The sequence below is a fragment of the Pseudomonas sp. B21-028 genome (genome assembly GCF_024749045.1).
In the GTDB taxonomy this organism is placed as follows: Bacteria; Pseudomonadota; Gammaproteobacteria; order Pseudomonadales; family Pseudomonadaceae; genus Aquipseudomonas.
In genome coordinates this window covers 2118936-2176606 of sequence record NZ_CP087184.1, presented here as the reverse complement: position 1 = coordinate 2176606, position 57671 = coordinate 2118936, and the positions used below count along the sequence as shown (strand labels likewise).

The 57671-nt window shown below is 60.7% G+C and carries 49 protein-coding genes, 3 tRNA genes and 1 pseudogene (1 of these 53 only partly in view); 20 read left to right on the top strand and 33 right to left on the bottom strand.

What is annotated here, in order from left to right:
* The first annotated feature begins 62 nt into the window (after positions 1-62).
* From LOY35_RS09900 to LOY35_RS09885, 4 genes are all read left to right on the top strand, one after another.
* On the top strand, positions 63-1418 hold the full coding sequence (locus LOY35_RS09900) for an NAD(P)/FAD-dependent oxidoreductase (protein ID WP_258632139.1): 1356 nt from the start codon (positions 63-65) through the stop codon (positions 1416-1418).
* Entirely contained in the window at positions 1415-2530 is a 1116-nt protein-coding gene (locus LOY35_RS09895; RefSeq protein ID WP_258632138.1) for an FAD-binding oxidoreductase, read from the top strand. The genes LOY35_RS09900 and LOY35_RS09895 overlap by 4 nt, the downstream gene beginning before the upstream one ends.
* Positions 2531-2547: 17 nt before the next feature.
* Positions 2548-3594 (top strand): ABC transporter substrate-binding protein, encoded by a 1047-nt coding sequence (locus tag LOY35_RS09890; protein ID WP_258632137.1) that lies wholly within the window; start codon positions 2548-2550, stop codon positions 3592-3594.
* 80 nt (positions 3595-3674) lie between these two features.
* Positions 3675-5000, top strand: a complete 1326-nt coding sequence (locus LOY35_RS09885; RefSeq protein WP_258632136.1) for a leucine-rich repeat-containing protein kinase family protein — start codon at positions 3675-3677, stop codon at positions 4998-5000.
* Positions 5001-5076: 76 nt separating this feature from the next.
* Here the strand turns inward: LOY35_RS09885 and LOY35_RS09880 are convergent, their stop codons facing one another.
* Entirely contained in the window at positions 5077-5781 is a 705-nt protein-coding gene (locus LOY35_RS09880; protein ID WP_258632135.1) for a YebC/PmpR family DNA-binding transcriptional regulator, read from the bottom strand.
* Between the two features lie 218 nt (positions 5782-5999).
* Between LOY35_RS09880 and LOY35_RS09875 the strand changes: the two genes are divergently transcribed.
* The gene (locus tag LOY35_RS09875) at positions 6000-7406 is read left to right on the top strand and encodes a type VI secretion system Vgr family protein (RefSeq protein ID WP_258632134.1); all 1407 of its coding nucleotides are present in this window, start codon (positions 6000-6002) and stop codon (positions 7404-7406) included.
* A 166-nt stretch (positions 7407-7572) separates the two neighbouring features.
* The gene (locus LOY35_RS09870) at positions 7573-8121 is read left to right on the top strand and encodes a cytochrome b (protein ID WP_258632133.1); all 549 of its coding nucleotides are present in this window, start codon (positions 7573-7575) and stop codon (positions 8119-8121) included.
* A 6-nt stretch (positions 8122-8127) separates the two neighbouring features.
* Here the strand turns inward: LOY35_RS09870 and LOY35_RS09865 are convergent, their stop codons facing one another.
* Positions 8128-9036, bottom strand: a complete 909-nt coding sequence (locus LOY35_RS09865) for a 1-aminocyclopropane-1-carboxylate deaminase/D-cysteine desulfhydrase (protein ID WP_258632132.1) — start codon at positions 9034-9036, stop codon at positions 8128-8130.
* A gap of 200 nt (positions 9037-9236) precedes the next feature.
* Complete coding sequence (locus LOY35_RS09860) at positions 9237-11276, bottom strand: FAD-dependent oxidoreductase (protein WP_258632131.1); 2040 nt, start codon at positions 11274-11276, stop codon at positions 9237-9239.
* A 252-nt stretch (positions 11277-11528) separates the two neighbouring features.
* On the opposite strand from LOY35_RS09860, the gene LOY35_RS09855 reads away from it, so the two are divergent.
* The 3 genes from LOY35_RS09855 to LOY35_RS09845 all read left to right on the top strand — a co-directional run bounded on the left by LOY35_RS09855 (position 11529) and on the right by LOY35_RS09845 (position 15111).
* Positions 11529-12746, top strand: a complete 1218-nt coding sequence (locus tag LOY35_RS09855; protein WP_258632130.1) for a DUF3422 domain-containing protein — start codon at positions 11529-11531, stop codon at positions 12744-12746.
* A gap of 194 nt (positions 12747-12940) precedes the next feature.
* Positions 12941-14071 (top strand): carbon-nitrogen hydrolase family protein, encoded by a 1131-nt coding sequence (locus LOY35_RS09850; RefSeq protein ID WP_258632129.1) that lies wholly within the window; start codon positions 12941-12943, stop codon positions 14069-14071.
* 2 nt (positions 14072-14073) lie between these two features.
* Positions 14074-15111, top strand: coding sequence for an AraC family transcriptional regulator (locus LOY35_RS09845; RefSeq protein WP_258632128.1), 1038 nt, complete (start codon positions 14074-14076; stop codon positions 15109-15111).
* Between the two features lie 273 nt (positions 15112-15384).
* Here the strand turns inward: LOY35_RS09845 and LOY35_RS09840 are convergent, their stop codons facing one another.
* The 10 genes from LOY35_RS09840 to LOY35_RS09795 all read right to left on the bottom strand — a co-directional run bounded on the left by LOY35_RS09840 (position 15385) and on the right by LOY35_RS09795 (position 25781).
* A complete protein-coding gene (locus LOY35_RS09840) occupies positions 15385-16230 on the bottom strand; it encodes a DUF2242 domain-containing protein (protein ID WP_258632127.1) in 846 nt (281 codons plus the stop codon).
* Between the two features lie 223 nt (positions 16231-16453).
* A complete protein-coding gene (locus LOY35_RS09835) occupies positions 16454-18325 on the bottom strand; it encodes a SurA N-terminal domain-containing protein (RefSeq protein WP_258632126.1) in 1872 nt (623 codons plus the stop codon).
* A gap of 222 nt (positions 18326-18547) precedes the next feature.
* Entirely contained in the window at positions 18548-18820 is a 273-nt protein-coding gene (locus LOY35_RS09830) for an HU family DNA-binding protein (RefSeq protein ID WP_024778307.1), read from the bottom strand.
* 148 nt (positions 18821-18968) lie between these two features.
* The gene (lon, locus tag LOY35_RS09825) at positions 18969-21365 is read right to left on the bottom strand and encodes an endopeptidase La (protein ID WP_258632125.1); all 2397 of its coding nucleotides are present in this window, start codon (positions 21363-21365) and stop codon (positions 18969-18971) included.
* Between the two features lie 220 nt (positions 21366-21585).
* Positions 21586-22869, bottom strand: coding sequence for an ATP-dependent Clp protease ATP-binding subunit ClpX (gene clpX, locus LOY35_RS09820; protein WP_024778305.1), 1284 nt, complete (start codon positions 22867-22869; stop codon positions 21586-21588).
* Positions 22870-22976: 107 nt separating this feature from the next.
* The gene (clpP, locus tag LOY35_RS09815; RefSeq protein ID WP_003183177.1) at positions 22977-23618 is read right to left on the bottom strand and encodes an ATP-dependent Clp endopeptidase proteolytic subunit ClpP; all 642 of its coding nucleotides are present in this window, start codon (positions 23616-23618) and stop codon (positions 22977-22979) included.
* Between the two features lie 92 nt (positions 23619-23710).
* The gene (gene tig / locus LOY35_RS09810; protein ID WP_258632124.1) at positions 23711-25021 is read right to left on the bottom strand and encodes a trigger factor; all 1311 of its coding nucleotides are present in this window, start codon (positions 25019-25021) and stop codon (positions 23711-23713) included.
* A 424-nt stretch (positions 25022-25445) separates the two neighbouring features.
* Positions 25446-25530: transfer RNA gene (locus LOY35_RS09805), tRNA-Leu, on the bottom strand.
* Positions 25531-25588: 58 nt separating this feature from the next.
* Positions 25589-25664, bottom strand: a tRNA-His gene (locus LOY35_RS09800).
* 40 nt (positions 25665-25704) lie between these two features.
* Positions 25705-25781, bottom strand: a tRNA-Arg gene (locus tag LOY35_RS09795).
* Positions 25782-26062: 281 nt separating this feature from the next.
* On the opposite strand from LOY35_RS09795, the gene folD reads away from it, so the two are divergent.
* Both folD and pbpG read left to right on the top strand, forming a co-directional pair.
* Positions 26063-26917 carry a bifunctional methylenetetrahydrofolate dehydrogenase/methenyltetrahydrofolate cyclohydrolase FolD gene (gene folD / locus LOY35_RS09790; RefSeq protein ID WP_258632123.1) on the top strand — a complete coding sequence of 285 codons (855 nt, stop codon included), beginning with the start codon at positions 26063-26065 and terminating at the stop codon, positions 26915-26917.
* A 264-nt stretch (positions 26918-27181) separates the two neighbouring features.
* A complete protein-coding gene (gene pbpG, locus LOY35_RS09785; RefSeq protein WP_258632122.1) occupies positions 27182-28120 on the top strand; it encodes a D-alanyl-D-alanine endopeptidase in 939 nt (312 codons plus the stop codon).
* Between the two features lie 105 nt (positions 28121-28225).
* Here the strand turns inward: pbpG and LOY35_RS09780 are convergent, their stop codons facing one another.
* Together LOY35_RS09780 and LOY35_RS09775 are read right to left on the bottom strand one after the other, a co-directional pair.
* Positions 28226-28432 (bottom strand): DUF6021 family protein, encoded by a 207-nt coding sequence (locus LOY35_RS09780; protein ID WP_258632121.1) that lies wholly within the window; start codon positions 28430-28432, stop codon positions 28226-28228.
* A gap of 100 nt (positions 28433-28532) precedes the next feature.
* Complete coding sequence (locus LOY35_RS09775; RefSeq protein ID WP_258632120.1) at positions 28533-29210, bottom strand: peptidase C39 family protein; 678 nt, start codon at positions 29208-29210, stop codon at positions 28533-28535.
* Between the two features lie 224 nt (positions 29211-29434).
* Between LOY35_RS09775 and LOY35_RS09770 the strand changes: the two genes are divergently transcribed.
* The gene (locus tag LOY35_RS09770) at positions 29435-29596 is read left to right on the top strand and encodes a hypothetical protein (protein ID WP_258632119.1); all 162 of its coding nucleotides are present in this window, start codon (positions 29435-29437) and stop codon (positions 29594-29596) included.
* 77 nt (positions 29597-29673) lie between these two features.
* Here LOY35_RS09770 and LOY35_RS09765 read toward each other — a convergent pair whose 3' ends face one another.
* Together LOY35_RS09765 and LOY35_RS09760 are read right to left on the bottom strand one after the other, a co-directional pair.
* Positions 29674-30423 (bottom strand): TerC family protein, encoded by a 750-nt coding sequence (locus LOY35_RS09765; protein ID WP_258632118.1) that lies wholly within the window; start codon positions 30421-30423, stop codon positions 29674-29676.
* A gap of 28 nt (positions 30424-30451) precedes the next feature.
* Complete coding sequence (locus tag LOY35_RS09760; RefSeq protein ID WP_258632117.1) at positions 30452-30715, bottom strand: hypothetical protein; 264 nt, start codon at positions 30713-30715, stop codon at positions 30452-30454.
* Positions 30716-30850: 135 nt separating this feature from the next.
* On the opposite strand from LOY35_RS09760, the gene nhaR reads away from it, so the two are divergent.
* Positions 30851-31744, top strand: a complete 894-nt coding sequence (nhaR, locus tag LOY35_RS09755; RefSeq protein WP_258632116.1) for a transcriptional activator NhaR — start codon at positions 30851-30853, stop codon at positions 31742-31744.
* Here the strand turns inward: nhaR and LOY35_RS09750 are convergent.
* Positions 31741-32895 carry an MFS transporter gene (locus LOY35_RS09750; RefSeq protein ID WP_258632115.1) on the bottom strand — a complete coding sequence of 385 codons (1155 nt, stop codon included), beginning with the start codon at positions 32893-32895 and terminating at the stop codon, positions 31741-31743. The genes nhaR and LOY35_RS09750 overlap by 4 nt on opposite strands.
* Before the next feature lie 283 nt (positions 32896-33178).
* Between LOY35_RS09750 and sstT the strand changes: the two genes are divergently transcribed.
* Positions 33179-34411, top strand: a complete 1233-nt coding sequence (sstT, locus tag LOY35_RS09745) for a serine/threonine transporter SstT (protein ID WP_258632114.1) — start codon at positions 33179-33181, stop codon at positions 34409-34411.
* A gap of 175 nt (positions 34412-34586) precedes the next feature.
* Here sstT and LOY35_RS09740 read toward each other — a convergent pair whose 3' ends face one another.
* Positions 34587-35096: a DUF1993 family protein gene (locus tag LOY35_RS09740; protein ID WP_258632113.1), complete on the bottom strand. Its 510-nt coding sequence runs from the start codon at positions 35094-35096 to the stop codon at positions 34587-34589.
* Between the two features lie 130 nt (positions 35097-35226).
* Here LOY35_RS09740 and LOY35_RS09735 point away from each other — a divergent pair, with 130 nt between their 5' ends.
* Entirely contained in the window at positions 35227-35874 is a 648-nt protein-coding gene (locus LOY35_RS09735) for a YceH family protein (RefSeq protein WP_258632112.1), read from the top strand.
* Positions 35875-35877: 3 nt separating this feature from the next.
* Here LOY35_RS09735 and LOY35_RS09730 read toward each other — a convergent pair whose 3' ends face one another.
* Positions 35878-36699, bottom strand: a complete 822-nt coding sequence (locus LOY35_RS09730) for a shikimate 5-dehydrogenase (RefSeq protein ID WP_258632111.1) — start codon at positions 36697-36699, stop codon at positions 35878-35880.
* 166 nt (positions 36700-36865) lie between these two features.
* Between LOY35_RS09730 and LOY35_RS09725 the strand changes: the two genes are divergently transcribed.
* Positions 36866-37216, top strand: coding sequence for a hypothetical protein (locus tag LOY35_RS09725; protein WP_258632110.1), 351 nt, complete (start codon positions 36866-36868; stop codon positions 37214-37216).
* A 302-nt stretch (positions 37217-37518) separates the two neighbouring features.
* Here LOY35_RS09725 and LOY35_RS09720 read toward each other — a convergent pair whose 3' ends face one another.
* From LOY35_RS09720 to LOY35_RS09695, 6 genes and pseudogenes are all read right to left on the bottom strand, one after another.
* The gene (locus LOY35_RS09720; RefSeq protein WP_258632109.1) at positions 37519-39039 is read right to left on the bottom strand and encodes a nucleobase:cation symporter-2 family protein; all 1521 of its coding nucleotides are present in this window, start codon (positions 39037-39039) and stop codon (positions 37519-37521) included.
* Positions 39040-39197: 158 nt separating this feature from the next.
* On the bottom strand, positions 39198-40016 hold the full coding sequence (locus LOY35_RS09715; RefSeq protein ID WP_258632108.1) for an arylamine N-acetyltransferase: 819 nt from the start codon (positions 40014-40016) through the stop codon (positions 39198-39200).
* A 115-nt stretch (positions 40017-40131) separates the two neighbouring features.
* Positions 40132-40926 carry an exodeoxyribonuclease III gene (gene xth / locus LOY35_RS09710; protein ID WP_258632107.1) on the bottom strand — a complete coding sequence of 265 codons (795 nt, stop codon included), beginning with the start codon at positions 40924-40926 and terminating at the stop codon, positions 40132-40134.
* A gap of 37 nt (positions 40927-40963) precedes the next feature.
* On the bottom strand, positions 40964-43540 hold the full coding sequence (locus LOY35_RS09705) for an EAL domain-containing protein (RefSeq protein WP_258632106.1): 2577 nt from the start codon (positions 43538-43540) through the stop codon (positions 40964-40966).
* A 146-nt stretch (positions 43541-43686) separates the two neighbouring features.
* Positions 43687-45246, bottom strand: a complete 1560-nt coding sequence (locus tag LOY35_RS09700; protein ID WP_258632105.1) for a GGDEF domain-containing protein — start codon at positions 45244-45246, stop codon at positions 43687-43689.
* 1031 nt (positions 45247-46277) lie between these two features.
* Positions 46278-46937 (bottom strand): annotated as a pseudogene (locus tag LOY35_RS09695) (ribonuclease T2 family protein).
* Positions 46938-47121: 184 nt separating this feature from the next.
* Between LOY35_RS09695 and chrA the strand changes: the two are divergent.
* The gene (gene chrA / locus LOY35_RS09690) at positions 47122-48465 is read left to right on the top strand and encodes a chromate efflux transporter (protein ID WP_258632104.1); all 1344 of its coding nucleotides are present in this window, start codon (positions 47122-47124) and stop codon (positions 48463-48465) included.
* Here chrA and arsN2 read toward each other — a convergent pair.
* Complete coding sequence (arsN2, locus tag LOY35_RS09685) at positions 48462-48893, bottom strand: arsenic resistance N-acetyltransferase ArsN2 (protein ID WP_258632103.1); 432 nt, start codon at positions 48891-48893, stop codon at positions 48462-48464. The genes chrA and arsN2 overlap by 4 nt on opposite strands.
* 187 nt (positions 48894-49080) lie before the next feature.
* Between arsN2 and LOY35_RS09680 the strand changes: the two genes are divergently transcribed.
* Positions 49081-50232 carry a mechanosensitive ion channel family protein gene (locus LOY35_RS09680; protein ID WP_258632102.1) on the top strand — a complete coding sequence of 384 codons (1152 nt, stop codon included), beginning with the start codon at positions 49081-49083 and terminating at the stop codon, positions 50230-50232.
* A 250-nt stretch (positions 50233-50482) separates the two neighbouring features.
* Positions 50483-50962 (top strand): hypothetical protein, encoded by a 480-nt coding sequence (locus LOY35_RS09675; RefSeq protein WP_258632101.1) that lies wholly within the window; start codon positions 50483-50485, stop codon positions 50960-50962.
* A 10-nt stretch (positions 50963-50972) separates the two neighbouring features.
* On the opposite strand, the gene LOY35_RS09670 is transcribed toward LOY35_RS09675, so the two are convergent.
* The 3 genes from LOY35_RS09670 to LOY35_RS09660 all read right to left on the bottom strand — a co-directional run bounded on the left by LOY35_RS09670 (position 50973) and on the right by LOY35_RS09660 (position 54366).
* The gene (locus tag LOY35_RS09670) at positions 50973-51221 is read right to left on the bottom strand and encodes a hypothetical protein (RefSeq protein WP_258632100.1); all 249 of its coding nucleotides are present in this window, start codon (positions 51219-51221) and stop codon (positions 50973-50975) included.
* Positions 51222-51598: 377 nt separating this feature from the next.
* On the bottom strand, positions 51599-53062 hold the full coding sequence (locus LOY35_RS09665; RefSeq protein WP_258632099.1) for an amino acid racemase: 1464 nt from the start codon (positions 53060-53062) through the stop codon (positions 51599-51601).
* Between the two features lie 11 nt (positions 53063-53073).
* Positions 53074-54366, bottom strand: a complete 1293-nt coding sequence (locus LOY35_RS09660) for a dicarboxylate/amino acid:cation symporter (RefSeq protein ID WP_258632098.1) — start codon at positions 54364-54366, stop codon at positions 53074-53076.
* Positions 54367-54548: 182 nt separating this feature from the next.
* On the opposite strand from LOY35_RS09660, the gene LOY35_RS09655 reads away from it, so the two are divergent.
* Positions 54549-55457 carry a LysR substrate-binding domain-containing protein gene (locus LOY35_RS09655; protein WP_258632097.1) on the top strand — a complete coding sequence of 303 codons (909 nt, stop codon included), beginning with the start codon at positions 54549-54551 and terminating at the stop codon, positions 55455-55457.
* A 259-nt stretch (positions 55458-55716) separates the two neighbouring features.
* Here the strand turns inward: LOY35_RS09655 and LOY35_RS09650 are convergent, their stop codons facing one another.
* The 3 genes in view from LOY35_RS09650 to LOY35_RS09640 are tightly spaced (at most 44 nt apart) and all read right to left on the bottom strand, a layout consistent with a single transcriptional unit that may run on beyond the window.
* Positions 55717-56508: an acetoacetate decarboxylase family protein gene (locus LOY35_RS09650; RefSeq protein ID WP_258632096.1), complete on the bottom strand. Its 792-nt coding sequence runs from the start codon at positions 56506-56508 to the stop codon at positions 55717-55719.
* Between the two features lie 44 nt (positions 56509-56552).
* Positions 56553-57233 carry a type 1 glutamine amidotransferase domain-containing protein gene (locus LOY35_RS09645; RefSeq protein WP_258632095.1) on the bottom strand — a complete coding sequence of 227 codons (681 nt, stop codon included), beginning with the start codon at positions 57231-57233 and terminating at the stop codon, positions 56553-56555.
* Positions 57234-57268: 35 nt separating this feature from the next.
* On the bottom strand, positions 57269-57671 hold the 3' portion of the coding sequence (locus LOY35_RS09640) for a cupin domain-containing protein (RefSeq protein WP_258632094.1). 44 nt of this gene lie beyond the right edge of the window; 403 of the gene's 447 nt are visible here — the last part of the coding sequence; its start codon lies off the right edge, out of view — the gene reads right to left on this strand; its stop codon occupies positions 57269-57271.

Here is a 57671-nt window from a genome sequence, read left to right as displayed (position 1 = left end):
CCTGCTCGCGATAGCGCCTTCGACAGCGCCACAAACCTCCCGATCTTGTCGATGAGGCCGTCATGAAACCCATCGCCATTATCGGTGCAGGTCCCGCCGGGATCCGTGCTGCCCAGACCCTGGTCGCCCATGGCGTCTACCCTGTCCTGCTGGATGAAGCCTTGCGCGGCGGTGGGCAGATCTATCGGCGACAACCGGCCAATTTCAAGCGCTCACCAGCCAAGCTCTATGGCTTCGAAGCGCACAAGGCCCAATCGATCCACCAGACCATCGATGAACTGCGCAACCAGCTCGACTATCGTCCCGACACCCTGGTATGGAACGCCGAAGCCGGTCTGCTCGACACCCTGCATCAAGGTCGCGCCGCCCGGCTGGAGTATTCGAAGTTGATCGTCGCCACAGGCGCCACCGACCGGATCCTGCCCGTGCCGGGCTGGACGTTGCCGGGGGTGTACAGCCTCGGCGCCGCGCAGATCGCCCTGAAGTTCCAGGGCTGCGCCATCGGTGAGCGTGTGGTGTTCGCCGGCAGCGGCCCGTTGCTTTATCTGGTGGCTTATCAATACGCCAAGGCAGGCGCGCATGTGGTTGCCGTACTCGACAGCTCCCCCCTGGGCGCCCAGGCCCGCGCCCTGCCGGGCCTGTTAACACAACCTGCCACGCTCGCCAAGGGTCTCTACTACCGGGGCTGGCTGACCGCCCATGGCATCGCCGTGCATCAGGGCGCGAGCCTGTCGCGTATCGACGGTGAGCGTCGGGTGCAGTCATTGAAATGGCACAACGCAAAAGGCGAACAGACTCTCGATTGCGATGCGGTCGCCTTCGCCCACGGCTTGCGCAGCGAAACCCAACTGGCCGATCTGTTGGGCTGCGAATTCACCTGGAACGCCCTCAACCGCGCCTGGCTGCCCCAACGGGACAGCGCCGGCCGCAGCAGCGTGGCCGGCGTCTACCTCGCGGGTGACGGCGCGGGAATCATGGGTGCCGACGCCGCCGAGAAAGCCGGCGAACGCGCCGCCCTGGCCCTGCTCGAGGACAGCGGCTACCGAGTCGATCCGCAGCGCTGCACCCAGCTGGAAACAGAACTCGAACGCATTGGTCGTTTCCGCCAAGGACTGGAACGTGCCTTTGCCTTTCCGCAAGACTGGGCCGCCGACGCGGCTGACGAACTGATGATTTGCCGTTGCGAAGAAGTCAGCGTCGGCGACATTCGCCAGGTGATCGGCGAAGGCCATTGGGAAATCAACCGGGTCAAGGCTCACTGCCGGATCGGCATGGGGCGTTGCCAGGGAAGAATGTGCGGCGCCGCGGCGGCGGAAATCATCGCCAGTGAAAGTGGACGGCCCATCTGCGGCATCGGCCGCTTGCGGGCCCAGGCACCGGTCAAGCCCGTACCGTTTGGCCTGGAGGTCGAGCCATGATCGAAGTCGATGTGGTGATCATCGGCGGCGGCATCGTCGGCTCGTCAGCGGCGCTGTTCCTGAGCAAAGCCGGGCGTCGGGTGGCCCTGCTGGAACGGGACTTCTGTGGCTCGCACTCAAGCGGCGTGAACTATGGTGGCGTGCGACGCCAGGGACGGCCCTTGTCGCAACTGCCCCTCTCGCAACGGGCTCACGAAATCTGGAACCAGCTGCCCCAATTGATCGGCATCGACGGGGAATACCAGCGCAGCGGCCATCTGAAACTGGCCCGCAGCGCCGAGGACATGCGTGCGTTGCAGGACTACGCCGCCAGCAGCCAGGGCTTTGGCCTCGACTTGCAACTGCTGGATCGCCAGGCACTGCACGCGCGTTTTCCCTGGGTGGGTGCGGTGGCTGTCGGCGCCTCGCTGTGCCCGGACGATGGTCACGCCAACCCACGACTGGTGTCCCCGGCCTTTGCCCAGGCCGCCCGCCGGCATGGCGCTCAGGTTCATGAACAATGCCCGGTCAGCCTGGTTGAACATGACGGCCAGCGCTTTACCGTGCGAACCGAAACGGGCCTGATGCTCCGTGCGCCCTGGCTGCTGAACTGCGCCGGCGCCTGGGCCAGCCATTTCGCCGCACAGTTCGGCGAAGCCGTGCCCATGTATGCCGGACACCCGGCGATGCTGGTCACCGAGCCCTTGCCGTGGGTGATGGACGCCAGTACCGGCGTGGAGGGCGGCGGGATTTACGCGCGCCAGGTTGCACGCGGCAACTGCGTGCTGGGCGGTGGCCAGGGTTTCGCCCTGGACGACGCTCGCGCCCGGCCCGGCCAGAATGCCGTGATCGAGATCCTGCGCCAGGCGGTCGAGCTCTACCCGTTCCTGGAGGGCGCCCAGGCGATTCGTACCTGGAGCGGCACCGAAGGTTACTTGCCCGACCGCCAGCCGGTGATCGGGCACAGCAGTACCCAACCCGGTCTGTTGCATGCGTTCGGCTTTGCCGGAGCGGGCTTCCAGATCGGCCCGGCGGTGGGCCAGGCGCTCACCGAAATCATCTGTTGCGGCGAATCGAAAACGTCGCTGGATGCGTTTTCCATCACCCGGTTTCACTCCATCTCCGTTTCTTGATAGAGGAAGGTCGCGCCATGAATAACGTCAAACGCACTGCACTGCTGGGCTTTTCCTGCCTGAGCGCATTGTTCGCCGTCGGTCAGGCACACGCCGAGCCAACGCTTTACCTGGGCATGAACGGCGGCACCATGGAGCGGCTCTACGCCGACAAGGTCTTGCCGGCCTTCGAGAAAGCCAACAACGTCAAAGTGGTGATCGTGCCCGGGACGTCGGCGGACATCCTGGCGAAAGTGCAGGCCAGCAAAGACAACCCACAGATGCACGTCATGTTCCTGGATGACGGCATCATGTACCGCGCCATTTCCATGGGGCTTTGCGACAAGCTCGAGGACAGCCCGACCCTGGCGCAAATCCCCGCCAAGGGTCGCATCAAGGATCAGGCCGTGGCCGTCAGCCTGGGTGTGACGGGGCTCGCCTACAACACGCGCCTGTTCAAGGAAAAAGGTTGGAGCGCGCCGACCTCATGGATGGACATGGCCGACCCGCGCTTCAAGGACAAACTGGTGTTCCAGTCGGTGGCCTCGTCCACCTTCGGCCTGCACGGTTTCCTGATGTTCAACCGGATCCAGGGTGGCAACGAGACCAACGTCGAGCCGGGCTTCAAGGCCTGGCCGAACACCGTGGGGCGCAACGTGCTGGAATACATCCCCAGCTCGGCGAAGATTTCCGAAATGCTGCAGACCGACGAAGCCGCGCTGTTCCCGCTGACGCCGACCCAGGTGACCGCGCTGAAACTCAAGGGCATGCCAGTGGAATATGCACAACCGAAGGAAGGCGCCGTGGTGCTCAACGTCGCCGAATGCGCCATCGCCCACAACACCCAGCCCGAGCTGGCGCAGAAACTCGCCGCCTTCCTGCTCACGCCTGAAGCCCAGGCCATTGCCCTGGAAGAAGGCGACCAGATTCCGTCCAACCCCAATACCCCCACCACCGAGAAGACCCGCGGCCAGGTGGAGGCCATGAAGCAATACCTGGAAACGGCGATTGCGGTGGACTGGGACCAGGTCAATGAACAGCGGCCGGCGTGGAACGCGCGTTGGAACCGCAGTATCGAGCGCTAGCCGAACTGGCTTTTGTGGCGAGGGGATTTGTAACAAACTAGGTGGCATCGAACTTCTCTTGATCAACGGTGCCCCCTCCCATGAACACCCTCGCCCAACTCCGCGCCGGCCAGCTGTCAGGCCTCACCCGGTTGGACCTGGCCTGCGGCCTGACGCAGTTTCCCCGGGAAATCTTCGACCTGGCGGACTCCCTCGAGATCCTCAATCTCAGCGGCAACCAGTTGGAGACCTTGCCCGATGACTTGCATCGGCTGACCCGGTTGCGGGTGCTGTTCTGCTCGGACAATCGATTCACTGAGCTGCCCGAATGCCTGGGCCGTTGTGCCGCGTTGACCATGGTCGGTTTCAAGGCCAACCGCATCGAACGTGTACCCGCCGCGGCCCTGCCGCCGCTGCTGCGCTGGCTGATCCTGACGGAAAACCGCATCAGCCAGTTGCCGGATGAACTGGGGCAGCGCCCACATCTGCAAAAACTGATGCTGGCCGGCAACCGTTTGCAGCAATTGCCCGCCAGCCTGGCCCAGTGTCACCAACTCGAGCTGCTGCGGATCGCCGCCAATCAGTTGGTCGATCTGCCGCAATGGTTGCTGGAACTGCCCCGCCTCAGCTGGCTCGCCTACGCCGGCAACCCGCTGGAAACCCAAGCCAACGAGGCCGCACTGCACAGCACGACCCCTATCGATTGGGCACGACTGAGCCTGCAACAACCATTGGGCGAAGGCGCCTCGGGGGTGATTCATCAAGCGCAGTGGCAACCGGCCGGCCAACCGGCGCGAAACGTCGCGGTGAAGATGTACAAAGGCGAGATGACCAGCGACGGCTCGCCCCTGCATGAAATGCACGCCTGCATCACGGCGGGCCGGCATCCGAACCTGATTGAAGTGCTGGGCCAGGTCGCCGGACATCCCGAAGAACAGGCCGGGCTGGTCATGGCGCTGATCGAGCCCAGCTATCGAAACCTGGCCGGGCTGCCGAGCCTGGCCTCCTGCACCCGCGACGTGTATGCCGAGACGTTGCGCTTGAGCACCACCGTGGCCTTGCGTATCGCCCGGGGCATCGCCTCGGTGGCGGCACACCTGCACCGCCAGGGCATCACCCACGGGGATTTGTACGGACACAACATCCTCTACAACGACCAGGGCGACTGCCTGCTGGGGGATTTTGGCGCGGCATCTTTCCACGCCACCGCAGACACCCCGCAAACCCGCGCACTGCAACGCATCGAAGTGCGGGCCTTCGGGATTCTGCTGGGTGAGTTGCTGGCGCGGATCGAGCTGGGGAGCGACGACGTGGCGCTTGCAACGCTACAGGCGTTGGAGGCGCGTTGCTGCCAGCCGGATGTGCTGGCGCGGCCGGGGTTTGAGGAGATTGAACGGGTATTGGCCGGCAGCTTGACCACCGGCTGATCGAACGCAGCTTGTCTTTGTGGTGAGGGGATTTATCCCTTCGCCACAAAGACAAGCTCGTTCTCAGGGAATCCCTTTAACCCGCCAACCCGACAAACATATCCTGCACGTCATCGTGGTTGTCGAGGCCTTCAAGGAACGCTTCGACCTCGGCCATCTGCGCGTCGGTCAGGCCGCTGACCGGATTTTTCGGCTGGTAGCCCAGCTTGGCGGACAACACCGTGAAGCCCTGGGCCGGCAGCGCTTTCTGCACGGCGTCGAGGTCGGCCGCATCGGTGATGAACAGCGTCGCACCCTCTTCGCCCGGTTCGAAATCCTGGGCACCGGCCTCGATGGCGGCCATTTCCGGATCGGCGTCAGGGCTGTCCGGAGCGGCCTCGATCATGCCGACATGGTTGAAGTCCCAGGCCACCGAACCCGAAGCGCCCAACTGGCCCTTGCGGAACGCGACGCGGATTTCGGCCACGGTACGGTTGATGTTGTCGGTCACGCATTCAACGATCAGCGGCACCTGGTGCGGCGCAAACCCTTCGTAGGTCACACGGTGGTACTGCACGGTCTCGCCGAGCTGGCCGGAACCTTTCTTGATCGCGCGCTCCAGGGTCTCGCGGGGCATCGAGGCCTTCTTCGCCTGCTCGACCACCAGCCGCAGGTGTGCGTTGGTCGCCACATCGGCACCGTTGCGCGCGGCAATGGTGATTTCCTTCACCAGCTTGCCGAAGATCTTGCCCTTGGCGTTGGCAGCCGCCTCTTTGTGTTTAACCTTCCACTGTGCGCCCATCACTCACTCTCTTGTCTGACGCGCCAAGACATCTGCCGGCCGGCGCTGTGGCGCAAGTTTATACGGCCTAAACCGGCTGATCGACCAAAAAATGCGTCCCGGCGAATCGACATTTTCACAACGTGCTGTAGGCCGTTTCCGAAATAGCGATTCGGGAGCACCGTTTCGCCCCGCGGTTTCGTACCCTCGCGGCTTCTTCTCTTCAAGTAAGCACCGCGATGCGCAACGACACGGAAAGCCCCTTCAGCCTGACACTCATGCAAAGCGACTTGCGCCTGCAAGTGCTGCGGTTCAGCGGTAGGGAGGCCCTCAACCAGCCGTACCGCTTCGACCTCGAACTGATCGGCCTCGCGCCGCCTATCAATCCCGACACGCTGCTGGGGCAACCGGCGTTCCTGCGCCTGGACGGTGAGTCCGGTGTACATGGCATCGTCCACAGCGTCAGCCTGAGCGCCGATGCGCCGCACCGTATCGGCTATCGCCTGACGCTGGTTCCGCATCTCCAGCGTCTGGAACATGGCCCGAGACGGCGGGTTTTCCATCAGCTCAGCGTCGTACAGGTCCTGCAACGCCTGCTGGACGACAACGCGCTGCCCGCCCACAGCTACCGTTTCGAACTGCCCCACGGCCAGTACCCATCCCGCCCGTTCTGTATCCAATACGAGGAAAGCGACCTGGAGCTGCTGCAACGGCTATGTGAGCAAGAAGGCATTCACTACCATTTCGAACACTCCCCTTCCGGCCATGTCCTGGTGTTCGCCGAAGATCCCAAGAGCTTCCCCGCACGGGCAGTCGAACTGACACTGCGGACGCAGGCCGATGAGCAACCGGCACTCGAGCGGCTGTACCAGCGCCACCACCCGACGATGTCTGCCCTGCCCGGCCGCTTCGCCGAGCGGGCAATGCCGTCCGCCGAAACCGGCGCCGCGAATCACGGGCTCAACGGTAGCGATCACGAGGCGATGCGGAGCAATCCAGCATTGGCTCACACTTATCAGATCGGGCGCCGGAACCTGGAACGCCTGCGCTGCCGGCAGCGGGAGATCCACGGTCACAGCACTCAACCGGCCCTGCGCAGCGGCCACATCGTGCAGATCGGCGAACACCCGGTATCGACGTTCAACGATCAATGGCTGGTTGTCGAGGTCCAGCATCGCGGGCGACAGTTTTCGATTCTGGAAGCGAATCAGCCGCCCGTGGCGTCGGCCAAGGACTATCGGAACAAGTTCTCGGCCATCCCCTGGTCCACCGTGTTCAGGCCTGCCCTCAAGCATCCCAGGCCCAGCATTCCCGGCTACCACGTGGCGCATGTGCTCGGCCCTGCCGGGCAGCCGGCGGAGCCTGACGAGCGAGGTCAGGTCCGGGTCAGCCTGTGGAGCCCGGATGAGGAAGGCATCTCTCTGCCCATGTCGCGATTGAACCTCCACGACAGGCCGCTCCTGATGGCCGGCAGTGAAGTGCTGGTGAGTTTTCTCGACGGCGATCCCGACCGGCCGGTGTTGTGCCCAGGCGGCATCGATAGCAGCGGCGGGCGCGTCATGGCGTCGCCAAAACCGGCGTCGGGCAACGCCGATGTGAGGCTGCTGTTCGACTGGCTGCTGAACCCTCCGGACACGACGCCCTGACCATCACCGAATAGCGTAATGGGTGGCACCGCTGGCCAGCGATCGCAAACCGGAGTCGTAAGACAAAACCTGATCTGACTCATGCAAAGCCAGCGAAACGGGCTTACAGTAACACCACAACGCCGCTTGAGACGGCGCTTTACCCTGATGTCTGGAGATACCCCGCATGCCCTGGAAAAATTCCGAGAACCGCTACAGTACCGTCACGGTCACCTTGCACTGGTTGATGCTGGTGCTGCTGGCTGTGGTTTATGCCTGCATTGAATTGCGCGGGATCTTCCCCAAGGGCAGCGGCGGTCGAACCCTGATCAAGGAAGCGCATTTCATGCTCGGCCTGACCGTGTTCCTGCTGGTCTGGCTGCGCCTGTTCGCCCGCAGCATGGGCAAGGCACCGGCCATCTTTCCGGCTTCACCCGTCTGGCAGACGTTCCTTGCGCGCCTGATGCACTGGGCGCTGTACCTGTTCATGATCGCCATGCCGCTGCTGGGCTGGCTGATCACCAGCGCCGAAGGGCACCAGGTGATGTTCTACGGTTTCGATCTGCCGCTGCTGGTCGATCAGGACAAGGCATTCGCCAAACAGCTGGAAGGCTGGCATGTACTGGGCGGCACCATCGGCTACTGGTTGATCGGCCTGCATGCCCTGGCGGGGCTGTATCACCACTACATCGTGCGCGACAACACGTTGCTGCGGATGATGCCAAAGCGCGGCTGACCGCGTTCACTCAAACCCCCGGCGGCCTTGCAAGCCGCCGGTGTGGACGAAGATCAAGCGCGTGCCCTGGGCAAACCGGCCTGCTTCTACTTGCGACTTGAGCATCATCAACGCCTTGCCGGTGTAGAGCGGCTCCAGTTCGATTGCGACGGTGGCATCGATGAAGGCCTTCAGTGGCGCGTCGACCCGGGCAAAGCCGCCGCGGCTGCCGTCGAGCAACTCATAACGTGGATCGGCAATACCAGCCTCGCGCACGATGCTATCGACCTGTTGCGCCACGCCGTGGTCCTCGGGCACCGCGAGCACTCCATGGACCGGATGCGTGCCCGCTTCGGCCAACACCAGCCCCGCCAGCGACGTTCCGGTGCCGCAAGCCAGCCACCAGCCGTGATAATCCGTCCAGCCCAATGCCGTCAGTTGTTCACGGGCGCTGGTCAGCCAGGCCTTGCAGCCCTGCGCACCCGGCAAGCCGAAGCCGCCCTCCGGCACCGGATGCAGATGGGGATAACGCGCCTGCCAGGGCGCCCAGAAATCCTCGGCATGCCGCTCCCGATAGCCGCCGTATCCCAACCAGTGCAGATCCATGCCGAATGCTTGCAGATCGAGCACCGTCGGCGTTTCCCGGGGATGGCCACGCAGCAGCCCCACCGTTGGGAAGCCAAAGCGCTTGCCGGCGGCGGCCAGTGCATGCAGATGGTTGGAATAGGCCCCGCCCAGGCTCATGATCCCCTCGGCGCCGGCCTCGTGGGCGGCGCGCACATGGTGAACCAGCTTGAACCACTTGTTGCCACTGATCAGTGGATCGATCCGATCCAGGCGCAACGCCGCCACTTCAACACCGGCGCGGGTAAGCCAATCCAGATGAAGGGGTTCGAGTTTGGGGTTGGGGTGCCAATCAAGGGCAGAAAGAAGCATGGCAAGCAGGCCCGGCGCAAAGAGGCCTGCATCTTAACAGGCGCTCACGGATGACCGCAGACCCGGACCTCACCACCATTCCCTTGTGGGAGCGAGCCTGCTCGCGATGACGGCGGCCCATCCAACCGCTCTAGTGACTGGACCGACGCTATCGCGAGCAGGCTCGCTCCCACAGGGGATCTGCGGCAACCCCTGGTGCCTTACAACTGCGCCGCCAACCGCGAACCCTGGTTGATGGCCCGCTTGGCATCCAGTTCCGCCGCTACGTCGGCGCCGCCGATGAGGTGGACAGTCTGCCCCGCCGCTTCCAGGCCTTCCTGCAGTTCACGCAGCGGATCCTGGCCGGCGCAGATCACGATATTGTCCACGGCCAGCACCTGCGGCTCGCCGCCATCTCCGATACGGATGTGCAGCCCTTCGTCGTCGATCTTCAGGTACTCGACACCGTTGAACATCTGCACCTGCTTGTTCTTCAGCCCCGTGCGATGAATCCAGCCGGTGGTCTTGCCCAAACCGTCACCGACCTTGGAGGACTTGCGCTGCAACAGGAACACCTGCCGCGCCGGCGCATGGGGCTCGGCCTTGATCCCGGCCACACCGCCGCGTGCCTCGAGTCGGGTGTCGATCCCCCACTCCTTCCAGAACGCCTCGCGGTCCTGGCTGGTGGCGATGCCCTGGTGCACCAGGAACTCCGACACGTCAAAACCGATACCCCCGGCCCCGATCACCGCCACGCTGCGGCCCACCGGTTTGCGCTGCAGAATCACATCCAGGTAGCTCAGCACCTTGGCATGTTCCACACCGGGAATCGCAGGTACGCGTGGCGCGATCCCCGTGGCGAGGATGATCTCGTCGTAACCGCCCGCCACCAGCTGTTCCACATCCACACGAGTGTCCAGGCACAGCTCGACATGGGTGGTCTGCAATTTGCGCTTGAAGTAGCGCAGGGTCTCGAAGAATTCTTCCTTGCCCGGTACGCGCTTGGCGACGTTGAACTGGCCGCCGATCTCGCTGGCCGAATCGAACAGCGTCACCTGATGCCCACGCTCGGCTGCCACCGTGGCCGCGGACAACCCGGCGGGTCCGGCGCCGACCACGGCAATTTTCTTCACCTGGGTGACTGGCAGGTAGTTGAGTTCGGTTTCATGGCAGGCCCGCGGGTTCACCAGGCAACTGGTGAGCTTGCCGCCGAAAGTGTGGTCGAGGCAGGCCTGGTTGCAGCCGATGCAGGTATTGATTTCATCGGCCCGGCCAGCGGCAGCCTTGTTGATGAACTCCGGATCCGCCAGGAACGGCCGTGCCATGGAGACCATGTCGGCGTCACCTTCGGCGAGGATCTGCTCGGCCACCTCCGGCGTGTTGATGCGGTTGGTGGTGATCAACGGAATACTCACCGAACCGCGCAGCTTGGCCGTGACTTTGCTGAACGCCGCTCGGGGAACCTTGGTGGCGATGGTGGGAATACGCGCCTCATGCCAGCCGATACCGGTGTTGATAATCGTCGCGCCGGCCTGTTCGACGGCCTTGGCCAACTGGACAATTTCCTCCCAACTGCTGCCGCCCTCCACCAGGTCGAGCATCGACAGGCGAAAGATGATGATGAAGTTCGGCCCTACCGCCTCGCGCACCCGACGCACGATTTCCACCGGCAGGCGCATGCGGTTTTCATAGCTGCCGCCCCAGCGGTCGGTACGGTGGTTGGTGTGGGCCGCCAGGAACTGGTTAATGAAATACCCTTCCGAGCCCATGATCTCGACGCCGTCGTATTCAGCCTGTTGGGCCAGCCTCGAGCAGGTGACGAAATCACTGATCTGTTTCTCGATCCCTTCTTCGTCGAGTTCCTTGGGCTTGAACGGATTGATCGGCGCCTGGATCGCGCTTGGCGCCACCTGCTTGGGGCTATAGGCGTAGCGTCCGGCGTGAAGGATCTGCATGCAGATCTTGCCACCGGCCTCGTGGACAGCCCGGGTGACGATCCGGTGCTTGAGCGCTTCTTCCTCGGTGGTCAACTTGGCGGCGCCGGAGTACACGCCGCCCTCATCGTTCGGCCCGATCCCGCCGGTCACCATCAGGCCCACGCCACCACGGGCACGCTCGGCGAAATACGCCGCCATGCGTTCGAAACCACCGGGCTTTTCCTCAAGCCCCGTGTGCATCGATCCCATCAGGGCGCGGTTGCGCAACGTGGTAAAACCCAGGTCCAACGGGGCCAGCAGATGCGGGTAATGAGGGGCGGTCATTGGGTAACTCCACAACGGGCGATCACGGAAAATGCGGAAGCTCTGCGGCGTCCATCAGTCATGCCCCACAGCCTAAAAGCCGGGACCACCGCGCTCAATGACCGAAACTGACAACTTATTGATCCAAATGTGCAGCGATCCAGTACCAATGGACGAGCGAACCCAAGTGACTCCCAGTGCAATGGGCCAGTCCTATGCTCAGTGGCCCAAGCGCCTGAACAGAAAACAATTCAAACCACACAGGCCACTCGCATGCACCCCCAGCGAAAAACCCTGCACAACGAACTACACGCCCGGCCGTCGCTGTACTTCGACGAACCCGCCCATGTTTTCCATCTGGCGTTGCTGGGCGATAACGCCCAATGCACAGCGCTGCTTGAGCGGCTATGCCCCGATAGCGTGGTGGATCAAGCCGCCCAGGGCATCACCCGGATCGACGGACACCCGCTCAAGTGGGAGCGTCACGCCGAGTTTTTCACCCTGACCCTGGTGGTGCCCGCCGCCAGCCACGAATTGCAGTGGACCACGCTGCCCGAATGCCTGGCGCAAGGTATCGAAGGTCACGCTCGACAGATCATCAATTCGGTCCAGGTGGTGGTGCGTTCGGAGGACGGCCTCGACCTGTCCGGCTACGGCTTCAAGGATCCCTGCGGCTCAAGCGTCGGGGGTGGCGATGCGGTGGTCTGGAGCGATTTTCGTCTCACCGAGGACGGCACCAACCGCTTCCTGTTTATCAATCGGCGGCTTAACGCCTATCGCCAGGGACGCATGATCAGGCGCCTGCTCGAAATCGAAACCTATCGCATGATGGCGTCCTTGTCCCTCAGTGTCGCCAAGGCACTGGACCCGCAGTTGAACGAGTTCGACCGCAGCCTGGTGACACTCTCCGAACGCAACGCCAATGCCAGCGGCGTGCACGCCAAAGCCTTGCTGGAGGACATCGCGCAACTGTCTCGCCGGATCGTCGGCAGCTCGGTGAAAAACCGCCACCGTTTCAGCGCGACCCGAGCCTACGCCCAACTGGTATTCGAGCGCCTGGGTGAATTGCGTGAAAGCCATCTGGGCGACTGCCAGAGGCTGGGCGTGTTTATCGAACGACGTTTCAAGCCGACCGTGCGCTATTGCGCGGCGACCGAGCAACGCCTGGAACAACTGGCCATGAGCGTTGCCAACCTGGGCGACCTGCTCCAGGCGCGGGTACAAGTGGAAATGGAAGACCAGAACGCGGAGATTCTGCGCAGTCTCAATGCACGAGCCGATGCACAGGTCAAGATTCAGCGTGCGGTGGAAGGGTTGTCGATCATTGCCATCACGTACTACCTGATCAACCTGTTCAAATTGGTCTATAGCGGGCTGCATACACTGGGTGCGGACCTATCGGCGCGCGAAGCATTGCTGGGCATGGCACCACCGGTGCTGTTGATCATGTTGCTGATCATGCTGCGGATCAGAAAGGCCAAGAATCACTGAGTGTGAAAGCCTGACCATTGCCCATTGTGGGAGCGAGCCTGCTCGCGATAGCGGTGTGTCAGCCGCCATTGAGCTTGCTGATCCGGCGCTATCGCGAGCAGGCTCGCTCCCACACAGGGACTTCTCTTTTGCTAATTGCAGGTTTTACCGTACCCTGCCCCGTAAGAACCGCACACGGCCGCTAGCTGCTCTCCATGCGTAAACTTCTGTACCTGCTGTTTTCACTGGCCCTGATCGCCGCCCTGATGAGCTATGCACTGTGGACAACGGATCGTCCGACGGGGCACTACCTCTCGGATCTGCGCATCGACCTGGCGGTCGACCAGGGTGTCCCTGCTGATCGAGGCAACTTGCTGGGCATCCAGCCTGAACTGTTCCCCACCGACTACCAGAACCCCGGGCACCTGCGCCGCAAACTGGCGGCCTACCTGCAGACCGCTCGCGACCTGGGCTTGCTCAGCGACAAGACCATCGTGGTCCTGCCCGAGCACATCGGCACCTGGCTGATGATCAGCGGAGAAAAGGACGAGCTGTATCAGGCCGGCACCTTGAAGGAAGCCATGAACTGGCTGGCAATCAGCAACCCGCTGGCGTTCATCCGGGGGTTGATCAATGCCCAAGGCGATAACCGCCTGGACGATGCCTACCTGCGCATGAAAGCCGACGCCATGGCCCGTGATTACCAGGCCATGTTCGGCGGGCTGGCCCGGGAATTCGGCGTGACCCTGGTGGCCGGCTCCATCGTATTGCCCGAGCCCAGCGTCAGCGAAGGTGAACTGAAAATCGGCCGAGGCGCGCTGTACAACAGCAGCCTGGTGTTTGGCAGCGACGGTCGACCGCTCGGCCAGCCCCAGCGTCAGCAGCATCCGGTGTTCGAGCAACGGGATGTGCTGGAGGCCGACCGCCAGGACGCCCTCCGCGTCGTCGATACCCCCGCCGGACGCCTGGGCGTGCTGATCGGCAGCGACAGTTGGTATCCGCGCTATTATCGGCAACTCAACGAACAGGGTGTACAACTGATCGCGGTGCCCGCCTTCGTCAGTGGGCGTGACACCTGGAACAAACCCTGGAACGGCTATAAAGGCCTGTCCACGCCGAGCGAGGTGAGCCTCAAGCCCGGTGAAATGAGCGAAGGCCAGGCCTGGCATCGCCTGACGCTGACCAGTCAGTTGCCCATCAGCCAGGCCAAGGGCGGTATCAGCGTATTCTTGCGCGGCCAGTTCTGGGACAACGGCAGCGCCGGCCAGAGTTTCATCAGCCACGACGGCCAGCATTTCCCCGATGGCGAAGCCCGTGGCGCCCGCCTGCTGAACTTGTGGCTGTGAACATGAGACCGCAGCCGATGCGCCTGGGCGACCTGTCCGTGGGCTTCGTCCATAGCCTGGCCGATGCGGTCGCCAGCCATGGCCAGGATCCCCAACCCCTGCTCGAACAGTACGGCCTCGACACCGCGCGCCTGGCCGAACCCCGGGCCCGATTATCGATTCCACGCTATATGCGCCTCGGCCACGCCGCGATCCAGCAGACCCAGGATGCAGCCCTGGGCCTGCGCATGGGCCAGCTCAGCCGCTTGAGTCAGGCCGGCCTCGCTGGCGTCACGGCGGCCCAGGCCCCAACGGTACGTGAAGCGGCACGCTGCCTGATTCGCTTCGAGCCGTTGTATGGCGCCAACTATCGTGGCCAATCGAGTTTCCACGAGGACGCCCGGGGCGCCTGGCTGCGGTTCTATTCCATCAGCCCCTATAACGCCTATAACCGCTTCGTCGTGGACTCGATCGTTGCCGGCTGGCTCCAGCAGTTATCCAGCGTGAGTGGCACCCCGTTACGGGCCGAGCGCATCGAGATCGAATTCGAGGCACCCACTTACCTGGACGCCTACCGCATGCTCGGCGATTGCCCGATCCTGTTCGGTGCCGAGCAGAATCAGCTGCGCCTGGGCCTGGAGGACCTTGCCCGACGCAACCCGCAGCACTGCCCCAGCACCTGGCGGCACTTGGTGCAACTGTGTGAGGAGGAACTGGAACAGCTCACCCGCACCCGCAGCCTGCGCGAACGCATCATTCAACTGCTGGGGCCGTTGCTCAATGGTGGCCGCGAACCCGACCTGGAAGAAGTGGCGGCGCGCCTGAAGCTGCCAACCTGGACGCTGCGCCGGAAACTGGCGGAAGAAGGCACGCAATTTCGTGCAATCCTCAATGACACGCGTCGCGACCTGGCCATGACCTACATCCGAGATACCGAACTGGCGTTCGGCGAAATCGCCTACTTGCTGGGCTTCGCCTCGGCCGAGGCATTCCAGCGCGCTTTCAAACGCTGGAATGGCCAGACGCCGGGAGCGTTTCGTCGCAGCCTGAGGGTGAATTGAAATTCAAGCTTGCCGCTTGCGGCTGCTCTTATAACTCCGTCGCATCCTCGGCGGGCTCCAGCGGATCCAGCTCGTAAGCCTGATATTCCAGCAGCTCTTCCTGATAATCATCCATTTTGAATCCTTCCCATATCGTTGAACCGATGCCTGATGGCCTTGGTGTCAGAATAAAGCTGCTTTATGAACAAAACATGAAGCAAAGGCTTCATGTTTCAAACGTAGCACAGCGATGGGAAATCAACCTATACAGGTGTGACAAGGAATGACTGCCGCTCAGGAGGAAGGAAGCGGCTGGATCGCCTCGGTCGGCGGCGGCAAATCACTGGGAGGGGGTGGCGTGACCACTTCCAGCGTCGATTCCGGGCCTACGTACGGCGCGGGCTCGCTGGGTGCAATCGGCGCAGGCTCCGGCGGCGGTGCGACAGGCTCAGACACTGCAGGTGCGACCTCGGCTGGGGCTGGGGCCGGGGCAGCTTGCTCTACCGGCGCAGCAGGCTCTGGAGCCGGTGTCAGCGCAGCCGTTTCGGCCTTGGGCTCTGGAACCCCCAGCTCGGTATCCGGCTTTTCGGCAATCGGTGCGCCTTTCTTCGCTTCCGCAGGAAGGAACATCTCCACCAGGGCAAAGAAGCGCTCGTAGAACCTGGTCGCCGAGACAGTTTCGCTGGCCACCTTGACCATCGAATCATCCGACGAACCGATCGGCATCGAAACCGACCCCAACACACCCACGCCCAGGCTGGCGGAGTTGTTGATTTTCTTCAGCGCATAACGGTCCTGCAACGCGTTGGCAAACATGGTCGCATGATGTCCGCTGCCGCCGTCCTCGGCACAGACCAGGTTGAAGCTGATCTCCATGTGGGTATCACCGGTCTGCTGGAAGCTCTTGTGACCACTCACCAGCTTAGGGTCACTGCTGGTAATGATGTAGCCCTGGCTGAGCAAGGCCCGGCGCCCGGCTTCGCAGGTCACGGTGTCGCTTACCGGATAGGTACGGGAGAACGTACCGGAGTCATCGAAGTTCTCATGCTCGTAAATAGCGGCATTCTTCGACGAGCAACCGGCTGCGGCGACCAGCATCAGTGCCAGTCCGACGGTGCGCATGTGAAATGATCTGAACATTGAACATCCTGAGGAAAACGGTCCGGGGGCGTATTGTGCAACAGAACGCCCACCGCCGGCGTGGGTATTCGTGTTTCAAAGGGGTACAAGTCTACTGGGGGATGTTTGCGGGAAAAAGACGTAAATCCAGTGGGCCGATGAACATCCTGTCATTTGGCAATAGGCGCACCACAAAAAGACCCCGGCTTTCGGCCGGGGTCTTTATTAGCAAAGCATCAAAGCATCAGAAACGCTTGATGTCCGCCTCGCTTTCCAACTGCTTGCGATAAGCCGCAAAGTCCTGCTGGCCAACACGGGACGCGAGATAACGGCGATATTCGGCCTTCTCCGCGTCAGTGGGTGCTGCTGCTTCATTCACGCCGCGCAGTTGCACCAGCATCAGGCTACCGTCAGGCAAGGTCACGCTGGCAAATGTCGGCTTGTCCTTGGACTCAGGTTTTGGCATGCGGAACAAAGCCTGCAGCACTGCAGGATCAATACCTTCCTGGCTGCGAGTCGCCGCCTCGACGACCTTCCAGTTCTGACCGTCGACAGGCTTGGCCAGCGGTGTTTTCCCTTCGCGCAGGCTCGCGATCAGCTCATCGGCCCGGGTCTTGGCGGCCTCGCTGGCGTGTTCCTTGGCCAGCTGGGTACGGATGGCTGCTTCCACGCTTTCCAGCGGCAGTTGCTCGGGCTTGCGATGCTCCTTGGCACGCAGCACCACGACGGTTTCCGGATCCAGCTCGATGACGCTGCTGTTGGCACCGTCATCCAACACTTCAGGACTGAACGCGGCAGCGATGACAGCGCGATTGGCCGCGATCCCTTCCCCGCCCTCGCGACCGAACGGCGCCGACGTGTGAACGGTCAGTTTCAGGTCCTGGGCCGGTTGCGCGAGATCGGAAGCTTCGAACGAAGCATCTTCCAGTTGTTTGGTCGCCTCGACGAAACGCTGCTCCACCTGCTGGGTCTTCAGCTCGCGGGTCAACTTATCCTTGAGGCTGGCAAAGGTTGGCACTTCAGGCGCTTCGACACCCAGCAGCTTGATCAGATGCAAACCGAAATCGGTGCGCACCGGTGCCGAAACCTGATCCTTGTTCAACGCATACAGCGCCTTCTCGAACGCCGGATCATAGACACCTGGACCGGCATAGCCGAGGTCGCCGCCGTTGTTCGCCGAGCCCGGATCCTGGGAGAACTCCTTCGCCAGGGCTTCGAACGACTCGCCCTTGGCCAGACGAGCCTGGATTTCCTCGATCTTCGCCTTGGCCTGGGCTTCGCTGACCTTGTCGTTCACTTCGATCAGGATGTGAGCCGCCCGACGCTGTTCGGACAGGTTGGCGATTTCTTTCTGATACGCCGCTTGCAGGTCTTCATCCTTGACGCTGACCTGATCGAAGAAAGCGGCTTTCTTCAGTTCCAGGTAATCGATCACCACCTGATCGGGGCTCATGAATTCCTTGGCGTGCTTGTCGTAGTAAGCCTTGACCTCGTCATCGGTCAGCTTCACCGCCGACGGATCAGCCTTGAGGGTCAAGGTGGCGAAATCACGGGTCTGCTTTTCCAGACGGGCGAACGCCAACACCTGGGCATCGGTCACGAAACCGCTGCCGGCCAGACCGGCACGCAGTTGGCCAATCAGCATTTCCTGGGCCAGCATCTGGCGGAATTGCAGACGGCTGTAACCCAGTTGGCGAATCACCTGGTCAAAACGCTCGGGGCTGAACTTGCCATCGACCTGGAATTCAGGCGTCTGCAAGATCACCTGGTCCAACGCGGCTTCGGAAAAAGCGAACTTCGCATCGTGCGCGCCTTGCAGCAGCAACTTGCGATCGATCAAGCCTTTGAGCGCCGAATCGCGGAGCATCTTTTCGTCCAGCAGGGAGGCGTCGAAATCCTTGCCCAGCTGTTGCATGAGCTGGCGACGTTGCATGTCGACCGCCTGACTCAGCTCATTCTGGCTGATGTTCTCGCCGTTGACATTGGCCGCGTCATTGCTGTGGGTGGTGGCTTTGAAAATGGCATCGAAACCGGTCAACGCCATCAATGCGACGATGACCCCGATGATGGTCTTGGCAATCCAGCCTTGTGAATTGTCCCTGATATTCTGCAGCATGCGTCCCCCAGAAACGGTTGAACTTCAAATTAAGCAACCGTGGAGCGTGGGTAGAATCCGGATAGAAGAAAGGCGCATCCGAGGATGCGCCTTCTCGTAACTGGCGGAGCGGACCGGGCTCGAACCCGCGAGCCCTGGTACGACAGACCGGTCGGAACCGATCCCACTACCGCTCCGCTGCCAAGCCAGGCATGACCCCGACCCGGATAAACTCAATGAAACTTAGTTAACGGCGTCTTTCAGTGCTTTACCAGCCTTGAAGCCTGGCTTCTTGGCGGCAGCGATCTGCAGTGCCTGGCCGGTCTGCGGGTTGCGGCCGGTACGGGCTGGACGATCGGTAACGGAGAAGGTACCGAAACCAACCAGAACAACGGAGTCGCCAGCCTTGAGAGCGCCAGTGACGGATTCGATTACAGCGTCCAGCGCGCGGCCAGCAGCAGCTTTCGGGATATCAGCGGATGCAGCGATAGCATCAATCAGTTCCGACTTGTTCACTCTAAGTCCCCTTATATCTATTTGAGATGATTCTAAGTTTTTTTGGTGAAAGCAAAAACGAGTGCTGAATGGCCTACAGACACTTAAGAGCCGCTTTATAACAAGGGCTCTAAAAAACTGTCAAGGAAGCCCCCCAGGCAAATGCGTATTAATGCGTGCTAATTCTTTCCTTAGAGTCAGACTCTCGCTTCTCATCTTTCGCGACAATCTCCGGAGCCACATCCGGCAAGGGCTCCGGCGCGTATTGCAGCGCAATTTGCAGGACCTCGTCAATCCATTTAACGGGTTTGATCTGAAGATCCTGCTTGATATTGTCAGGAATTTCTTTCAGATCGCGCACATTTTCCTCTGGAATGATCACGATCTTGATCCCGCCGCGGTGTGCCGCCAGCAGTTTTTCCTTCAGCCCGCCGATCGCCAGTACCTGTCCGCGCAGGGTGATTTCACCGGTCATGGCTACGTCGGCGCGCACCGGAATGCCGGTCAAAGCCGATACAAGGGCCGTGCACATGCCTACGCCGGCGCTGGGGCCGTCCTTGGGCGTAGCCCCCTCGGGCATATGGATATGCGTGTCGCGCTTCTCATGGAAGTCCAGGGGAATGCCCAGGCTGCGGGCACGGCTGCGAACGACCGTCTGCGCCGCCGTGATCGACTCGACCATCACATCACCCAGGGAACCGGTCTTGATCAATTGCCCTTTGCCCGGTACCACGGCAGCTTCGATGGTCAGCAGCTCGCCACCGACCTGGGTCCACGCCAGGCCGGTCACCTGACCGATCTGATCCTGCTGCTCGGCCAGGCCGTAGCGGAATTTGCGCACGCCCAGGAAGTGCTCCAGCAGATCCGAAGTGACCTTGACCGCAAAGCGTTTTTCCAGCGCGTGTTCCTTGACCGCCTTGCGGCAGACCTTGGCAATTTGCCGCTCCAGGCCCCGCACACCGGCTTCGCGGGTGTAGTAACGGATAATGTCGCGAATCGCTTCCTCGTCGAATTCCAGCTCGCCTTTCTTCAGGCCGTTGGCCTGGATCTGCTTCGGCGAAAGGTATTTGACGGCGATGTTGATCTTCTCGTCCTCGGTGTAGCCCGGCAGACGAATCACTTCCATGCGGTCCAGCAACGCCGGCGGGATGTTCATGGAGTTGGAGGTGCACAGGAACATCACGTCCGACAAGTCGTAGTCGACTTCCAGATAATGATCGTTGAAGTTGTGGTTCTGCTCCGGATCGAGCACTTCGAGCAACGCGGAAGCGGGATCGCCACGCATATCGCTGCCCATCTTGTCGATTTCGTCCAGAAGGAACAGCGGATTGCGCACGCCGACCTTTGTCATCTTTTGAATCAATCTTCCTGGCATCGAACCGATGTAGGTGCGGCGATGACCACGGATTTCCGCTTCGTCGCGCACGCCACCGAGGGCCATTCGCACGAACTTGCGATTGGTGGCGTGGGCGATCGACTCTGCCAGGGAAGTCTTACCGACCCCGGGAGGACCGACCAGGCACAGCACCGGACCACGGATTTTCTTCACGCGCTTTTGCACGGCGAGGTATTCGAGGATGCGTTCCTTGACCTCCTCCAGGCCGTAGTGATCGGCGTCGAGGATGTCCTCGGCACGGGCCAGATCCAGACGCACCTTGCTCTGGGCTTTCCACGGCACCTGCACCAGCCAGTCGATGTAGGAGCGCACCACGGTGGCTTCGGCGGACATCGGCGACATCTGCTTGAGCTTGTTCAGCTCGGCTTGGGCCTTGGCCAGGGCATCCTTGGGCAAGCCGGCGGCATCGATGCGCTTTTTCAGCTCCTCGATTTCGTTATGGCCTTCGTCACCGTCGCCCAGCTCTTTCTGAATGGCCTTCATCTGCTCATTCAGGTAGTACTCGCGCTGGCTACGCTCCATTTGTTTCTTGACGCGACCACGAATTCGTTTTTCGACCTGCAGCAGATCGATCTCGCCATCGAGCAATGCCAGCACGTGTTCGACACGGGCGGACAAATCGATGATCTCGAGGATTTCCTGCTTCTGTTCGATCTTGAGCGCCATGTGGGCGGCCATCGTATCGACCAGCCGGCCGGGCTCATCGATGCTGTTCAGCGACGACAGCACCTCAGCCGGCACTTTTTTGCCCAACTGTACGTACTGCTCGAACTGGGACAACAGGCTGCGGACGAACACCTCCGACTCTCGCTCAGGCACGTCGGCTTCATCGATCAGTGACACTTCGGCGCGGCAGTGGCCGTTCATTTCACTGAAACGCTCAACCGCCCCGCGCTGCTCGCCTTCAACCAGGACCTTGACGGTGCCGTCGGGCAGCTTGAGCAGTTGCAGGACCGTGGCAATGGTACCTACGCGATAAAGCGCATCTTCACCAGGATCATCGTCAGCAGGATTTTTCTGGGCCACCAGCAGAATCTGCTTGTCACCCGTCATCGCGGCCTCGAGGGCTTCGATGGACTTCTCGCGCCCCACGAACAGCGGGATAACCATGTGCGGATATACCACGACATCGCGCAACGGCAAGAGAGGCAATTCGATGGTTGTCTTCATGATTTCGCCTCAACGGCGGCCACAAGGCCGGAAACAGATGGAAGTAAGCTTGAAACCAAGATGGGGGCAGCCTTGAAAAAAAACAAGCGCTAAGGCAAATGCCAGACGGTTAAAAGAAATAAAAGTTATACACAACTCTATGTGGCGAGGGGATAAATCCCCTCGCCACATAAAAGCAAAGGGGCCCGAAGGCCCCTCCTTTGTTCCAGCAGCTGGACGCTTAGGCGTCCGGTGCAGCCTTGGCAGCCGGCTCACTGTTTTCGTAGATATACAGCGGCTTGGACTTGCCTTCTATGACACTTTCGTCGATCACGACTTTGCTCACCTCGGACTGCGAGGGGATTTCATACATCGTATCGAGCAATACACCTTCGAGAATCGAGCGCAGCCCACGGGCACCGGTCTTACGCTCCAGGGCACGCTTGGCCACCGACTTCAGCGCGTCGGAACGGAACTCCAGGTCTACACCTTCCATTTCGAACAGCTTGGCATACTGCTTGGTCAGGGCGTTCTTCGGCTCGGTCAGGATCTGCATCAACGCGGCCTCGTCCAGCTCGTCCAGCGTCGCCAGAACCGGCAGGCGACCGACGAATTCCGGGATCAGACCAAACTTGACCAGATCGTCAGGCTCGACTTCACGCAGGGACTCACCGACCTTCTTGCCCTCTTCCTTGCTGCGTACTTCGGCGTTGAAGCCGATGCCGCCGCGCGTGGAACGGTTCTGGATGACCTTCTCCAGACCGGAGAACGCACCACCGCAGATGAACAGGATGTTGCGGGTGTCGACCTGCAGGAACTCCTGCTGCGGATGCTTGCGACCACCCTGGGGCGGAACGGAAGCGACCGTGCCTTCGATCAACTTGAGCAAGGCCTGCTGCACGCCCTCACCGGATACATCCCGGGTGATGGACGGGTTGTCGGACTTGCGGGAAATCTTGTCGATTTCATCGATGTAGACAATGCCCATCTGGGCCTTTTCGACATCGTAGTCGCACTTCTGCAACAACTTCTGAATAATGTTCTCGACATCCTCCCCCACGTAACCCGCCTCGGTGAGGGTGGTTGCGTCGGCGATGGTGAACGGAACGTTCAGCAAACGGGCCAAGGTTTCGGCAAGCAGGGTCTTACCCGAGCCTGTCGGGCCGATCAGCAGGATGTTGCTCTTGCCGAGTTCGACCTCATCATTCTTTTTGTCACGCTGGTTGAGGCGCTTGTAGTGGTTGTAAACCGCTACGGCCAATACCTTTTTCGCACGCTCCTGACCAATTACATACTGGTCAAGGATGCCGCTGATTTCTTTAGGCGAAGGCAACTTATGCGCGCTGCTTTCGGCCTGGGCTTCCTGCACCTCCTCACGGATGATGTCATTGCACAGGTCGACGCACTCGTCGCAAATGAAGACCGAGGGACCGGCAATCAATTTGCGTACTTCATGTTGGCTTTTGCCACAGAAAGAGCAATAAAGCAGTTTGCCGTTGTCCTCGCCGTTGCGGGTGTCAGTCATTCGATCGATCCAAATCCGATAGGCTTGCAACACAAGATGAAGGCAATTGCGGGCTTTTTCAAGCCCGCAGGCGGCCGGTCATCCCAACCACCTGCATTTTGAGTGGCTCAGGCAGGCATTTGACGCTTGTTGATCACGGAGTCGATCAGGCCATATTCGGCTGCACGCTCAGCGCTCATGAAGTTGTCACGCTCGGTGTCTCGCTCAATGGTTTCGAGGCTTTGACCGGTGTGATGAGCCAACAGCGAGTTCAAACGCGAACGAATGTGGAGGATTTCCTTGGCATGGATGTCGATGTCCGACGCCTGACCCTGGAAGCCGCCCAATGGCTGGTGAATCATCATGCGCGAGTTAGGCAGGCAATGACGCTTGCCCGCTGCGCCGCCGGCGAGCAGGAAAGCGCCCATGCTGCAGGCCTGGCCGATGCAGATGGTGGAAACGTCCGGCTTGATGAACTGCATGGTGTCGTAGATCGACATGCCTGCAGTCACCGAACCGCCAGGTGAGTTGATATAAAGATGGATATCCTTGTCCGGGTTTTCCGCTTCAAGGAACAGCAGTTGCGCCGCAACCAGGTTGGCCATGTAGTCTTCAACGGGCCCGATCAGGAAGATGACGCGTTCCTTGAGCAGGCGCGAATAGATGTCATAGGCACGTTCGCCGCGGGCGGACTGCTCGATAACCATCGGGACCAGGCCGCCTGCGGCCTGGATGTCAGAGCTCTGCTGATAAAAAGAATTGCGGGACATGTCTCGCAGTCACTCCCAAATAGTTATGTCTTGAATACGCATAAGCCAGCGCGAAGGCTGGCTTATGGTGTGTATTTCTTACCGCAGAACAATCAATCGGCTTGTGGAGCTTCCACCGGCTTGACCGCTTCTTCGTAAGAGACCGCTTTATCGGTCACGCTAGCTTTCTGCAGAACAGTATCCACAACTTGTTCTTCGAGCACAACCGAACGGACTTCGTTCAGCTGCTGGTCATTCTTGTAGTACCAGGACACGACTTGCTCCGGCTCCTGATAAGCCGAAGCCATTTCCTGGATCAGCTCGCGAACGCGGGCTTCGTCAGGCTTGAGTTCGTATTGCTTGACCACTTCCGCAACGATCAGGCCCAGTACGACACGACGCTTGGCTTGCTCTTCGAACAGCTCGGCCGGCAGTTGATCAGGCTTGATGTTGCCGCCGAACTGCTGAACAGCCTGCACACGCAGACGGTTCACTTCGTTGTCCAGCAGGGCCTTAGGCACTTCGATCGGGTTGGAGGCCAGCAGACCGTCCATGACCTGATTCTTGACCTTGGATTTGATGGCCTGACGCAGCTCACGCTCCATGTTCTTGCGAACTTCGGCGCGGAAACCTTCCAGACCGGTTTCCTTGATACCGAACTGGGCGAAGAACTCTTCGTTCAGCTCAGGCAGCTTAGGCTCGGAAACACTGTTGACGGTCACGGTGAACTCGGCGGCTTTGCCGGCCAGGTCCAGGTTCTGATAGTCCTCTGGGAAGGTCACGTTCAGAACGCGCTCTTCGCCGGCTTTCGCGCCGACCAGGCCATCTTCGAAGCCCGGGATCATGCGACCGGAGCCCAGCACCAGCTGGGTGGCCTTGGCGGAACCGCCGGCGAACATTTCACCGTCGACCTTGCCGACGAAATCGATGTTCAGTTGATCTTCGTTCTGCGCGGCGCGATCGGCCACTTCGAAACGGGTGTTCTGCTTGCGCAGGATGTCCAGCATCTTGTCAAGGTCGGCATCCGACACGTCAGCGCTCAGGCGCTCGACGGCAATCGATTCGAAACCGGCAACGGTGAACTCGGGGAACACTTCGAAAGTGGCAACGAATTCCAGGTCCTTGCCTTTTTCCAGCACTTTAGGCTCGACCGATGGCGCGCCGGCCGGGTTCAGCTTCTGCTCGACCACGGCTTCGTAGAACGAAGACTGGATCACGTCGCCCACGGCCTCTTGGCGCGCATCAGCTTCGTAACGCTGACGGATCACGCTCATTGGCACCTTGCCTGGACGGAAACCTGGGATTTTGGCCTTTTGGGCAGTCTGCTGCAGACGCTTGTTGACCTGAGTCTCGATGCGCTCAGCCGGCACGGTGATGCTCATGCGGCGCTCAAGAGCAGTAGTATTTTCAACAGAAACTTGCATGGATATTCCTCGTTGCACAGACGTTGGCCGGGCGTTTTCCGACCCCAGAATCAAGGGCATGCATTCTAGTAGGTCAAACTCAAGAAGTCACCCTACTGAAAATGGCTGGAAAACAGGCGCCGACATTAGGAGCGAGGCAAACGGTCATGCCTCGCCCGGATTGCAAATACAGCCGATCATTCCAGAGGCTCTGCGCCAACGCTTCTATATATAGAAGCGTGAACCCGCACCTCCCCGGCACTCGAGTTCCGCCAGGAGACCGACGGGCATACTGCGCATCATCGCGAAACACAATCGCAACAACCCATCGCCAAACCTGCCCCGAAACAAGGCAGGCAACAAACCACCTGAATGCCGAAAACAAAAACGGCGCAGCCCTCTTCAGGTACTGCGCCGTTTTCTGCTATTCAAATAGCGACTTGTATGGTGCGGACGGAGAGACTCGAACTCTCACACCTTGCGGCGCTGGAACCTAAATCCAGTGTGTCTACCAATTCCACCACATCCGCGTATCAAGCTTTTAAAGCAAAGGCGCCAGATTGTTAGATCTGGCGCCTTTCTAGAATATGGGGTGGACGATGGGGATCGAACCCACGACAACGGGAGTCACAATCCCGTGCTCTACCAACTGAGCTACGCCCACCATATTGCCTTGTTGCGTTACTTGTGCCAAAGCTGCCTAATGGCGCACCCGGCAGGACTCGAACCTGCGACCATCCGCTTAGAAGGCGGATGCTCTATCCAGCTGAGCTACGGGCGCCTTTTTAATCTGTATTCTTTGACGATTACAAACTAAGTGCTTTCAGTTTTGCCGAATTGAAACAACCAACTCTGCTCCACCTTCTTAACCAGTGCTAGGCTGTGCCCGACAAGTGCGACGAATGTTATAGACGGCCTGATAGGTCGTCAACTCTTTTTTAAAAAAAATTCATTTAATTAAAGGGGTTAGGGGAATTTGCAGACCAAGCGTCTTTGCCCTCACGCCTCGGCATGCGAGAATGCGCTCTCTTTTTTTCCCCTCTCGATGGTTAACCACGCGCAATGACTGCACAACTTATCGACGGCAAATCGATCGCCGCCAGCCTGCGCCAGCAGATCGCCCAACGCGTCACCGAGCGTCGCCAGCAAGGCCTGCGCACGCCCGGTCTCGCGGTGATCCTGGTCGGCAGCGATCCCGCCTCTCAGGTTTATGTCTCGCACAAGCGTAAAGACTGTGAAGAGGTCGGCTTCCTTTCCCAGGCCTACGACCTGCCTTCCGAAACCACCCAGCAAGCGCTGGCCGATCTGATCGATCGCCTGAACGATGACCCGAACATCGACGGCGTTCTGCTCCAGCTGCCCCTGCCTGAACACCTGGATGCCTCCGGACTGCTGGAACGCATCCGCCCGGATAAAGATGTCGACGGCTTTCATCCTTATAACGTCGGTCGCCTGGCCCAGCGCATCCCGCTGCTGCGCCCCTGCACCCCCAAGGGCATCATGACGTTGCTGGAAAGCACTGGCGTGGACCTTTATGGCCTCGATGCCGTCGTCGTCGGCGCGTCCAACATCGTTGGCCGGCCGATGGCCATGGAGTTGCTGCTGGCGGGCTGCACCGTGACCGTGGCCCACCGCTTCACCAAGGACCTGGCCGGCCATGTCGGACGCGCCGACCTGGTGGTCGTGGCCGCCGGCAAGCCAGGCCTGGTCAAGGGCGAGTGGGTCAAGGAAGGCGCCATCGTCATCGATGTGGGGATCAATCGCCAGGACGACGGCAAGCTGGTGGGTGACGTGGTCTACGAGACCGCCCTGCCCCGCGCCGGCTGGATCACGCCAGTACCTGGCGGCGTGGGCCCGATGACCCGCGCCTGCCTGCTGGAGAACACGCTGTACGCGGCTGAAACGCTGCATAGCTGAGTTTCCCCGACAACAGTGAAACCCTGTGGGAGCGAGCCTGCTCGCGAAGCGGTGCGTCAATCAGCCATGAAATCGCTGACACGCCGCCTTCGCGAGCAGGGCTTGCTCCCACATTGGTTTGCCCTTCCTTCATTAAACTTTATTTATTCTCGAGGCCCAGCGGTGCAGGCATGTAGCGCTGTTGTCGCCCATACTCATAAAATGCAGCGCTTTTTTCCAAAGCCGTTGCTGAACGGCCTCTTCAATACTATCGAGTCTATTCGCGTGAAAATCCGTATTTCGATCCTCAGCCTGTTCATCGCTTTCTCAGGCGCGCTTATCACGCAGAACGTCAACGCGCAGGAAACCATCGCAACCCCCCGAGACACGTCAAAACTGCAAGTCGCTTCGGGCAGCGCGATGCTGCTGGATCTGCAGACAGATAAAGTCGTCTACTCCAGCAATCCGGACGTGGTGGTGCCCATCGCTTCGGTGACCAAATTGATGACCGGGCTGATCGTGCTGGATGCCAAGCAGGACCTGAACGAGTACATCTCCATTACCATTGCCAACACTCCGGAGATGAAAGGGGTGTTTTCCCGGGTCAAACTCAACAGTGAACTGTCCCGTCGTGACGTGTTGCTGATTGCGCTGATGTCCTCGGAAAACCGCGCCGCCGCCAGCCTCGCGCATCATTACCCGGGCGGTTACGCGGCGTTCATCGCCGCCATGAACGCCAAGGCCAAGGCACTGGGCATGACCAGCACCCACTATGTCGAGCCGACTGGCCTGTCGATCCATAACGTGTCCACCGCCAGGGACCTGACCAAGCTGCTGATTGCCGCTCGCAAATACCCCCTGCTGAGCGAATTGAGCACCACCAAGGAGAAAACCGTCACCTTCCGCAAGCCGGTTTACAGCCTGGGCTTTCGCAACACCGATCACCTGATCCACAAGGACAACTGGGATATCCAGTTGACCAAGACCGGCTTCACCAACCAGGCCGGCCACTGCCTGGTGCTGGTGACGAAAATGGGTAATCGCCCGATGGCCCTGGTTATCCTCGATGCCTTCGGCAAATACACCCATTTCGCCGACGCCAGCCGGATTCGCAGCTGGGTCGAGACGGGCAAGAGCTCCAACGTTCCGGCGGTAGCCATGCAGTACAAGGCGGCGAAGAACCTCAAGAGTCGCCAGAGCGGCGTGGTGGAAGCCTCCAAGTAATTGATGAATGCGACGGCATCTGTGGCGAGGGGATTTATCCCCTCGCCACAATGGCTCATAAATCATAGAGAGCAGCATTACCCGCCCCGTTGGGCTTTCTTTCGCTCAATGCTTCAGGTCACCGAGCGGATCATAGGCCTTGGCCCGGGGTTTACCCTTATCGTCTTTCTCGTCACGAGGGGCTTTGGCCGGCCCTATCGGATCGACTTGCGGATCATCGAGATCCGGGGAATCCGGATCGAATCCCAGCTCATCATCAGCGGACGAATGTTCGGAAGAATGGGGTCCCGTGGGCGTTTTCGATTGTGCCATACCTGCCTCCTTGAATCATGGCCCGAACAGTCCGGGCCCTGATGATAAGAGTTTCAGGCGTGCCGGGTTGTGCCCGGCAGGTGACGAACGGGGCACGCCATCAATGCGTTGACCCCAGGGTCTTGGTGGCCCGCGCCGCTGCCTGCTCTTGCCCTGCCCCGGCCAGCTCGTCCGCCGCTTTCAACCAGCGCTGCGGGTTGACGTTGGCTGGTAGCTGCGTGGGCCGCTGGAGCAGTACCGCCCAGCCGCCGGCATCCTTGAAGGCCGATTCGAACCCGCTGAAGCTCATCAACAGTCTCCGGTTCATGCCCGAACGCAGCAGGACCGTGCGCTTCTGCCGGTTATAGCCGGCGAGAATCCCGTATCGAGGTCCACCCCATAATGCCGTGCCCTCGGTGTAGCGCAGCAACACCGGATTGCCCGCCGCGACCTGCTCCAACAATGCGGGCAATTCACTGTCGAGGGGATACACCACCAACCCGTACTCTCGCGCCAGGGTTTGCATATTCTGCTGCAAACCGGCTTCGCCACCTGGCAGGTGCAATGGTTTCTCCAGCAACCCCGGGGTAATCACTGTACCTTGCGCGGTCAGCACGGCAGCCAGGGATTGCGGGGCACCCTGGTACATCTCGCCGCGATAGAACGGCACGCTGTTGAGTTCCACCCGTTCGGGCAGGCGCTGGATCTGAGGCGGCACGCTGCCCGCGCAACCCGCCAGGGCCGCAATGCAGGCAGTCGCGAATACCAGTGATCGAAAAGAAGGAATGGCCGGCAACATGATGAGTCTCTAGTTCAGGTACCCGATGAACGGGCCAAGGCTTGGGCCGTCGATCATAAAGCGCCCACTGGTCCGGGTATAGCCTTAAACAGCAGTCTCGCTGCCGCGATAGAACGAACCGCTCCGTTACCGATGAGCACAAACGACTGACTGCAACACTTGATCGACTAGACTGTCCATTGAACTGAGTACGTTGCCCCGGACCGGGGCTGAGGGAGGCCCGCATGAGCCTGACAACGACAATCCTGATGCTGGTATTCGGCTGGCTGAGCGTAGCGACAGCCATGCTGTGGGGTTTGCTGCGGATCACTCGCCGCCATCATCCGTCCCCATCCAGAACGGAAGAACCCGCGGAACCCAACCGACGCCACGCCGCCGCGCACTGATTGCTACTGTCTTCAATAAAAAGCCGACGCAAAAAAACCGCCCGGGCTGAACCCGGGCGGCTTGCGCATGCCTGCAATCAGGCTTCGTTGCCCGACGCCCTTTGCCGGGCGCGACGGGCCATCATGTTCAGCATCTCAATCGCAGCCGAGAACGCCATGGCAGCGTAGATGTAGCCCTTGGGCACATGGGCGCCGAAACCTTCGGCGATCAGCGTCATGCCGATCATGATCAGGAAGCCCAGCGCCAGCATGACCACCGTCGGGTTGTTGTTGATGAAGCGGGCCAGCGGTTCAGCCGCCAACAGCATCACCAGTACCGACACCACCACCGCGATGATCATGATCGGCAAGTGCTCGGTCATGCCCACGGCCGTGATGATGCTGTCGATGGAGAACACCAGGTCGAGCATGAGGATCTGACCGATTGCGGCGGCAAATCCAAGGGTCACGCCAGACGTGGCCGACTTGGGATCGTTTGGCGCGGGATCCATGCTGTGGTGGATCTCGGTCGTGGCTTTCCACAACAGGAACAGGCCGCCGGCGATCAGGATCATGTCCTTCCAGGAGAACGCCTGGCCGAGGATTTCGATGACCGGTTCCGTCAACTGTACGATGAACGCGATAGTGCTCAACAAGCCCAGGCGCAGGATCAGCGCCATGCCGATCCCGATCCGCCGCGCCTTGGCACGATGCTGTTCAGGCAGCTTGTTGGTCAGAATCGAAATGAAGATCAGGTTATCGATACCCAGCACGATTTCCATGACGACCAGGGTCGCCAGGGCGATCCAGGCGGTGGGGCTGGCAGCAAGCTGTAGAAGATAATCCATGGGTCAGTCCTGGCTCGATGTGACGGCGTTAGATGGCTTGGGTGGAAGATTCGGTTTTGTCAGCGTCGTCCGCCGGTGCTTTTTTGGGGCTGATCAACCCGCCAGTGGCGTCGTTCAGCGCCTGCTCGGCAGCCTTGTGGGTATCGTCGATGGCTTTTTGGGCCGCGTCGACCGCTTGCTCCTTCAACTGCTGGGCCAATTGCTCAGCGCTTTTCTCGGCCTGCTCACAGCCCACGAGTGCCATTGAAGACATCGCCAGAAGGGCTGCAAGACCCAGGGATTTGTATGTCATGAATAAATGCCTCTGTGGAAAGACGGAGCCCGAAGATGGCTCACCATTGGCCAGGCATTCTAGAGAGGTCGATACTTCAGGAAAATTCGTATTTTCAGCGTCTATACTTCGGTTTTTACGAAGCCAGGTGAACCCATGCTCAATTATCGACAACTGCATTACTTCTGGGTGGTGGCCAAGACAGGCAGCATCGTGCGGGCGTGCGAGCAGTTGAACCTGACCCCGCAAACCATCAGCGGGCAGATCTCCCTGTTCGAGCAGACGTATAACATCAAATTGTTTCGCCGCGTCGGACGGCAACTGGAGCTGACCGAAGCCGGTCGCCAGACGCTGCCTTACGCCGAGCACATGTTCCAACTGGGAGGCGAACTGGAGCTGATGCTGCGGGCCCAGCCCAACGAACAGCAGACGCTGTTCCGGGTCGGGGTGGCGGATGTGGTACCCAAGTCCATCGTCTATCGACTGCTGGCGCCGACCATGGAGCTGAGCGAACCGCTGCGCGTCACCTGCCGCGAGGACAAACTCGAACGGCTGCTGGCGGACCTGGCGATCCAGCGCCTGGACCTGGTGATTTCCGACAGCCCGATGCCCAGTCACCTGGACATCAAGGGCTACAGCCAGAAACTGGGGGAATGCGGCATCAGCTTCTTCGCCACCGCCGCGTTGGCCGAACGCTACGGGCAGGATTTCCCCCGAGGCCTGCAGGACGCCCCCCTGCTGATCCCCGGCCCGGAAACCGTGGTCCGCAGCCGCCTGCAACGCTGGTTTGCCGAGCAGCAGATCCAGCCGCGCATTGTCGGTGAGTTCGACGACAGCGCGTTGATGCAGGCCTTCGGTCAGTCAGGCAGCGGGATTTTCATCGGCCCGAGCGTGATCGCCGAAGAGGTGCAGCGCCAATACGGCGTGCAGGAGATTGGCCAGACCGACGCGGTGAGCGAGTCGTTCTATGCCATTTCCGTAGAGCGCAAGGTCAGCCATCCGGGCATCGTCGCGATAGCCGAGGGCGCACGTCGCGAGTTGTTCCACTAAGCGTGGACGGGTCGGGGCTTGAAAGTCATCAGCAGCAGCGCCAGCAGGATCGATACCAGGATGAACCCGGCCGCCGCAAAACCGACGCTGCCCAGGCCCAGCGTATCGATGACCCGCCCGCCGACCATCGCCCCCAGGCCAATGCCCAGATTGGCGCCAGCAATGTTCAGCGACGCGGCAAAGGCTGGCGCCTCTGGAGCGGCCTTCATCAACCGCACGTGGCTGACCAGGAACAGCGCGGCCTGGGTCACACCCCAGATTGCCATCGCCGCGGCCAGCCACAGGGTCGAATGAATGCTCGGCACCAACGCCACCATGCCGCCGATCATGAACAGGCAGAACACCATCGACGCGATCAGCGGATGCCGGTCCACCGCTCGCCCGCCCAGGGAATTGCCCACCAGCCCCACGGCGCCGAACCCCATCAGGCACCAGCCCACCAGCGTGCCATCGAACCCGGCGAGACGCTCGAGGATGTCTGCCAGGTAGGTGTAGGCGGTAAACATGCCGCTGAACACCAGGATCGACAACAGCACATGACCTTGCATCAACGGGCTGCGCAAGATCTTGAACTGCGAGCGGAAGCTGACTTGATGCAAGTGCAGGTTGGTCTTAGGCAAGTAGATGAACAGCAATAGCGCCTTGGCGAAGGCGATGACGGCCAGGATCGCGAAAGCACTGCGCCAGCCGAACGCATCGGAAATCAGCGTACCCACCGGGATCCCGAATACCGTGGCGCAGACAATGCCGAAGCCGATCCGGGCAATGGCCCGTCCGGCATGCTGCGGCCCGACGATGTCCACCGCCGTTTCGCTGGCCAGCGCCCAGAACACCGGCAGGCCGAGGGCCGGGATCAACCGGGCAATGGCCATGACCCAGATATCGGGGGCAACGGCCGCCAATGTGTTGGCCAGGCCGAACATCAGCAGTACGCTGATAAACAGTCTGCGCCGTTCGAAACGGGCAAACCAGGCTGTCAGGAATGGCCCGAACGCCGCCACCGTAAACGCGAACAGCGTCACCAGCAATCCGGCCTGGGGAATGCTGACATGCAGGTCGCGAGCGATGGATGGCAGCAGGCCAACAATGATGAATTCCGTGGTCAGCACCGTGAAACCGGCGGCCGACAACAGAAAAATGGGTAACAACATGCAGAACTCCGAGAAAACGACAACACCAGCGTTGGCCTGAGGGCCCGCTGGAGGAAGAGAGAGGTGAGAGAACCAAAGCCTAACAGAATGTGGGCCACAGACAAATGTGCTTAAACACCTGAGTGACGGATCGTCACAGGTCCGTCAGATTCTTTACCGGGCTGTGCTAAAGTCCGCGACCCGCAAATATCGAACATTTCTTCCGGTCCCGCTCACGTGGCCTGCCCGCTTGTTGCCCTGAACACGGACCGTTGCCCACAACAAAAAACACATGGATAGCCGTATGACTGCTTTATCCCCTTCCCTTCTGCAACGCTTCAAACGCACCAGCCTGGTGACGCAAATCGTCATCGGCCTGATCATCGGTATTACCCTGGCCTGGCTGGCGCCGGACGTGGCGAAATCCACTGAATTCATCGGCAAGGTCTTCGTCTCCGCCCTCAAGGCCGTGGCCCCCATCCTAGTGTTCGTGCTGGTCATGGCTTCGATCGCCAACCATAAGCAAGGCCAGGAAACCCATATCCGGCCGATCCTGTTCCTGTATCTGTTGGGCACTTTCGCCGCGGCGATAGTTGCGGTGGTTGCCAGTACCCTGTTCCCCTCCAGCCTGGTGTTGTCCGCCCAGGACGTGGCTGTCACCGCTCCCGGTGGCATCGGCGAAGTGCTGCAAAGCCTGCTGCTCAGCGTAGTGGATAACCCGGTCCGGGCGCTGACCAGCGGTAATTTCATCGGCATCCTGGCCTGGGCCATCGGCCTGGGGATTGCCCTGCGCCACGCCGGCGAAACCACACGTACCGTGCTCGATGACCTGTCCAACGGCGTGACCGCGATCGTGCGCCTGGTGATCAGCTTCGCCCCGCTGGGGATCTTCGGGCTGGTCGCCTCGACCCTGGCCACCTCCGGCTTCGGCGCCCTGCTCGGTTACCTGCACCTGTTGACCGTGCTGATCGGCTGCATGCTGTTCGTCGCGCTGGTGGTCAACCCGCTCATCGTGTTCTGGAAACTGCGGCGCAACCCGTATCCGCTGGTGTTCACCTGCCTGCGCGAAAGCGGCATCACCGCGTTCTTCACCCGCAGTTCAGCGGCCAACATTCCGGTGAACCTGGAACTGAGCAAACGCCTGGGCCTTCACGAAGACACCTACTCGGTGTCGATCCCACTGGGCGCGACCATCAACATGGCCGGCGCCGCGATCACCATCACCGTGCTGTCCCTGGCTGCGGTGCATACCCTGGGGATCGTGGTGGATGTTCCGACAGCGGTGCTGCTGAGCGCTGTCGCGGCCATTTGCGCCTGCGGCGCGTCCGGCGTGGCCGGTGGTTCGCTGCTGCTGATTCCCCTGGCGTGCAGCCTGTTCGGCATCCCGAGTGAAATCGCCATGCAGGTGGTGGCCGTGGGGTTCATCATCGGCGTTCTGCAGGATTCGGCGGAGACGGCGTTGAATTCTTCCACCGATGTGCTGTTCACCGCGGCGGCCTGCCTGGGTGAGGAAGAAAGACTCGCGCGCACGGCATAACCGTTGCGGTAGGTGCACCATCGTCATCGCGAGCAGGCTCGCTCCCACAAGGGGCCAGCGGTAACCACGGAACCAATGTGGGAGCGGGCTTGCTCGCGAAGCAGGCACCTGGGTGCATCAGATGAAAAAGCCCGGAACGGCTCACACCGTCCCGGGCTTTTTCATGCCTGCGGGCTTAGAACGCGCCCATGTAGTCGCGCTTGCCCACTTCCACACCGTTATGACGCAACAGCGCATAGGTGGTGGTGACGTGGAAGAAGAATTGCGGCAGGCCGTAGGTCAGCAGGTAGTTCTGACCGGTGAAGCGTTTTTCCTTCGGCGTGCCCGGGCGGGTGACGATCTCGATGTTTTCCTTGCCATCGATCTGCTCGGGGCTGATGCCGTCGATGAAGGCCAATACCTTGGTGATCAGGGCTTGCAGTTCGGCGAAGGTGGTTTCGCTGTCGTCATATTTCGGCACTTCAATCTCGGCCAGGCGAGCGGACACGCCTTTGGCGAAATCCACGGCAATCTGCACCTGACGCACCAGCGGGAACATGTCCGGGTACAGGCGGGCTTGCAGGAAAGCGTTCGGGTCGATGTTTTTTGCAGTCGCGTGGGCTTCGGCCTTGTTCAGGACGTCACTCATGGCGTTGAGCATCTGCTTGAAAACCGGGATGGAAGCGGCGTACAGGGAAATAGTCATGGCGATCTCATGCAGGTGATGGGAAGGGAACACATCAAACGGAGGCGATTATAGCCACGGCTTGTTGCACACCTTGTCTTTTATTGCGCAAGGATTAGGCTAGACGGCTTCACAGCATAGGGGACGCGCGATGAGCATCGAAGAACAAGGTCAGGCCGAAGAACCACGGCTCAACAGCACGGAAATCCGCATCCTCGGTGCCCTGGTGGAAAAACAGGCCACCAACCCGGAAACCTACCCATTGACCCTCAACGCCCTGGTTCTGGCCTGCAACCAGAAAACCAGCCGTGAACCGGTGATGAACCTCACCCCGGGCCAGGTCGGCCAGAGCTTGCGGGCGCTGGAGGGTCGCGGCTTTACCAAACTGGTCATGGGCAGCCGCGCCGACCGCTGGGAGCATCGGGTCGACAAGGCCCTGGAGCTGGTACCGGCCCAGGTCATCCTGATGGGCCTGCTGTTCCTGCGCGGCCCGCAAACGGTCAACGAACTGTTGACCCGCAGCGGTCGCATGCATGACTTCGAAGACGCCGAGCAGGTGTTGCATCAACTTGAACGCCTGATTGCCCGCGGGCTGGCGCTGCTGGTGCCACGCCAGGCCGGGCAGCGGGAAGACCGCTACGTTCATGCCATGGGCGACCCGTCGGACATCGAGGCGATCCTCGCCGCCCGCCAGCACCCGGTGGAACGCGGTGCCGGCAGCGGCGTCTCGCTGGAACGCATCGAAGAGCTCGAAGCGCGGATCGCGGCATTGGAGGAACGCCTCGCGCGTCTGGAATAGCCCCTACGCGGACCGGGCAAACGCCACGGCTTTCTCGAACTGTTCCAGGCTGGGCCGCACACCGGTATACAGCACAAACTGCTCCAGGGCCTGGATCGCAACCACCTCCAATCCGGTGATGACCCGTTTGCCCTCGGCCCGGGCACGCACGATCAGCGGCGTTTCCGATGGAATGGCCACCACATCGAACACAGTCTCGGCTGCGGCGATGGCGTCGGGCCCGAACGCCAGTTGATCGGCTTCCGGCCCTCCGGTCATGCCGATTGGCGTGACATTGATCAGCATCCGGGGCCGCTGCTCCCCCAGTTCGGCTTGCCACTCATACCCCAGGGACTTGGCCAGGGCCCGCCCGGCGGTTTCGTTGCGGGCGACGATCAGCCCTTGCTGGTAGCCACCGTCACGCAAGGCACTGGCCACGGCCTTGGCCATCCCGCCGCTGCCGCGCAGGGCAAAGGTCGAATCCTTGGGTACGGCATGGGTTTGCAGCAATTGGGCGACGGCGATGTAGTCAGTGTTGTAAGCCTTCAAATGGCCATCGGTATTGACGATGGTGTTGATGGACTGGATCGCGGCGGCGGAGGCGTCCAGCTCATCGACCAGGGCAATGCAGGCCTCCTTGAACGGCATCGACACCCCGCACCCGCGGATGCCCAGTGCGCGGATACCGCCGACCGCACCGGGCAAATCTTGGCTACTGAAGGCCTTGTAATAGAAATTCAGGCCCAGTTGCTCATACAGGTGATTATGAAAACGCAGGCCGAAATTCCCGGGGCGCCCCGACAGCGACATGCACAGTTGGGTGTCTTTGTTGGGATTGATTTGCATGTTTATTTCCTTGCATTCACTTTCTGACAAGCGGGATCACCGCCCGCCCGACCTTACACAATATTTACCCAACGGCGCCGCAAATCCTGGGAAAATCGTTGTCAGAGCAAGTACCCCCGTGACCTTTTACCGGTCTGTTACAAACGGGGCCAAACGAGGAACCACCATGAATCGTAAACTCCCTGTCATCGCCCTGCTCGTGGGGGCACTCGCGGTCACCGGCCAGGCATCCGCCCATGGTCGCGGTGGTTGGGAGGGTCCCGCAGTGTTTGGTGCAATCGTCGGCTCGGCCATTGTCGGCTCGGCGCTCATCAACCGTGACCGGCCGGTGTACGTGCAACAACCGGTCTACGTCCAGCCGCAACCGGTTTATGTACAGCAGCCTCCACCGGTCTATTACGAGCCACAGCCGGTGTACATCGAGCGGCCTATCTACTATCGCCCGGCACCGGTGTATTACGGGCCACCACGGGGCTACTACTACGGCCCACCCCACGGCCATTACCGTCGCTGGTAACCGAAAAAAAACAGCCTGTGATCCTCGATCACAGGCTGTTTTTTTATGTGGGAACCGGGCTTGCCTACGATAAATCCGGCACCGCCACCATCGATGCCAACTGACCCACCGCTATCGCGAGCAGGCTCGCTCCCACAGGGGATTGGCGGTCAGACGCTGGTACCGGACTCAACCCGATCAACTGTGGGGGCGAGCCTGCTCGCGATTGGGCATGTCAGTCGACAACGTTGTCGCTGATCCACACCGCTATCGCGAGCAAGCCCGCCCCCACAGGTGTTTGTCGCTGATTTCAGCTGGCAAGATCAGACATGCTCACTGCTTTTCAGTCGTGCTGGCTCATGCTCCACCGTCGAGTGGGAAGGCTCTGCCACCACCGGAACTTCATTGCCATCGCAATCATGCAGCTTGCCGTCGCTGAAGTAGTCGCCTTCACGTAGCGCCGCCAGGTCCTGGTAACGCAACACCCGCTCGGTGCCGGCGGCAAAGACTGACTGCTGGTCGGAGTTGCCTGCGGTGAGGTGATTGAAGGCCAGGTTCAGGATGATCGCCATGATCGCCGAGGAACTGATGCCCGAATGGAAAATCGTCGCGAACCAGCTCGGGAAATGATCGTAGAAGTTTGGCGCGGCGATGGGAATCATGCCGAAGCCGATGGAGGTGGCGACGATGATCAGATTGACGTTGTTGCGGTAGTCGACTTTCGACAGGGTCCGAATGCCGCTGGCGGCCACGGTGCCGAACAGCACGATACCCGCGCCGCCCAAGACCGAGGTCGGTACCGCGGCGATCACCCGGCCCATAAATGGCAACAGCCCCAGTACCACCAGGAACACCCCGCCCGTGGCCACCACGAAACGGCTCTTGATCCCGGTCACCGCCACCAGGCCGACGTTCTGGGCAAAGGCGCTCTGGGTGAAGGAGCCGAAGATCGGCGCGATCATGCTCGACAGCATGTCCGCCCGCAGACCGTTACCCAGGCGTCTCGAGTCAACCTTGGTGTCGATGATCTCGCCCACCGCGAGGATGTCGGCCGAGGTCTCCACCAGGGTCACCATGATCACGATGCACATCGACAGGATCGCGGCGATGTGGAACGTCGGCATGCCGAAGTGGAATGGCGTGGGGAAGCCGAACATCGGGCCTTCGCCGACAGATGAAAAATCCGCCATGCCGAGGAATACCGCGATCACCGTGCCAATGACCATTGCCAGCAGAATCGACAAACGGGAAATGGTCGCGCTGCCCATCTTGCTGAGCAACAGCACCAGCACCAGCGTGACGGCGGCCAGGCCGATGTTGGCCATGCTGCCGAAATCGGCGGCGTGACTGTTGCCGCCCATGGCCCAGCGCGCCGCCACCGGCATCAACGTCAGGCCAATGGTGGTGATGACGATGCCGGTGACCAGCGGTGGAAAGAAACGGGTGATTCGCGAGAACACCGGGGTGATCAGCAAGCCGATCAGGGACGCGGCGACCACCGCTCCCAGAATGGCCTGGAAGCCCCCCTCCCCGCCGGTCCCGACAATCGCCACCATGGTCGCGACCCCGGAAAACGATACGCCTTGCACCAAGGGTAGCTGGCACCCGAAAAACGGCAGGCCGAGGGTTTGCAACAAGGTCGCCAGCCCCCCCGCAAACAATGACGCCGCAATCAACAGGCCGATGTCCGCCGATGACAGACCGGCCGCCTGGCCGATGATCAAGGGCACCGCGACGATGCCGCCGTACATGGTCAACACATGCTGCAGGCCGTAAGCCATATTCGCGCCGACACCAAGGTTTTCGTCCTCGGGCCGTGGGAGTGAAACATGGGGCGTTTTCATGGTTCGGGGGTTCCCTGTTTTTTGTTATGGGCACACTGTATTCAAAACTCAGGACAAATGTCCATAGAGTTGTATACAATTTCCCACAAACAAATCAGCGTCGCTGGGCCAGTGGTCTGTACGGTTGATTCAAGTACTCGAATTAGCCACACAGACCACTAGAGGAGCCCGGCCACCGCAGGCCGTAACAATTCCCGTGGTGGCACCCGCAGGTCGAACTCGGTTTCCAACAGATCGATCAGCTCGTCGACATCGGTGATGAGCCGTCGCTCGCTCTCCTGCCCCATCCGATGCACGGCATAGCTGTTGCCGTTGAGGGTCTTGCGTAAGCCGTCCCCGGTGCGGGCCACCATCAACCGGCCCATGAATGGCGAGTCGGGATGGTTGCAGACGTACCAGTTACCCAGTGTGTAGTCGATGTCTTCCTGGCGTTGCAGGTCGAACAGGTACATCGGCCGCCAATCGCCCGCGACGCTGGCACGCAACAGGTAGCCGTCCGGATGGTCCTCGATGCGATACGGCTCATGGGGCGTCGCCTGGATGTCGCGGCTGTCCAGCAGCAGCGGCCCGGTGGGCACCATGCCACCGAAGCCGACATCGGTGATGTAGCGCACGCCGTCTATCATCACCAGGCTGAGGCGATGGGTCCGGGCGGTCCAGGCACCTTCGGGCGCGTTCATCACCACCCGGCCAGTGATTCCGCGGACGTCAAAACCCAACTCCTGCAACAGCGCCAGGAACAACTGGTTGAGTTCGTAGCAATAACCACCACGTCCCTGTTCGAAAACTTTCCGCTCCACCGATTCCAGATCGATAGACACCGGCTGGCGCAACAGCGTCGAGAGGGTTTCAAAGGGGAATTCGGCCGTGTGGCGGCTTTGCAGCTGACGCAACGTATCGAGCGTCGGGGCGGGCGCTGTGGCAAAGCCCAAGCGTTGCAGGTAGCGGCGCGAATCGCTCAGTCGGGGCTGGTTCATGCGGGTGTCCTTTTCCTGGTCCGGTGCAGGGCTGACCGGCAGCACGCTGCGTTTGACGCCAGATATAAGGCATTCCCCCGGCATAGACAACAACCGACCGAGACGCGCCGGACTTTCAGTGCCGCTTGCGTGAGCCCAACCGGATCCAGGTAGGGGCATGATCGCTGGGGTGCGGCTGGTTCCTGACCCAGGCGTCCACGCCCGCCTCACTCAGATAGGGGCTTGCCGCTGGGTTGAGCAGCAGGTGATCGATGCGCAGCCCGGAGTTTTTCTGCCAGTGCTGCCGGAAATAATCCCAGAAGGTGTAGATCCGCTCGTCCGGGTATAAATGGCGCAACGAATCCGTCCAGCCCTGATCCAGCAACCGTTGATAGCACTCGCGACTTTCGGGTTGCAATAGCGCGTCCTTTAGCCAGGAGCGCGGGTTATAGATATCGATGTCGGTGGGCACCACGTTGTAGTCGCCGGCCAGCACCACCGGGTGATCGCTGGCCTGCAGCGCCTGGGCGTAGTCAATCAGCCGTTCGAACCATGCCAGTTTGTAATCGAACTTGGGCCCTGGTTGCGGGTTGCCGTTGGGCAGGTAAAGACAACCGACCAGCACACCATGCACGGCCGCCTCCAGATAGCGGCTGTGGCTGTCGCCCTCATCGCCAGGCAAGCCGCGCCGGCTCTCCAGCGGTTGCGCGTCTCGGGCCAGTATCGCGACGCCGTTCCAGGAGGCCTGGCCGTGCCAGATCGCCCCATACCCCACCGACTCCAGTTCGGCCGCCGGAAAATCCTTATCGAGCGCCTTGAGTTCCTGCAGGCAAACGATGTCGGGCTTCTCCCGCTCCAGCCATTCCAGCAGGTTGGGCAGCCGGGCGCGAATACCGTTGATATTGAAAGTCGCGATGCGTAATTTTTTCATGGACCAGAACCTCGAAGTGCCAGGACGTCAGGGGTATTCAGGAACCGGTTTTCGACAGCGGCCGAGAGTTTTCCAGCAAGTTCGAAAATGCCTGCTTATCGATCGGACGACTGAGGAAATAGCCCTGTACTTCATGGCATTGGTCCGAGCCAAGCGAACCGAGTTGAGCCAGGGTTTCCACACCCTCGGCCGTGACGGTCAGGCCCATCGCCTTGCCCAGGTTGATGATCGCCTGGACCACCGCACGGTCGTTGCTGCTGTTGCTCATGGACGCGATAAAGCGCTTGTCGATCTTGATGCCATCGAAGGGATAGGTGCGCAAGTAGCCCAGGGAGGAGTAGCCGGTCCCGAAATCGTCCATGTTCAAACGCACGCCCAGCTCCTTCAGGGCATTCATGACCTGGAGGGCACCGTCCACATCGTTGAGCATCACGTTCTCGGTGATCTCGAGTTCCAGGCGACTCGCTGGGAAACGGGTTTCGATCAGTATCTGGCGTACGTCCTCCACCACATCGCTGCGCTCGAACTGCGCCGGCGACAGATTGACCGACACCATCAGGTTCCCCGGCCAGGTCAGCGCGGTTTCGCAGGCCTCACGCAGCACCCAGCGCGAAAGCGGAACGATGAGGTCCGTCTGCTCGGCCAGCGGAATGAAAGCATCGGGACCGAGCAGGCCCTGAGTGGGGTGCTGCCAACGCACCAAGGCCTCTACGGCCACGATCTCCCGGCCGTCGACTTTGTAGCGTGGCTGGAAATGCAGGATGAATTCGTTGTTCTTCAACGCCTGGCGCAGGTCGCTTTCCAACTGGCGTCGATGCTGGATCTGGTCGTTCATCTGCGGAGCGAAATAACACCAAGTCTTCTTGCCCTCGGACTTGGCCTGGTACATGGCAATGTCGGCACAGCGAATCAGCTCGCCGGGCACGTCCCCCTGGCGCCGACTCACGGCAATACCGATGCTGGCGCCGATGTGCAGGGCATGGGTTTCGTAGTGGATCGGTTGCTGCAGGCTCTCGATCAAGCGTGCGCAGAATCGGTCGATCTCAGTGGTGTTCTCCATCCCGCCGAGCACCACGACGAACTCATCGCCGCCCAGCCGCGCTACCAGGTCCTGCTCACGGGTGATGTCGCGCAGGCGCTGTGCGACCTCCAGCAGTACCGCATCGCCGGCCGGGTGGCCCAGGGAATCGTTGATCGGCTTGAAGTTGTCCAGGTCTACCATCAGCAAGGTCACGGGGGCGGAATGTTCCTTGGCGGCCAGAGCCTCTTCCAGGTACCGCGCCAGCTTGTTGCGGTTCGGCAGGCCGGTCAGTGCATCGTGCAGCGACAGATGCTGGACCTGGGCATGAGCAGCCACCTCATCGGTGATATCGCTGGCGGTGCCGCGGTACCCCACCACTTCGGACTTGTCGTAGATCGGCCGCGCCGATACCCGGCAGAAGCGCAGTTGCCCGGCTTGGTCGCGGTAGCAACAACGCAGATTGCTCGCACTCTGGTCTTCGGTCAGGTTGCCCAGCCACAGGGCAATCGGGGTGGTGTCGCAGTACAACAGTTGCTCGATGTCCTGGCCCAGCCATTGCTGGTAGGAAAACCCAGTGACCGTATTGAAGCGTCCCGACAGATAGGTGATGCGCTGCTGAGCATCGATTTCCCAGATCCAGTCGGAGGCCGCCTCGGCCACGGCCCGAAAACGCTCTTCGCTGGCTTCCAAGGCCTGGGTCGAGCGCTCCAGGCTGTCGTAGCTGGCATCCACCTGCCGTGCCGTGCGCAGGGCATAGCGGAAAAAATAGGCCGTGAGCAGCGCCAGGATCAGCAGCGCCCCACCCAGTGGCGGCATCAGCGACCAGAGTAATTGCCGGCCCGGCTGTTCGAGGCGGGACACCAGGCTGTAGCCGGTGCTATCCAGCGGCACCGCCGGATGATCGGAGGCCAGCTCGTTGTCTTTCTTGAGATTCAGGTCGATGAGGCCGTAACGCTTGCCCAGCGCGCGCAGTTTGACGTAGGTCAGTTGGTCGACGAACAACAGGATCGACGTGCCCTTGGCGTCGACCCGGGGACGCTCGTCATTCGGCAGGATCACCGAAGCGGTGACGATGGCCGGCCAACCTTCGAACAAGGTGTAGCGGACCACAGGAACGGTCAGGTCGGATTGCCCCTGGAGCTGATCCACCAGATCCTTCAACGGCGTGTCGAGATACTCTGTCGCCTCCGCCTGCACGTTCTGCCCCCGCACCACCGCGTATTTGGTGTGCTCGCGGTCGACGACGAACACACCCTCATACTCATCGTTGGTGAACAGGGTCTTGCCCATGTTCTGTTCCGCATAGGCCCAGTGCACATCGACTTCACCGTTGAGGTGCTCATAGGCGGTGGTCCAGTAGGTGTAGCTGGTGATGTAGTTCTTCGAGGCGATGATGCGATTTTCCACGGCGCGCTCGGTGTAGAAGTGCGTCTTGCGCACGTCCTCTGCATCCAGCTCCCGGGCAATGTTGAACAATGCCGCGACGGCCATCAGGACACCCAGGACGAACAACCCGGCGACTGCGGCCACCAGGCGTCGGGTAATCGGCGTGTGGCGGGTGACACTGGAAGGAATATCGGCAGCGGTCTCCATTTACCTGCTCCTGTCCGATCGGCTAACGGCGAGTTCCTGAGCAATGGACCCTTGTCAGTCGGCGATGATTCCAACGGATCTCAGGGTTCTGGTCGCTTGTGTGGCTGATTCGTGCACCCGATTTCAGCGCCAGGACTTGCCAGGCGCTAGCGCGCCAGCGTATCGAGGCCACCTTCCGTCGACCACACCGCCACCCGATTGCGGCCGCTGTGCTTGGCCTGATAAAGCGCTGCGTCGGCCCTCTGGATAAAGACCTCGATGCTGTCCAGGCTGCTGGGCACGAAGGCGTGGCAACCCAGGCTCACCGTCAGGTAACCGGTGGGGGAGCCAGAATGGGTGATGTGCTTGTCGATGAGGCTCTGGCGGATCTGCTCAGCCAGCGTCATGGCGCCTTGCAGGTCGGTATCGGGCAGTAGCACCGCGAACTCTTCGCCGCCATACCGCACCGCCAGGTCGGCCTTGCGATGGCAGCAGTCCTTGAGCACTTTCGCCACTTCCGCCAGGCGATGGTCCCCGGCCACATGCCCATAAGTGTCGTTGTAGCGTTTGAAGTAGTCGATATCGAGCAGGATCAGGCTCAAAGGACTGCGCTGGCGGGCGCCCCGGCCAAACTCGATATCCAGGGCCCGCTCGAACAGCCGGCGATTCGCCAGCCCGGTCAGGCTGTCATGGGTGGCGATCAGTCTCAACGTTTCCTGAGCCTTGCGCAGGTCGGCCTCGATCCGCTCACTGTTACGCACCTGGTGCACAAACACCCAACCGAACAGGCAAATGCCCGTGACCACCAGGGCCACGATGAGACTGGACTGAAAGGCTTTGCCATACCAGCCGGCGAGGATCGTCTGCTCGGACATCGCGACGGTGACCATCAGCGGATAGGCCTGCAAGTGCTGGTGACCGTATAGTCTGACGACGCCGTCGGCGGAGCGGGTCATTGCGGTGTCGGGGTCCTTGATTCCCGGGTCATGCCGGAAAAGGCTCTCCCGGGACATGGTCCGGCCGATCTGCGTCTCATCGAAGGGGCGTCGGGCCAACAAGGTTCCGTCAGTCAAGGCCAGGGCCATCTCGCCCTTGTCGTCAAGGCTGAAGCTTCTGAAGAATTTATCGAAGTAGGACATTTTGATCCCGGCCAGCAGCACGCCCTGGAACTTGCCGTGCTGATCATTCACGCGCCGGGAGACGGGAATGATCCAATCGCCATTTTGCCGGCTGCGAATGGCCGGCCCGATATGGGCGTTCAGTGAGGCGTTCTGCTGATGGAAAGCGAAATACTCCCGGTCCGCCACCCCATCGCCTTTTTGCAACTCATCGAAGGAGGTAACGACCCAATGCCCGCTCTTGTCGAACAGAAACAGGCCGTGCAACTGCTCCAGTGATTGCACGCGTCGGGCAAAGGCTTCGTGCAGCCGCGGTTGCAGCGCCGGACCGAAGCCATCGGCCTGCATCCAGTCGGTCAGGCTGGTCAGCACCAGGTCAGCCTGCAGGAAGGTATCCTGGGCTTGCTGGGCCACGGCCCGGGTCAGGTTGGTCGAGGCGATGCCCGCTGCCTCGAGGTCGTGGCGACGGGATTGCTCCAGTTGCAAGTAAAGCAAGCCGCACAGGCACAGGCAGACCGCAGCGATAAACGCCACCGCTGCCTTGAGCAACGGCAGGCGCTTGAGAGCACCGCCGGGGGTATTGAGCGGATCGTGGATGAAGATAGGCAAACGAATTCCCGGGAGGGCAAGACATGAGCGAATCGCTCAAAGCCCCCAATAGACAAGCTTAGCCTACCGCTTGTAGGGCGGCAATTTGCCGGTGCACCGTAGCTGATGGGCGGGAATATGGATCCAAAAATCCTCTATTGCCAGCCAGCACAGCGCTGAACCTGTGGCGAGGGATTCATCCCCGCTGGACTGCGCAGCAGGCCCAAACCAGTCCACACCATTTGCCTGATGTACCGCGATGTCAGGATTCAGGGCCGCTGCGCAGCCCAGCGGGGATAAATCCCCTCGCCACAAGAGCTTTCATCATGGGGCAGGCAGATACTGCCCCTGCCGCAACCGGCGAACGTCAGGTCCTTATCCATGCACACTTCAAAAATCCTCTATTGCCAGCCAGCACAGCGCTGAACCTGTGGCGAGGGGATTCATCCCCGCTGGACTGCGCAGCAGGCCCAAACCAGTCCACACAATTTGTCTGATATACCGCGATGTCAGGATTCAGGGCTGCTGCGCAGCCCAGCGGGGATAAATCCCCTCGCCACAAGAGCTTTCATCATGGGGCAGGTAGATACGCCCCTGCCGCCACCGGCGAACGTCAGGTCTTTATCCATTCTATTGCCAGCCTGCACAGCGCTGAACCTGTGGCGAGGGGATTCATCCCCGCTGGGCTGCGCAGCAGGCCCAAACCAGTCCACACAATTTGTCTGATATACCGCGATGTCAGGATTCAGGGCCGCTGCGCAGCCCAGCGGGGATAAATCCCCTCGCCACAAGAGCTTTCATCATGGGGCGGGCAGATACGCCCCTGCCGCAACCGGCGAACGTCAGGTCCTTATCCATTCTATTGCCAGCCTGCACAGCGCTGAACCTGTGGCGAGGGGATTCATCCCCGCTGGACTGCGCAGCAGGCCCAAACCAGTCCACACCATTTGCCTGATAAACCGCGATGTCAGGAGTCAGGGCCGCTGCGCAGCCCAGCGGGGATAAATCCCCTCGCCACAAGAGCTTTCATCATGGGGCGGGCAGATACTGCCTCAGCGCACCGGTGGCACCCGGATATCCCCACTCCGGCACCGCGTTCTGACGCCCCTGCCGCAACCGGCGAACGTCAAGTCCTTATCCATGCACACTTGGACTTCCGACAATTGCGGCCCGCTGCAGATGACAGCAATACCATCGGCCGGAATGCCGGGATTGCTTTGCCGGAACAGCCGGGCAATCTCCTCGGCTTCAAAATAGTACGAGGAACTGGGTGGTTGCAGCTGCGATGGAATCTTTACGTCCGCCAGCGCCTTGTCGGACGCTTCCAGAAAGCCCATGGCGCCGAGGCCGCTGCAAGTGCCGTGCTTGGACCATTCGTGCTCCAGCAACTTGCGGGTCGGAAACAACGTCAGGCCCTTTTCCCGCTCGGCGGCCGTCAGCGGCACCCTCGGCTCACAGGATTGTGGTCAGCCACCCTTGGCGTACTGTGGCCAGAGACCATGCAGGACAAAACCATAGCCTTTGCCGGAACATTGCGCATCGCCAGAATGAGTCAGGCAGAACGTCGGTGACCAGGACAGCGACAGCACGTAATAATCGAATACCCCCGCGACGGGTTCCGCCCGGGCATTACGTGACTCACGGGCATTGCCTGTACCCATGCAGCCCAACGCGAGCGCGAGCAGCGTGATTATCGCAAAACGTTGTTTCATTGACCCGCTCCTTGGGCAGTCCTGTAAAAACAGGGGCGTCGATTCGATCGGTGATTGTTCAAGGGTTATGTTTCAAGCCGGTGAAAGGAGGTGTTTTTTACAGGGAAAGCCTGGCAGGGGCTATCCAAATTGCGTAACGCCCCATAACGTAGGTCGCCTTCCATCTCCAAGTGCGCCGCTAACCATGGACAAACCCTCCCAAACCTCCGAAGCCCCCTCGGCCGTCAGCCTGCGCGACGCTTTCTGGTTCTGGCTGAAATTGGGTTTCATCAGTTTTGGCGGGCCGGCAGGACAGATCGCGATCATGCACCAGGAGCTGGTGGAGCGCCGGCGCTGGATTTCCGAGCGGCGTTTCCTGCACGCCCTCAACTACTGCATGTTGCTGCCGGGACCCGAAGCCCAGCAGTTGGCGACCTATCTGGGCTGGCTGATGCACCGTGGCCGGGGCGGAGTCATCGCTGGTGCGCTGTTCGTATTACCCTCGCTGTTTATCCTCGTCACATTGTCCTGGCTGTACGTCGCCTTCGGTGAAGTGCCGGTGGTGGCGGGTGTTTTCTATGGCATCAAGCCCGCCGTGACGGCAATAGTCGCGCATGCTGCTCACCGCATAGGCTCCCGTACGCTCCAGAACAGCGTGTTGTGGGCAATAGCCGTCGCGTCGTTCGCTGCAATATTTGCCTTCGATGTCCCCTTCCCGCTGATCGTGCTCGGGGCTGCGGTCATCGGCTATTTCGGTGGCCGGTGGGCGCGGGAAAAATTCAGCCTCGGCGGCCAGGCGGCCGGGCATCGATCCTTCGGGCCAGCATTGATCGACGACGACACCCCGACCCCGGACCATGCCCGGTTCAGCACCTTCAGACTGATCCGGCTGGCGGTCATCGGTGCCTTGCTATGGGTCTTGCCGATGGGCCTGTTGACCCTGATGTTCGGCTGGGAAGGCACTTTCACGCAGATGGCCTGGTTCTTTACCAAAGCCGCGTTACTGACTTTCGGTGGTGGCTACGCGGTGTTGCCTTACGTGTATCAGGGTGCCGTCGCACACTTCGGCTGGCTGACACCGACACAGATGATCGACGGCCTGGCCCTGGGCGAAACCACCCCAGGCCCCTTGATCATGGTGGTCGCGTTCGTCGGTTTCGTCGGCGGTTATGTGATGCAGGTGTTCGGCCCCGAACAGGCCTTTCTCGCCGGTGCCGTTGCGGCCACCCTGGTGACCTGGTTCACTTTCCTGCCTTCGTTCCTGTTCATCCTGGCGGGCGGCCCGTTGGTCGAGTCGACCCACAACGCCCTGAAGTTCACCGCACCGCTGACGGCGATTACCGCGGCCGTGGTCGGCGTGATCCTCAATCTGGCTTGCTTCTTCGGCTACCACGTACTCTGGCCCAACGGCTTTGCCGGTGCGCTGGACTGGCCATCGGCAATCATCGCCCTATTGGCGGCCATTGCCTTGTTCCGCTACAAGCGCGGCGTGATCCAGGTACTGGTGGCGTGCGGGTTGGCCGGACTGGCGGTATACCTGCTGCGTTAAGTGAGTCGCTTGCTCAGGTAAGTCGCCGAAGCCGGGCATAGACTCTTGAACTGGACCGTTGAGCTGATTGCCGTAGGCGCCAGCGAACGTTCCTGCACCTGATAACCATGGGTAGCGAAAAAAGCGCTGGCGCTTTCAGTCAGCAGGTGAACCCGCTCTACCCCTTCGTTTTTTGCAAAGGCTTCCAGGGCAACCAGCACCGCCGCGCCAGTGCCCTGCCCTCGCCGGCCCTCAAGGACGACCAACGAGCGCAGCAACCGGTCGCGCCCCGTCCCCTCGATCCCGCCAAACGCCACATCATTGCCCTGCTGCCTGAAACTGAAAAACCGCCGGCCGGGCAGGCTCAGGTCATCCGCAGGCAAACCGGCCAGGATGAGCGCTTCGCGCAGGGGGCCCAGCTCGTCGTTATTCAGTGCTGTCATGCGCATGGCGGTCGCTTCTTCATCGGTCTCGCACAGGAAACTACGCCGCGCCCATCGATGTTCGCAACAACTGGCAGCTAATAAAATTGAACGGCCCATACCTCACATCCCCTAATGAAGTTCGTGGCCCTGTCCTGACTCCCACGCTAGATAGGGCCTGAACCCGAAAAGCAACGGCGCAGGTGACCGATCCATGGACTCAAGCTCCCTCGAAATCTTTACCGATACCCAGTTGCTGGGCATCTCCATCGCCAACTGGCTGCTCGCCCTCGGCGTAATGGCGGTGAGCTTCATCGTCGCCAGGACGAGCATCGGCTTCCTCTTGAGAAACGTACGGGCCCGGGCGCAAAAGCCCAACGCCTACCTCAGTCACATCGCCGTCGAAGTGCTCTCCAGCACCAGCAACACCCTGTTGTTGCTGGCCTCGATCCTGATCGGCATCGGCGTGCTGGACTTGCCGGAGCGTTGGCTCAGCCGGGTCGGCAGCCTCTGGTTCGTCGTGGCGGCCCTGCAGATGGGACTGTGGGCCAACCGGGCAATCGCCCTTGCACTGTTGCACTATTTCGCCCGCCACAACCACACCGAAATCCATCAGAAAAGTGCCCTGGCGACATTGAGCCTGTGGGGCGCGAAGGTATTTCTCTGGGCCATGGTGCTGTTGGCGATGCTCTCCAACCTCGGCGTGAACATCACCGCGTTTATTGCCAGCCTCGGCGTTGGTGGCATCGCCGTGGCGCTCGCGGTGCAGAATATCCTCGGCGACCTGTTCGCCTCGCTGTCCATTGCCGTAGACAAACCCTTCGAAGTCGGCGACTTCATCGTCGTCGGCTCCCTGGCCGGTACCGTCGAACACGTTGGCCTGAAGACCACACGGATCCGTAGCCTGGGTGGCGAACAGATCGTGATGGCCAACGCGGAGATGATCAGCACCACCATCCAGAATTACAAACGACTTCAGGAACGGCGCATCGTTTTCGAATTCGCCCTGCCCCTCGACTGCTCCACGGAACAGCTCAAGCAGGTGCCGGTCATCGTCGAACGTATCATCAAGGCACAGGAAAAGACCCGCTTCGACCGCTCGCACTTTCGCGGTATCGGCCAGAGCGCTCTGGAGTTCGAAACGGTGTATATCGTGCTGGACCCCAGCTACAACATCTACATGGACATCCAGCAGGCGATCAACCTGGGCATGATGGAAGAATTCGCGAAAATCGGCGTGCGCTTCGCGATTCCTGCGCGAACCGTTCATGTCGCTTCGCTGCCGCACATGCCTGCGCAACCTACCAGGGAAAGCGACCACGAAAACCCGGCGCGGACGACGCCGAAGTACCAGGCGCGGCATTAGTACCAAACCGAGATCAGATTCAATCGAAACCCTGTGGGAGCGAGCCTGCTCGCAATAGCGATGGGTCATCCGGCACTGATGCAAAGGAACGGACGCCTTCGCGAGCAGGCTCGCTCCCACAGGGAATCGCGGAGACCATTGCCAAAGAACGCCCACCCCTACACTCCAAAGCCTTCCCATGACCCAACGCAACTGAACACCTGACCCCATCAGCTAAGCTCACCTCATCACTACGACAGGGAGCATCGACATGAGCAAGGCAGACGCGCTGGCAGCCAAACTGAGGCAAACCCGGCAAAGCCGTGCCGATACGGATAACAATGCCGACCTGGCGATTGAGCATTGGCCCGCCCAGGTCTACGAGCTGTACCACCAGCTCGAAACCTGGCTGGCGCCGGTCTGCGAGGCTGGGCTGACGATTCGACGCAATCCCACTCACGTGTTCGAAAGCCATTCCAGCGGTTCGACGTACAATTACGCCATTGATCAACTGCTGATGGAAGGGAACCATCACCGCATCGAACTCGACCCGATTGCCCGCTTCTCCGCTCATGGAGACGGCTGTATTGAAATCCACCTGAAGGGGCAGACACGCTGTCTGCTGAGAACCGTCGGTGAGCATGGCGAATCGCGCTGGCATATCCAGCCGAACGGCCAGCCGCAGCCCGAGCCCATGGCACTGGACGAAGATGCGCTGCTTGCACTGGTAGAGGAAGGTCTGGGGCTTTAACCCACGCGGTTCAATTACTGGCTTGAGAGGGCAACTGGAGTGTCACGCCGTTGCCGACTTCAGCATCCGGCGAATTCACTTGCGCCATCGGCCGTCCCACTAGAATGTTCAAGGCGTTGTCGATTTCGTCGGCTGCGCCTTGTGCATGTTGGGCATCCGCCCAACTCCAGTAGCGATCGGACATCAATCCGCCCACCGCCTGGGCACACAGCTCGTCGCTGCAGATACCCATTTTCCCCGCGGCAGCAATAACGGCCATAAGGGCTTGCTCCAACTGGGAAATTCGTTCGGTAGACACAACTGACGGCTCGATAGATCGCGAAAGCAGAGCTTACCAAGATATCAATAGGCCACCAACCGCAAGCGCTCAACGGTCGCTTGTCTGGTGCGCCGCTCAAGCGGGATACTGCGGCGGTGCGAGGAAAGACCAGATGCAAAACATCTGTGGCGAGGGGATTTATCCCCGCTGGGCTGCGAAGCGGCCCCCCAAGACCGTCAAACATAATCTGTCTGATACATCGAGGTGCCAGAGTTCAGGGCTGCTTCGCAACCCAGCGGGGATAAATCCCCTCGCCACAGATGCTATGTGTTTGCGTAGGTGCAAACACCACTGGTTTGTTCTTGTAGAGGACAACCTCATTTCGCCAAGGCAATGCACTTCAACGCCAGGATCATCGTCGGGTCCACCAGCGCCACCGTGTGCCCGTTGATTTCAAACGCCTCGCCGTGTTCGAGCACCAGGGGCAGTTCCGTACACCCCAGAATCAGCACCCCTGCCCCCAGTTCGCACAAGTGCTCAGCCGCCAGCAGCAGCTGTTCCCTGCACAGCCCGTCGGTGAAACCGGCCTTGATTCCCCGCGGCCCGTAGATGGCATCCATGACCATGGCCTGATAATCGACCCCCGGTGTCAGGATCTGCAGCCCGGCGCGGCGTGCGGCCTGGTGATAGACCTGGCTCTGTACCGTACCGGAAGTCGCCAGGAGCCCGATGACCTTGCCCGCCCCGTGCCGGTGCAGGATCCACTCCACCGTCTCGCTCAACATGTTCACGATGGGCACCCGCAGGTTCGTCTGGATGCGTTCGACAAAGGCATGGGCGGTGTTGCAGGGGATCGCGATGGCGTTGACACCGGCGCTCTCGAGACGCTTGCAGGTGGCATACATCGCCAGGGTCGGATCGGTTTCACCCCGCAGCAGGCTGGCCGTCCGGTCCGGTATCTGCGGGTTCTGCTCGACCACCATCCGGATATGATCCTGGTCCCTGTCCGCCGGAGTATGGGCCACCACCTTGGCCATGAAGTCCACCGTGGCGGCGGGCCCGACGCCGCCCATGATGCCCAGCTTGAAAGACGGTCGACTTGGCGGTGTCCGCTGCTGGGTCGCGAAGTCAGCGTAGATCGAGTTGATGTCCAGCACGGCCATTCCCCGTCGCTGCAGGTCGGCACAGACCAGTGAAAGCTCGGTCATGCCGGGCAGCATCACCGTCGCCCCCTGGGCCTGCAATGACAGACACGCCTGATGCAGCGCCTCCAGCGGCGCGCCCTCCAGGTGACCGTCCTTGATGCCGTCGAGGCCGTACATGGCCTCCATCAACGCCGATTGAGCCTCGGCTTCGGGGTAAACGATCCGGAAGTCCTGCGCGAAGTAACGCTCGAACAATCCACAGTGGCGCACGAAGTCGGAGCCGATGACACCCAACGTTGTCCCCGGCTGGACGGTGCGCCTGACGTACCGGGCCAGGGCCGCCATCATGTCCAGCACGGGAATGCCCAGCTCCTCCTCGATTTCGGCACGGAAGGTATGGCTGGCGAAGCACGGGAGCATCACCGCATCGAAGCCATTTTCCTCGAACGACCGGCACACCTGGAACACATAGAACTTGCGCGACGTCATGCTCGCATTCGCGTCCAGGGGCAGCAGCACGTCCTTGAACGGGTGCTGCTCGACCAGAAAATGGTAGCGGCCCTGATCCTCGATCACCGCCCTGGACTTGAGCAGTTTGTAGAACAGATCGCCACCGGCCAGCGAGCCAAGCCCGCCGATGATGCCCAGCTTGCGAACCGCAGGCGCCTGCTGGGTCGACTTCGCCTTAACCTTCATGACATGGCTCCCTACACAACCGGAACCGGTTTGGATCGAGACCGAACCGGGGTGGCGTCATAGTCCTCGACCGCCTCTTCGTGAGGTTCGGATTGAGCGACCACCGCCGTTGCGATGCTGTTGCCCACCACGTTGGTGGCCGTGCGTGCCATGTCCAGGAACTGGTCGATGCCGATGATCAGCAGCAGCCCCGCCTCGGGAAGATTGAACATCGGCAATGTGGCCGCGACCACGACGACCGAGGCCCGTGCCACACCGGCCATGCCTTTGCTGGTGATCATCAGCGTCAGAAGAATCAACATCTGCTGAGTGAAACTCAGGTCAATGTTGTAGGCCTGGGCGATGAACAGGATGGCGAAGGCCTGGTACATCATCGAGCCGTCCAGGTTGAACGAATAACCCAGAGGCAATACGAAGCTGGAGACACGCTTGGGCGCGCCGAACTTCTCCAGCGCCTCGATGGTTTTCGGGTAAGCGGACTCACTGCTGGCGGTGGAGAACGCCAGGAGAATCGGCTCGCGGATGAGTTTGCCGAGCCGGAACACAGAGCGTCCGAGAAACAGGTAGCCGGCCCCGAACAGCAGCGCCCAGAGGATCAGGATGCCCAGGTAGAACTCGCCAATCAGCTTGCCATAGTCGACGAGCAAGCCAAGCCCCTGGGTGGTGATGGCCGAGGCAATGGCGGCAAACACGCCAATCGGCGCGAAGGCCATGACGTAGTCGGTGATCTTGAACATCACCTTCGCCAACTCTTCGATAGAGTCCGTGATCCGGGTGTAACCCGCCCGCTTGACGCCGGCCAGTGCAAAGCCGAAAAACAGCGAGAACACCACGATCTGCAGGATCTCGTTGTTCGCCATGGCTTCGGCGATGCTGCGCGGAAACACGTGGCCGATAAACGCCTTGAGGCTGAAATCCCCGGTGTTGACCGGTACCGCAGCGGTCGCATGTTGCGCAACGTCCAGGTTCAGCCCGGCGCCCGGTTGAAACAGATTCACCAGCCCCATCCCGATCAGCAGCGAAACGATCGATGCCGTCACGAACCAGGCCATCGCCCGGGCACCGATGCGCCCGACGGAACGGGAGTTGCCCATGCTGGCGATGCCCCCGACCAGGGTCGCGAATACCAGGGGTGCGATGATCATCTTGATCATGCGCAGGAAAATGTCGGTGACCATCGAAAAGTAGCCGGCGATCTCCTTGGCGCTTTGCTCGCTCCCTGCGAAATGGTGACACGCCCAACCCACCAGCACGCCCAGGGCAATGCCCATTGCAATTCGACGTGGGAGCTTATTCTTCTTCACGGTGTTGTCCTCAAGTAGTTCTTGGAGTTTTTTTACTTGGCAAGGTCGATTCTAAGGAGCGGCTCGGACGAGATGATGAGTAATCCAGCTACCTTCATGCGTTTTCGGAATAGTTACGTGATGGACACGCTGGGCCGGGTGATTGCGACGTAAACTGGCGCATCTTAAACGGGAGATCGGACATGCAACTCAAATGGCTGGATGACCTTCTGGCGATCGCCGAGTGGAAAAATTTCTCGCGCGCCGCCGAAGTCCGTTGCGTGACACAGTCAGCCTTGTCACGCCGTATCCGCTCACTCGAAGAGTGGGTGGGGGTCAAGCTGGTGGACCGCGGAACCTACCCCGTCCAGCTGACGGCGGCGGGCATCACCTTTTGCGAGGAAAGCAGGGACGCACTGGCCGGCCTGCTGCGGTTGCGTTCGACGTTACGCGACGTGGAGCGGATGCCGGGGCGCTCCATCCAGATCACCGCGGCCCACAGCCTCTCGATGACCTTCCTGCCGAAATGGCTCTCCCAGTTCCAGCAGCACAACGAACAGTTCAACGCCCGGGTCGTCGCCGCCAACATCCATGACGCCGTCATCGCCCTCGAAGAAGGCAACTGCGACCTGATGATGGTCTATCACCATCCGCTCGCCCCTATCCTGCTGGACGCCGAACGCTTCGGCAGCCTGACCCTCGGCCACGACGCGTTCATCCCCTTGTGCGCCGCCAATGCCAAAGGCGAACCGTTGTTCCGCCTGCCTGGCCGCACCGGCAAACCGGTGCCCTACCTGGCCTACACCGCCACCACCTTCCTGGGCCGCGTCGCCGACATCGTCATCAAGAACGGCCCCGCGCCGACGGCATTGGAGCGTTGCTATGAGGCCGACATGGCGATGCTGCTGATGCGCATGGCGGTCGAAGGCTACGGCGTGGCCTGGTTGCCGCAAAGCGCGGTGGCCGATGAATTGGAGCGAGGGTTGTTGGTCAGGGCTGGAGGGCAGGAATGGAGCACGCAGCTGGAGATTCGCTCGTACTGTGCGATTGCCAATCGGAACCCGACAATGCGCAAGTTGTGGAAGACGCTGGAGAGGGCTTCGTTGCGCTGATCAGGCCAGTTGGCTTTCCAGGGATAAAAAAGAGCGCCTTTGAGCTAATGTCAGTCCGTTAAGTATCAGCGACGAGAATCCTGTGGGAGCCGAGCTTGCTCGCGATGAGGGCATGTCAGTTGACAAAGACGTTGACTGATTCACCGCTATCGCGAGCAAGCTTTGCTCCCACGGGTTGTCACTTAACTTACCCACTGCATCACCCAGCAGGCGCCCAAAATGCCCTCCAGACCTCATGACTGAAGGACAGAGCGTACCCTTACCGACCGTTCTGGAAGCGTGCCGGCTTACGGAACAGGCGGAAGTCGTCGAATTTCTGGCCGTAGACGAAAGGCAGGTACGCATCCCGATCAGGCAGGACGTCCAGGCGCGGGACTGTCCAGGTCGACTCGCCTTCGGTGTACCAGGCAGTACCGACCGAGACGATTGGAATAGTGTCGAGCGGGTCCCATGCCGTGCCCTTGAGCTTGAGCGTGCCCTTGCCTGCTCGCTTCACCCGGAGATTTTCCTGATTCTTCATGCAGTTCAGGATCGGGTCGTGCTGCAGCCCGTAGCCTGAAGAATGCGGCACCGCCTTGATTTCGAAGTCATAACTTTCGCTGCTCGAAGGCCCCAGGTCGTCCCCGAATTCAGCCTCGATCTCGATCAGGCGCGTACCGTTACGCTCACAGAAACCGTACCCTTGATGTCCATCCCGATAGACCTGGGCAATGCCGGTCTTCTTGGCTTCGCCCCACATCTCGCGTCCGATCGTCACGGGCATGTCCCCGCTGACGATCAATACCAGCATGGTGGTGCCTTCAAGCTCCTTGTAGCGGCAATTGAGCGCGATGATGCCGCAGTCGAACTCACCGCACAGTTCGCTCTGCCAGCGCGAAACACTGGCGATGGCAGTGGGTGTTGCCGGCAGGTCAAAGCACGGTGGCAGTACGGTGCGCAGGAACTCGAAGGTGGTTTCAAATTCAATCGAAACCCCTTCGATCGTGCAGCGACCCTGCGCGAGAATCCTCTGGATTTCCTGAAGCTCTTCTTTCGTTTTCACAAAGCTCATGGCAGTCGTTCCCGTCATTGTTTTTGGTTGAAGGCCCTGGTGAATCAGCGCTCCAGAAGTTTCATCAGCGCATTGGCAACACCCAGCGAAGAGGCCGGGTTCTGACCGGTCACCAGCGAGCCGGACACCACCACATGACTCTCCCAATCACCGGCCTTTGAATACACCGCCCCGAGCGCCCTCATGTCGGTTTCAACCAGATAGGGAACAGCGTTGTCCAAACCGATGGCGGCTTCTTCGCTGTCACTGAAGGCCGTGACCTGGAGCCCTTCGACCAAGGGGCGTCCATCGCTTCTACGCGCCCCCAGCAGTGCGCAACCGGCATGGCAGATGGTCGCGACAGGCTTGCCCGAGGCACTGAGCGATTCAATCAGCGCCACAGAAACAGGGTCGTCGCGCAGGTCCCACAACGGGCCGTGCCCGCCGGGATAAACCAGTGCGCTGATCTCCCCTGCGGTGACCGCTGACAGCTTGACGGTCGAATTCATACGCTCTGCCAGGACCGCATCCGAGGCATAGCGCTGATACAGCGCACTGTCCTTCAACGCCTCCACCGACGCGGGATCCACCGGGACCCTGCCGCCTTCAGGAGAAGCCAGGCGCACCGCCACACCGGCATCGATAAACCGGTAATAAGGCGCCAGGAACTCTTCGAGCCACAGGCCGGTCTTGCGTCCGGTATCACCTAATACATCGTGGGAAGTCAGTACAAATAGAACGCTCATCGCAGGCCCTCCAGGCATCAGCAAAACGGTGAATGTCAGGCAGCGGTTTGCTGGTCCCACAAATCTTGGGCGGTGGACCAGGTCTGGTTGATCTCTTGTCCATCCGGGGTTTGCCAAGTGATCGGGCCGACCATTTGCAGAATGAACGTGGTGTCCGCGAGCATTCTGGTTTCCTCATGCTCGGCGCCGGTCGCTTCGTAGAGGAAGCCGTGCTTGATGCACAGCGCGCCACCATTTTCCGGGCCGCCGCGCAACTCGAGGATGCCGTCGAACACGTAGCCTTCGGCGGGGCCGTGGTGGATGTGCGGCATCAGGATCGAGCCATTGGGGCAGAAAAACATCACGGTCCAAATGCCAAATTCCGGCGACACATGCAGCAACTTCCACTTCACCCCGCCGGTATGGAATGGCGCGGGAAAGTCCTGCCATTCGACTTGA

Bases quoted from the DNA above. Each gene is read 5' to 3' on its own strand.
- nhaR (WP_258632116.1), top strand. From the start codon at position 30,851: ATGCTCAATTATCGACAACTGCATTACTTCTGGGTGGTGGCCAAGACA.
- LOY35_RS09835 (WP_258632126.1), bottom strand. From the start codon at position 18,325: ATGCTGCAGAATATCAGGGACAATTCACAAGGCTGGATTGCCAAGACC.
- LOY35_RS09750 (WP_258632115.1), bottom strand. From the start codon at position 32,895: ATGTTGTTACCCATTTTTCTGTTGTCGGCCGCCGGTTTCACGGTGCTG.
- LOY35_RS09870 (WP_258632133.1), top strand. From the start codon at position 7,573: ATGCCCTGGAAAAATTCCGAGAACCGCTACAGTACCGTCACGGTCACC.
- LOY35_RS09705 (WP_258632106.1), bottom strand. From the start codon at position 43,540: ATGGAGACCGCTGCCGATATTCCTTCCAGTGTCACCCGCCACACGCCG.
- LOY35_RS09880 (WP_258632135.1), bottom strand. From the start codon at position 5,781: ATGGGCGCACAGTGGAAGGTTAAACACAAAGAGGCGGCTGCCAACGCC.
- LOY35_RS09655 (WP_258632097.1), top strand. From the start codon at position 54,549: ATGCAACTCAAATGGCTGGATGACCTTCTGGCGATCGCCGAGTGGAAA.
- LOY35_RS09645 (WP_258632095.1), bottom strand. From the start codon at position 57,233: ATGAGCGTTCTATTTGTACTGACTTCCCACGATGTATTAGGTGATACC.
- LOY35_RS09760 (WP_258632117.1), bottom strand. From the start codon at position 30,715: ATGACATACAAATCCCTGGGTCTTGCAGCCCTTCTGGCGATGTCTTCA.
- arsN2 (WP_258632103.1), bottom strand. From the start codon at position 48,893: ATGCGCATGACAGCACTGAATAACGACGAGCTGGGCCCCCTGCGCGAA.
- LOY35_RS09885 (WP_258632136.1), top strand. From the start codon at position 3,675: ATGAACACCCTCGCCCAACTCCGCGCCGGCCAGCTGTCAGGCCTCACC.
- LOY35_RS09740 (WP_258632113.1), bottom strand. From the start codon at position 35,096: ATGACTATTTCCCTGTACGCCGCTTCCATCCCGGTTTTCAAGCAGATG.
- LOY35_RS09770 (WP_258632119.1), top strand. From the start codon at position 29,435: ATGAGCCTGACAACGACAATCCTGATGCTGGTATTCGGCTGGCTGAGC.
- LOY35_RS09845 (WP_258632128.1), top strand. From the start codon at position 14,074: ATGAGACCGCAGCCGATGCGCCTGGGCGACCTGTCCGTGGGCTTCGTC.
- clpP (WP_003183177.1), bottom strand. From the start codon at position 23,618: ATGTCCCGCAATTCTTTTTATCAGCAGAGCTCTGACATCCAGGCCGCA.
- LOY35_RS09855 (WP_258632130.1), top strand. From the start codon at position 11,529: ATGCACCCCCAGCGAAAAACCCTGCACAACGAACTACACGCCCGGCCG.
- LOY35_RS09775 (WP_258632120.1), bottom strand. From the start codon at position 29,210: ATGTTGCCGGCCATTCCTTCTTTTCGATCACTGGTATTCGCGACTGCC.
- LOY35_RS09780 (WP_258632121.1), bottom strand. From the start codon at position 28,432: ATGGCACAATCGAAAACGCCCACGGGACCCCATTCTTCCGAACATTCG.
- LOY35_RS09765 (WP_258632118.1), bottom strand. From the start codon at position 30,423: ATGGATTATCTTCTACAGCTTGCTGCCAGCCCCACCGCCTGGATCGCC.
- LOY35_RS09725 (WP_258632110.1), top strand. From the start codon at position 36,866: ATGAATCGTAAACTCCCTGTCATCGCCCTGCTCGTGGGGGCACTCGCG.
- LOY35_RS09895 (WP_258632138.1), top strand. From the start codon at position 1,415: ATGATCGAAGTCGATGTGGTGATCATCGGCGGCGGCATCGTCGGCTCG.
- LOY35_RS09850 (WP_258632129.1), top strand. From the start codon at position 12,941: ATGCGTAAACTTCTGTACCTGCTGTTTTCACTGGCCCTGATCGCCGCC.
- LOY35_RS09675 (WP_258632101.1), top strand. From the start codon at position 50,483: ATGAGCAAGGCAGACGCGCTGGCAGCCAAACTGAGGCAAACCCGGCAA.
- LOY35_RS09735 (WP_258632112.1), top strand. From the start codon at position 35,227: ATGAGCATCGAAGAACAAGGTCAGGCCGAAGAACCACGGCTCAACAGC.
- lon (WP_258632125.1), bottom strand. From the start codon at position 21,365: ATGAAGACAACCATCGAATTGCCTCTCTTGCCGTTGCGCGATGTCGTG.
- LOY35_RS09860 (WP_258632131.1), bottom strand. From the start codon at position 11,276: ATGACCGCCCCTCATTACCCGCATCTGCTGGCCCCGTTGGACCTGGGT.
- LOY35_RS09730 (WP_258632111.1), bottom strand. From the start codon at position 36,699: ATGCAAATCAATCCCAACAAAGACACCCAACTGTGCATGTCGCTGTCG.
- LOY35_RS09665 (WP_258632099.1), bottom strand. From the start codon at position 53,062: ATGAAGGTTAAGGCGAAGTCGACCCAGCAGGCGCCTGCGGTTCGCAAG.
- chrA (WP_258632104.1), top strand. From the start codon at position 47,122: ATGGACAAACCCTCCCAAACCTCCGAAGCCCCCTCGGCCGTCAGCCTG.
- LOY35_RS09865 (WP_258632132.1), bottom strand. From the start codon at position 9,036: ATGCTTCTTTCTGCCCTTGATTGGCACCCCAACCCCAAACTCGAACCC.
- LOY35_RS09670 (WP_258632100.1), bottom strand. From the start codon at position 51,221: ATGGCCGTTATTGCTGCCGCGGGGAAAATGGGTATCTGCAGCGACGAG.
- clpX (WP_024778305.1), bottom strand. From the start codon at position 22,869: ATGACTGACACCCGCAACGGCGAGGACAACGGCAAACTGCTTTATTGC.
- LOY35_RS09680 (WP_258632102.1), top strand. From the start codon at position 49,081: ATGGACTCAAGCTCCCTCGAAATCTTTACCGATACCCAGTTGCTGGGC.
- LOY35_RS09900 (WP_258632139.1), top strand. From the start codon at position 63: ATGAAACCCATCGCCATTATCGGTGCAGGTCCCGCCGGGATCCGTGCT.
- LOY35_RS09840 (WP_258632127.1), bottom strand. From the start codon at position 16,230: ATGTTCAGATCATTTCACATGCGCACCGTCGGACTGGCACTGATGCTG.
- folD (WP_258632123.1), top strand. From the start codon at position 26,063: ATGACTGCACAACTTATCGACGGCAAATCGATCGCCGCCAGCCTGCGC.
- sstT (WP_258632114.1), top strand. From the start codon at position 33,179: ATGACTGCTTTATCCCCTTCCCTTCTGCAACGCTTCAAACGCACCAGC.
- LOY35_RS09720 (WP_258632109.1), bottom strand. From the start codon at position 39,039: ATGAAAACGCCCCATGTTTCACTCCCACGGCCCGAGGACGAAAACCTT.
- LOY35_RS09715 (WP_258632108.1), bottom strand. From the start codon at position 40,016: ATGAACCAGCCCCGACTGAGCGATTCGCGCCGCTACCTGCAACGCTTG.
- tig (WP_258632124.1), bottom strand. From the start codon at position 25,021: ATGCAAGTTTCTGTTGAAAATACTACTGCTCTTGAGCGCCGCATGAGC.
- LOY35_RS09890 (WP_258632137.1), top strand. From the start codon at position 2,548: ATGAATAACGTCAAACGCACTGCACTGCTGGGCTTTTCCTGCCTGAGC.
- LOY35_RS09650 (WP_258632096.1), bottom strand. From the start codon at position 56,508: ATGAGCTTTGTGAAAACGAAAGAAGAGCTTCAGGAAATCCAGAGGATT.
- xth (WP_258632107.1), bottom strand. From the start codon at position 40,926: ATGAAAAAATTACGCATCGCGACTTTCAATATCAACGGTATTCGCGCC.
- LOY35_RS09875 (WP_258632134.1), top strand. From the start codon at position 6,000: ATGCGCAACGACACGGAAAGCCCCTTCAGCCTGACACTCATGCAAAGC.